Raw genomic sequence first — 55499 nt, 5'->3', positions numbered from 1 at the left:
GGCGATGCAGGTGAACAGCTCGCCGTGATCACGCTCGACGCCACCCTGGCGCACCCGGCCTTCGACCAGCAGCGCAGCGCAGACATGACAGTTACCGTTGCGGCAACTCTGCGGGCAGTCGTAGCCCAGGCGCCGCGCCGCATCCAGAATCCTTTCTCCGGGCTCGAGCGCCAACACTGCCCCGGACGGCTGCAAGGTTACCTGCATTTAGTCTATTCCCAACTGATTCCACAGCTCATCGATCCGCCGGGTGACCGCTTCATCCTTGACGATGACCCGTCCCCACTCGCGAGTGGTCTCACCCGGCCACTTGTGCGTTGCATCCAGGCCCATTTTCGAACCCAGCCCGGACACCGGCGACGCGAAGTCCAGGTAGTCGATCGGGGTGTTTTCGATCATCACCGTATCGCGCTTGGGGTCCATGCGCGTGGTAATTGCCCAGATTACGTCGTTCCAGTCCCGCGCATTGATGTCGTCGTCAGTGACAATAACGAACTTGGTGTACATGAACTGTCGTAAAAACGACCAGACACCCAGCATCACGCGCTTGGCGTGGCCTGGATACTGCTTTTTCATGGTCACCACCGCCATGCGGTACGAGCAGCCTTCAGGCGGCAGGTAGAAGTCGGTGATTTCCGGGAACTGCTTCTGCAGGATCGGCACGAACACTTCGTTCAGGGCTACGCCGAGAATCGCCGGCTCATCCGGCGGCCGGCCGGTGTAGGTGCTGTGATAGATCGGCTTGGTGCGATGGGTGATGCGCTCGACAGTGAACACCGGGAAGCTGTCGACTTCATTGTAGTAGCCAGTGTGGTCGCCGTACGGGCCTTCCGGAGCCATTTCACCCGGGTGAATCACACCTTCGAGGATAATCTCGGCAGTAGCCGGCACCTGCAGGTCGCTGCCCCGGCACTTGACCAGCTCGGTGCGGTTACCGCGCAGCAGGCCGGCGAAGGCGTACTCGGAAAGGGTATCGGGTACTGGCGTCACGGCGCCGAGGATGGTCGCAGGGTCTGCGCCCAGGGCCACGGCTACCGGGAACGGCTGGCCAGGGTGCTTCTCGCACCACTCGCGATAGTCCAGGGCGCCGCCGCGATGGCTCAGCCAGCGCATGATGACCTTGTTGCGGCCGATCACCTGCTGACGGTAGATACCCAGGTTCTGGCGATCCTTGTTCGGCCCGCGGGTAACGGTCAGGCCCCAGGTGATCAGCGGCGCAACGTCGCCCGGCCAGCAGTGCTGCACCGGCAACAGGCCGAGGTCGACATCATCACCTTCGATGACCACTTCGTGGCACGGCGCATCCTTGACCACCTTCGGCGCCATGGACACGACCTTCTTGAAAATCGGTAGCTTCGACCAGGCGTCCTTGAGGCTTTTCGGCGGCTCGGGCTCCTTGAGGAAAGCCAGCAACTTGCCGATTTCACGCAGTTCGCCGACCGACTCGGCCCCCATGCCCATGGCCACCCGCTCCGGGGTACCGAACAGGTTGCCAAGTACCGGAATGTCGAAGCCGGTAGGCTTCTCGAACAGCAGGGCCGGGCCTTTGGCGCGCAGGGTGCGGTCGCAGACTTCGGTCATTTCCAGGACTGGAGAGATCGGCACCTGGATGCGCTTGAGTTCGCCGCGCTGTTCCAGGCCACGGATAAAGTCGCGCAAATCGCGATACTGCATGCAAAAGCCTCGTATTGGCTGCCGTAGCGGTCGGGCTGCAGAGTGTAGCGCCGAACTCGGCTGCTCAGAATAGCCAAAGTACAGATAGCAAAAAGCCGGGTCGCCCCGGCTCTTGCCCAGCGCAGCAGTTTACTTGCGCTTCATCGACAAGAAGAACTCGTCGTTGGTCTTGGTCTGCTTGAGTTTGTCGATCAGGAACTCGATAGCAGCAACTTCATCCATCGGGTGCAGCAGCTTGCGCAGGATCCACATGCGCTGCAGCTCGTCGTCGGCGGTCAGCAGCTCTTCGCGACGGGTACCCGAACGGTTGATGTTGATGGCCGGGAAGACACGCTTCTCGGCGATCTTGCGGTCCAGGGGCAGCTCCATGTTGCCGGTACCCTTGAACTCTTCGTAGATCACTTCGTCCATCTTCGAGCCGGTTTCGACCAGCGCGGTGGCGATGATGGTCAGCGAACCGCCTTCTTCGATGTTACGCGCGGCACCGAAGAAACGCTTCGGCTTCTCCAGGGCGTGGGCATCGACACCACCGGTGAGGACCTTGCCGGAGCTCGGGATCACGGTGTTGTAGGCACGGGCCAGACGGGTGATGGAGTCGAGCAGGATGACCACGTCTTTCTTGTGTTCAACCAGGCGCTTGGCCTTCTCGATGACCATTTCGGCAACCTGCACGTGGCGGGTTGGCGGCTCGTCGAAAGTCGAGGCAACCACTTCGCCGCGCACGGTGCGCTGCATTTCGGTCACTTCTTCCGGGCGCTCGTCGATCAGCAGGACGATCAGGTGGCACTCGGGATTGTTACGGGTGATGTTGGCCGCGATGTTCTGCAGCATGATGGTCTTGCCCGCTTTTGGCGGAGCGACGATCAGGCCGCGCTGGCCTTTGCCGATCGGGGCGCAGAGGTCGATAACCCGGCCGGTGAGGTCTTCGGTGGAACCGTTGCCGGCTTCCATCTTCAGGCGCTCGTTAGGGAACAGCGGCGTCAGGTTTTCGAACAGGATCTTGTTCTTCGCGTTTTCCGGCCGGTCGAAGTTGATGGTGTCGACTTTCAGCAGCGCGAAGTAACGCTCGCCTTCTTTTGGCGGGCGGATCTTGCCGACGATGGTGTCGCCGGTACGCAAGTTGAAACGACGGATCTGGCTTGGCGACACATAGATGTCGTCCGGGCCGGCCAGGTACGAGGCATCGGCCGAGCGCAGGAAGCCGAAGCCGTCCTGGAGAATCTCCAGCACGCCGTCACCGGAGATTTCCTCGCCGCTTTTCGCATGCTTTTTCAACAGGGAGAAAATCACATCTTGCTTGCGCGAACGGGCCATATTTTCTATGCCCATCTGTTCGGCCATTTCGAGCAGATCGGTAATCGGCTTTTGCTTGAGTTCAGTCAGGTTCATAAGGGGAGTGACGTAATCATGTAAGAAGGGGGAATTAAGCTTCTGGCTTAATGAAGCCGCGCCGCAAAGAAGGCGACAGGATCGCGTACTGATTCGAATTAGGGATGCGTCGGCGACGGCGTGCAGAGGGCACCGAAGAAACAGTGCGAGGCCGAATGTAACACCTGCTTTTTCTGGCGTCTAGTCACCAGATAAAGAAAAGCCCCGACGAATGCGGGGCTTTTTTCACTCAGATATTGGCGTCCAGGAAGGCTGCCAGCTGAGATTTCGACAGTGCACCGACCTTGGTGGCCTCGACGTTGCCGTTCTTGAACAGCATCAGCGTCGGGATGCCACGCACGCCGTGCTTGGCCGGGGTTTCCTGGTTGTCGTCGATGTTCAGCTTGGCGACGGTCAGTTTGCCCGCGTAGCTAGCGGCGATGTCGTCCAGAACCGGCGCGATCATTTTGCAAGGGCCGCACCATTCAGCCCAGTAGTCGACCAGCACCGGGCCTTCAGCCTTCAGAACTTCGGCTTCGAAGGTGGCGTCGGTGACGTGTTTGATAAGATCGCTGCTCATGGAAGTCTCCAAGGTCGTAAGCAAAAAAACGTGGCCCATCATAGCTGCACCCGCCGCCTACAGGAAGCCGGGAACGATTGAGTGTAACTATAGTTGTGCATGACCGCGCATATCGCTGCTGTCACGGGAAAGTCATATTTCCCGCACAACCTGCCCCATATCAAGCCTTGATACGCTGCGCGTTGGCGCCAGCGCCGGATCGTGGCAGGATTGCCGGGTTATCGACCGAGAACCCATGACCATGCCGCAAACCACAGCCAAGAATCTGTCCTTGATCGCTGCCATAGACCTGGGCTCCAACAGTTTCCACATGGTGGTCGCCAAGGCCCACCATAGCGAGATCCGCATCCTAGAGCGGCTCGGCGAAAAAGTTCAGCTGGCCGCCGGCATCAACGAAGAGCGCCAGCTCAGCGAAGAGTCCATGCAACGCGGCCTGGACTGCCTCAAGCGCTTTGCCCAACTGATCAACGGCCTGCCCGATGGCGCCGTGCGCATCGTCGGCACCAACGCCCTGCGCGAGGCGCGCAACCGTGGCGAATTCATCCGCCGCGCCGAAGCCATCCTTGGCCACCCGGTGGAAGTCATCTCCGGTCGCGAAGAAGCCCGCCTGATCTACCTTGGCGTGTCCCACACCCTGGCCGACACCCCGGGCAAGCGCCTGGTCGCCGACATCGGCGGCGGCAGTACCGAATTCATCATTGGCCAGCGTTTTGAGCCGCTGCTGCGCGAAAGCCTGCAGATGGGCTGCGTCAGCTATACCCAGCGCTATTTCCGCGACGGCAAGATCACCCCGGCGCGCTACGCACAGGCCTACACCGCCGCGCGCCTGGAGTTGATGAGCATCGAGAACGCCCTGCACCGTCTGACCTGGGACGAAGCCATTGGCTCCTCGGGCACCATCCGCGCCATCGGCCTGGCGCTCAAGTCCGGCGGCATGGGCAGCGGCGAGGTCAATGCCGAAGGCCTGGCCTGGCTCAAGCGCAAGCTGTTCAAGCTGGGCGAAACCGACAAGATTGATTTCGACGGGGTCAAACCCGACCGCAGGGCGATCTTCCCGGCGGGCCTGGCGATTCTCGAAGCGATTTTCGACGCCCTTGAACTGCAGCGCATGGATCACTGCGACGGCGCCCTGCGTGAAGGCGTGCTCTACGACCTGCTTGGCCGCCATCACCACGAGGACGTGCGCGAGCGCACCCTGACCTCGCTGATGGAGCGCTATCACGTTGACCAGGGCCAAGCGGCGCGGGTCGAGCGCAAAGCCCTGCACGCCTTCGACCAGGTGGCCAAGGCCTGGGACCTGGAAGACGGTATCTGGCGCGAACTGCTGGGCTGGGCGGCCAAGGTGCATGAAGTGGGCCTGGACATCGCCCACTATCATTACCACAAGCACGGCGCCTACCTGATCGAGCACTCCGACCTGGCCGGTTTCTCCCGTGAAGACCAATTGATGCTGGCGTTGCTGGTGCGCGGCCACCGCCGCAACATTCCCAAGGACAAGTTCGGCGAATTCGGCGACGACGCCGCCAAGCTGATCCGCCTGTGCGTGCTGCTGCGCTTCGCGATCCTGTTCCACCACATCCGCGGTACCCAGCAAATGCCCAAGGTCACCCTGCACGCCAAGGGCGACAGCCTGGACGTCGAGTTTCCTACGGGTTGGCTGGAAGAAAACCAGCTGACCCAGGCCGATTTCGGCCTGGAGGCAGAATGGCTGGCCCGGGTCGGCTTCGTCCTCAGCGTACGATAAGCACCGGGTTGCTCAGGCGCTCGAGCAGAGTGGCCTGGGCACTGCGCGGGTTCTGGTTGCCGGTTGGCGTGCTGCGTACGTAGCGGCCATCCGGTTGCAGGATCCAGGCGTGGGTGTTGTCGGTCAGATACCCTTCCAGTTCCTTCTTCACCCGCAGGATGAGCTTCTTTCCCTCGACCGGGAAGCAGGTCTCAACGCGCTTGTCGAGGTTGCGCTCCATCCAGTCGGCACTGGAGAGGAACATCTGCTCTTCACCGCCATTAAGGAAGTAGAATACCCGCGTGTGCTCAAGGAAGCGGCCGATGATCGAGCGCACATGAATATTATGCGAGACCCCGGCAATGCCCGGGCGCAGGCAGCACATGCCGCGCACCACCAGGTCGATACGCACCCCTGACTGGCTGGCCTTGTACAGCGCGCGGATGATCTTCGGATCGGTCAGCGAGTTGAACTTGGCGATGATGTGCGCCGGTTTGCCGTCGAGGGCAAACTGGGTTTCACGCGCGATCATGTCGAGCATGCCCTTTTTCAGGGTAAACGGCGCGTGCAGCAGCTTCTTCATGCGCAGGGTCTTGCCCATGCCGATCAACTGGCTGAACAGCTTGCCGACGTCTTCGCACAGCGCGTCGTCGGAAGTCAGCAGGCTGTAGTCGGTGTACAGGCGGGCGTTGCCGGCGTGATAGTTACCAGTACCCAGGTGCGCATAGCGGACGATCTCGCCGGCTTCACGACGCAGGATCAGCATCATCTTGGCGTGGGTCTTGAAGCCGACCACGCCGTAGATCACCACTGCACCTGCAGCCTGCAGGCGGCTGGCCATCTGCAGGTTGGACTCTTCGTCGAAACGCGCGCGCAATTCGATCACCGCAGTGACTTCCTTGCCGTTACGCGCAGCATCGACCAGCGCGTCGACGATTTCCGAGTTGGCACCACTGCGGTACAGGGTCTGGCGCACGGCCAGGACGTGCGGGTCCTTGGCGGCCTGGCGCAGCAGGTCGACCACCGGGGTGAACGACTCGAACGGGTGCATCAGCAGGATGTCCTGCTTACTGACCACGCTGAATATGTTCTCGCTGTTCTGCAACAGCTTGGGGATTGCCGGCGTGAACGGCGTATATTGCAGCTCCGGGTGGCTGTCCAGGCTGGTGATGCTGAACAGCCGGGTCAGGTTGACCGGGCCGTTGACCTGGTACAGCTCGCTCTCGCTCAGGCTGAACTGCTTGAGCAGGTAGTCGGAGAGCTGTTTAGGGCAGGTGTCGGCCACTTCCAGACGCACCGCGTCACCGTAACGACGCGAGAACAGCTCGCCGCGCAAGGCCCGGGCCAGGTCTTCGACGTCTTCGGAGTCCAGCGCCAGGTCGGCGTTACGGGTCAGGCGGAACTGGTAGCAACCCTTGACCTTCATGCCCTGGAACAGGTCGTCGGCGTGAGCGTGGATCATCGACGACAGGAACACATAGTTGTCGCCAGGCCCACCGACCTCTTCCGGCACCTTGATTACCCGAGGCAGCAAACGCGGCGCCGGGATGATCGCCAGGCCCGAATCGCGGCCGAAGGCATCCACACCTTCGAGCTCGACGATGAAGTTCAGGCTCTTGTTCACCAGCAACGGGAACGGGTGGGTCGGGTCGAGGCCGATCGGGGTGATGATCGGCGCGATCTCGTCACGGAAGAAGCGCCGCACCCAGGTCTTGAGCTTAGTGTTCCAGTGCCGGCGACGAATGAAGCGGATCTGGTGTTTTTCCAGTTCCGGCAGCAGCACATCGTTGAGGATCGCGTACTGGCGATCGACTTCGCTGTGCACCAGCTCGCTGATCCGCGCCAGCGCCTGATGCGGCTGCAAGCCGTCGGCGCCGGCCTGTTCACGGGCGAAGGTAATCTGCTTCTTCAGGCCCGCCACACGAATTTCGAAGAACTCATCCAGGTTGCTGGAGAAGATCAGCAGGAACTTCAACCGCTCCAGCAGCGGATAGGACTCATCCAGTGCCTGCTCCAGCACGCGGATGTTGAACTGCAGCTGGGACAATTCGCGGTGAATGTACAGGCTGCTGTCGTCCAGACCGGGAATGACGATGGCAGGCGCAGCCACCGGCGCCGGCGCAGGGGCCTCGACCACCGGCTCCGCAACCGCAGGCGGCTCCGGCGGGGTCTCGACCATCTGCTCGGGCACAGGCTGGGCGTCTTTCACTGCAACGTCGGTAAGTACTTCGTTATTCATCTAGCGTTCCTGAAGGGCGTTACTGCCCTCTCATCAATTGAGCAGCGCGAACAGCGAAATAGGTGAGGATGCCATCGGCGCCCGCCCGTTTGAAAGCGGTGAGGGACTCAAGGATAACCCCTTCACTGAGCCAGCCGTTCTGAATCGCCGCCATGTGCATGGCGTACTCGCCGCTGACCTGGTAAACGAAGGTCGGCACTTTGAATTCGTCTTTGACCCGGTGAAGGATATCCAGGTACGGCATGCCCGGTTTGACCATGACCATATCGGCACCTTCCGACAGATCGGCGGCCACTTCGTGCAGGGCCTCGTTACTGTTGGCCGGGTCCATCTGGTAGGAGGCCTTGTTGGCCTTGCCCAGGTTCAGCGCCGAGCCGACCGCATCGCGGAACGGACCGTAGTAGGCGCTGGCGTACTTGGCCGAGTAGGCCATGATCCGCACGTTGACGTGACCGGCCAGCTCCAGGGCTTCACGGATGGCCTGGATGCGGCCGTCCATCATGTCCGACGGCGCAACCACCTGGGCACCGGCATCGGCGTGGGACAGCGCCTGGCGCACCAGGGCATCGACGGTGATGTCGTTCTGGACGTAGCCTTCTTCGTCGAGAATGCCGTCCTGGCCGTGGGTGGTGAACGGGTCCAGGGCAACGTCGGTGATCACCCCCAGTTCCGGGAAGCGCTCACGCAGGGCACGGGTGGCACGCTGGGCGATACCGTCGGGGTTCCAGGCTTCGGCGCCGTCGAGGGATTTCTTCTCTACCGGGGTTACCGGGAACAGCGCCAGGGCAGGAATCCCGAGGTTTACCCATTCTTGCGCAGCTTCCAGCAACAGGTCGATGGACAAACGCTCGACGCCCGGCATCGAGGCGACTTCTTCGCGGCGGTTTTCGCCATCGAGGACAAACACCGGGAGGATCAGGTCATCGACAGTCAGTACATTTTCGCGAACCAGACGACGGGTAAAGTCGTCACGACGGTTGCGACGCAGACGGGTGGCAGGAAACAAACGGTTAGCGGGGGTAAAGCTCACGGCAGACTCCTGAGCCCGCGCAGGCGGGCGAGCGCGACAGTTATAAGCGGCCATTATGACGCCTGTATGACAGGCAAGGGCAACCCTGCGACTTGAGGACGCAGCCATTGTCCTTGTAGGAAATGTTCACGTCGAGACACATTTGGACACTTTCCCCAAAGGCCACGAAGGGTTAGGCTGCGCGTTCATTTCGCCAGCACCCAGAAAATGCTCCAACAATTCCTGCAGGATTTCGGCTACTTTGCCCTTTTTCTCGGTACGTTTTTCGAAGGTGAGACCATTCTGGTTCTCGCAGGCTTCCTTGCGTTCCGCGGATACATGGATATCAACCTGGTGGTCGTGGTGGCCTTCTTCGGCAGCTACGCCGGCGACCAGCTGTGGTACTTCATGGGGCGCCGCCACGGGCGCAAGCTGCTGGCGCGCAAACCGCGCTGGCAGATGATGGGCGACCGGGCGCTGGAGCATATTCGCCGCCATCCGGACATCTGGGTCCTGAGTTTCCGTTTCGTCTACGGCCTGCGTACGGTGATGCCGGTAGCCATCGGCCTGTCCGGCTACCCGCCGCGCCGCTACCTGCTGCTCAACGGTATTGGCGCAGCCATCTGGGCCCTGGCCCTGGGCGCCGCCGCCTATCACTTCGGCGCAATTCTCGAAGGCCTGCTGGGCAACGTGAAGAAGTACGAGCTATGGGTGCTCGGCGGCCTGCTGGTGCTCGGCGGCTGCCTGTGGCTGCGTCGGCGCTTCAAGGCTGCGCGCATTGCCCGCGAGGAAGCGGCTGCCATAGAGGCCGAGCAGGCTGAGCAAGCTGTAGCCAAACAGCAGGACCCAAGCCAGGGCAGTGACCGGCCATAAGCCAGCAATCCCGGCCAGGATCATGGCCGGGACATTCAAGCCCAGACGCAGCAGCTCCAGCCTGAAGGCCCAGGGGCGGTTCTCCAGCGCCGTGCCCAGCACGAACAAACCCAACGCCATCAGGCCCCAGCCCAGCACCAGGGCCGCAACCGACAACTGTTCGGCGCGCTCCATCAGATAACTGCCCAATGCCACATAAGCCGCGAACTGCACAACGACGTAGAGCTGTTGCGGCCAGGTCAGCGGCACCTCGAATTTCTTGAAGCGGCTCAGGTCCTGCTTGGCCTGTGGATAACGCCGAGCCACATCATCCGGGCGCCAGCCGGTGGGCATGAACCAGATCCGCAGCTTGTCCCACCAACGCTCGGCACGCCGCGCGTCGTTCCACAACTGAGCATAGAACTGCAGGTTGGCCCACAGCGGGTTCCAGCTGGCCAGTGGCGTGGTCACGCCGAAAATCACCGGTTCATTGTCATCCTCTTCCTGGAAAGTGCCGAACAGACGATCCCAGACAATGAACACTCCGCCATAGTTGCGATCCAAGTACAGAGGGTTTTGTGCATGGTGGACACGATGATTGGACGGGGTAATGAACAGCCATTCGAACCAGCCCAGCTTCGGGATATGCCGGGTATGCACCCAGAACTGGTACAGCAGGTTCAGCGCCGCGACGGTGATGAACACCAGCGGCGGCACGCCCAGTACGGCCAGCGGCAGGTAGAAGATCCACGACAGCAAAAAGCCGCTGCTGGTCTGGCGCAGGGCCGTGGACAGGTTGTAATCCTCACTCTGGTGATGCACCGAATGGGCGGCCCAGAGGATGTTGCGCTCGTGGCCGAAGCGGTGCAGCCAGTAGTAGCAGAAGTCATAGAAGACAAACGCCAGCACCCACACCCACAGCGCCTCGCCCGGCAGTTTGAACAGTGCCAGGTGTTCCCAGGCCAGGGCATAGGTGAGCAGGCCCACGCCCTTGGTCAGCAGGCCGGTGGTGGTCGACAGCACGCCGGCGCTGAGGCTGTTGATCGCATCGGCCAGGCGATAAGTGCGCATGCCCCGCAGGTAGTCCGCGAGCAGCTCCACCACAATCAGAATGAAGAAAAACGGTACCGCCAACAGGATCAGGTCCATGGGTCATCCATCTCCAGGCTATCCAGCAAGATTAGGCCGGGAATGGCACAAACCCTATGGCCACATCTGCCAAACTAGAGGACATTTAGCGCCTCGAATCGGGAGTAGTGAGCATGACCCAGAAAAAAGTTGCTGTGATTCTTTCCGGCTGTGGCGTTTATGACGGCGCCGAAATTCACGAAAGCGTGATCACCCTGCTGCGCCTGGATCAGCGCGGGGCGCAAGTGCAGTGCTTCGCCCCCAACATTGCCCAGATGCATGTAATCGACCACCTGACCGGCGAAGAAATGCCCGAGACCCGCAACGTGCTGGTGGAGTCGGCGCGGATCGCCCGCGGCGAGGTCAAGGACCTGCGTGAAGCCGACGCCAAGGACTTCGACGCCTTGATCGTGCCGGGCGGCTTTGGCGCGGCGAAAAACCTCTCGAACTTCGCCGTGGAAGGCCCCGGCTGCAGCGTCCACCCGGACGTCCTGGCCCTGGCCGAAGCCTTCGCCGAAGCCGGCAAGCCAGTCGGCCTGATCTGCATCTCACCGGCCCTGGCGGCGAAGATCTACGGCCCCGGCGTGGTCTGCACCATCGGCAACGATGCCAGCACCAGCGCGGCCATCGTCAAGATGGGCGGCACCCATGAGGAGTGCGATGTCCACGACATCGTCGAAGACACCCCGCGCAAACTGGTCAGCACTCCGGCCTACATGCTGGCAAAAAGCATCAGCGAAGCCGCAGGCGGCATCTACAAGCTGGTCGACCGGGTGCTGGAACTGACCCACAAGAACGACTGAAGATCCCTGTAGGAGCGGGCTTGCCCCGCGATCGAGCGCGAAACGGTCGTAGTCCAGGCACCACATGATGTACCGAGATTACGGGCCTCATCGCGGGGCAAGCCCGCTCCTACTCAGCCGGGTCAGGATCCGGTCCAGCGAGTTGGCAAAGGCCTGCTTCTCGCGGTCACCATAAGGCGCCTGCCCGCCACCGACCTGGCCCTGCTCGCGCAGGTCGGTGAACAGGTTGCGCACCGCCAGGCGCTCGCCCATGTTGCGTTCGTCGAACTCCTTGCCGCGCGGGTCGAGGCAGGCAACGCCCTTCTTGACCAGGCGATCGGCCAGCGGCACGTCGCTGCAAATCACCAACTCGCCTGGTACGGCATGCTCGACCAGATAATCATCGGCGGCATCCGGGCCACTGGGCACGACGATCAGCTTGACGCAGGCAAAGGCCGGCTTGATCTGGCTCTGGCCGGCCACCAGCACCACTTCCAGCTGACGCTTGAGAGCGAACTTGACCAGTTGATCCTTCGCCGCCTTGGGGCAGGCGTCGGCATCGATCCACACACGCATGGCACAGATTTCCAACAAAAACGGGCGAACAGTATCCCTGCTCGCCCGTTTTGCTTCAAATCAGCCCGCCGGTTGGCGGCGCTTCTCGGCCAGGCGGCTGCGCCCGTAGAGAATGGCGATGGCCAGCAACGCCACTACTTGCGCGGCCAGCGAATAGGCGTCGGCATGAATGCCCAGCCAGTCGAAATCGAAGAACGCCACCGGCCGCGTGCCGAACACCCCGGCTTCCTGCAGGGCCTTGACCCCGTGCCCGGCAAACACCACCGACAAAGCGCACAGCAGCGCTGCGTTGATGCTGAAGAACAGCGCCAGCGGCAGCCTGGCCGACCCGCGCAGGATCACCCACGCCAGGCCCACCAGCAGCACCAGCGCCGTGGCGCCACCGGCCAGCACCGCGTTGTGCCCGGCGGGACCGGCCTGCAGCCAGAGGGTTTCGTAAAACAGGATGACTTCGAACAACTCGCGGTATACCGAGAAGAACGCCAGCACGGCAAAGCCGAAACGCCCGCCACCACTGACCAGGCTGCTCTTGATGTAATCCTGCCAGGCCGCCGCATGTCGGCGATCATGCATCCACACACCCAGCCAGAGCACCATGACGCTGGCAAACAGCGCCGTGCAGCCTTCGAGCAGTTCCCGCTGGGCGCCGCTGACGTCGATCACATACGCCGCCAGCGCCCAGGTACCGAGCCCGGCAAGCAGAGCCAGGCCCCAGCCGACGTTGACACTGCGCACCGCCGATTGCTGGCCGGTATTGCGCAAAAAGGCGAGGATCGCCGCCAGCACCAGGATCGCTTCCAGGCCCTCGCGCAACAGGATCAGCAAGCCGGAGATGTAGCTTAGCGACCAGCTCAAGCCATCGCCGCCAAGCAGGCTGGCAGCGTCTTTGAGTTTGCCCTTGGCCGCGTCCAGGCGCTGCTGCACCTGCTCCAGCGGCAGGCCGTCCTGCAACGACTGACGATACGCCATCAGCGATTTCTCGGTGTCTTTGCGCACGTTGGCATCGACGTTGTCGAGCGAACTTTCGACCAGCTCGAAGCCTTCCAGATAAGCGGCGACAGACAGGTCATAGGCTTGTTCGTGATCACCGGACTGGTAGGCCGCCAAGCTCTTGTCCAGGGTGCTGGCAGTGTAATCGAGCAGTTGCGCCGGGCCGCGCTGGACTTGGGGCGGTTGCGCACGCTGGGCGCGGAACAGGGCCAGCGCCTCTGGCCCTTCGCTGGCTTCGACTTCAGCCGGCGTCTGACGAGCCAAGTCAGCCAGGTTGTAGGCTTTGTCACCCTTGGCCTTGGCCGGGTCGGCCGTGAAGCTGGCGACATAGGCCGCCAGGTCCCAGCGCTGACGCTCGTCGAGCTGGTCGGCGAACGACGGCATGTCGGTGCCTTCGATGCCCAGCCCAAGGGTGTTGTACAGGTCGAACAAGCTCAGGTGATCAAGCCGCTCGACACTGCGCAGGTTCGCCGGCGGCGGGGTCAGGCCGAGGCCGGCCGGGCCGTCGCCGGCACCGCTATCGCCATGGCACACCGAGCAATGCTGGACGTACAGCGGCGCACCGCGGCTCGGCTCCGGGGTGATGATCGGCGCCTGGCTGACTTCATAGGCCACCGCCAGCTGCGCACCAAGCTGGCGGGCCTGGCGGGCGACACCCGGGCCGTCCTGGCGCAACCTGACCGCCTCGCGCAGGTTGACCACGCCCTGCTCCAGGGCCTGGCGCTCCTGGCGCGCCGGCAAGGCGACGATCAGGCCCTGCAGGACATCGATGAACTCCAGCTGCTCGCGGTACTCCCCCTCGTCGATAACCTTGCCTGCCTCGACGGTGGCCGGGTAATCGGCACCGATGTAATCGAGCAGGTGCAGAGCTTTGGCAGCGCCATCGGTGCTTTCGGCCAGCAGCGTGGCACTGCTCAGCGCCAGCACCGGCCAGAGCAGCCAGGCGAGTAAGCGGGAACGGGGAATCATGAGCGACTCTCAAATGGAAATACGAGGTAAAGCATTGTTCACTTCCACTGCCGCTCGCTCAAGGCTTGCCAGATGAATCCTTGAAAAATTTTGTGACAAATGCCCCGCCACCCTTCCCCATTAAAGAACAACCGTTCGTCGGCCGATATGTGAATGCTGGCACAACGGCAAAACTCCAAGAGCAAAACGCCATTAATTAGCCAGCAAATACGTTTATAATGCCGCGCCGCTATATAGCGGATAAGAATTTAGGCTCTTCTTTTAAGAGGATTTGGCGATATATGCCAAAGGGATGACAGCCTTCTCGCCCCCAGGCTATTCATCAATTCAGGGAAGAAGAATTCAGATGGCATCCCGTGTCCTCACCGTCGCGACCCTGGTCGCGGCCGTCCAACTGGCTGGTTGCTCGGCCTTTCGCAGTTACGACAGCGAACTTCAGGAAACCAACCAGCACCTGACCAGCGGCAACGTCGACGCCGCCCTGGCACTGCTGGAAAAAAACAACAAGGGTGAGGACAAAGACCTTCTCTACTACTTCGAGAAAGGCGAATTGCTGCGCTCCAAGGGCGACCTGGCCGGTAGCCAGCTGGCCTGGCGCAGCGCCGACGACGTGGTGTTCAAGTGGGAAGAGTCGGTCAAGCTGGACACCGACAAGTACCTGAGCCAGTTCAGCAGCTACCTGGTCAACGACAAGGTCCGCCGCTACGAAGGCTACGACTACGAAAAAGTCATGCTGACCACGCAGATGGCCCTCAACCTGCTGTCCCAGAACGACTTCGACGGCGCTCGTACCGAAATCAAGAAGACTCACGAACGTGAAGCGGTCATCGCCGAACTGCGTGACAAGGAATACCTCAAGCGCGAAGAAGAGGCCGAGAAAGAAGGCGTCAAGACCGAGTACAAGGACCTTCAGGGTTACCCGGTGGCCAGCCTCGACGCCCCGGAAGTGGTCGGCCTGAAGAACAGCTACCAGAGTGCGTTCAGCCACTATCTGTCCGGTTATGTGTATGAAGCCCTGGGCGAAAAAGGCCTGGCTGCGCCGGGCTACCGCAAGGCCGCCGAGCTGCGCCCGAACACCCCACTGCTGGAGCAGGCCCTGCTCGAGCTGGACAAGCCAGCGGCGAAAACCACCGACAGCGATGTGCTGATCGTGATCCAGAGCGGCCTGGCCCCGGCCCGCGACTCGGTGCGTATCCCGCTGCCGTTGCCAATCAGCGGCAACCTGGTGATCACCCCGCTGTCGTTCCCGGTGATCAAGGAAGACAATTCCACCGCGCACTTCAGCGAGATCTACCTGAACGACCGCGCGCTGAAGCTGACCGCGCTCAACAGCACTACCGCCATGTCCCGCCGCGCCCTGCGTGACGACATGCCGGGGATCATCCTGCGCACCAGCGTACGGGCCATTACTCGCGGTGTGGCGCAGAAGCAGTTGAACGACGCCAACCCGCTGGCCGGCCTGGCAGTAGGTATTGCCTCGACCATCACCGAAGGCGCCGACACCCGCACCTGGCGCACCCTGCCGGACGAAACTCAGGTTGTCCGCGTGCGCCTGCGCCAGGGCGAGCACCAACTGAGCCTGCCTTCGAGCCTGGGCGGCAGCCAGGTCAGCGTGAAGATCGACCGTCCATTCCAGGTCGTCACCCTGCGCGTGGTCGGCAACCAGGTCTTCGCCGGCGGCCCGGCCCTGCAGGTGGAACCGAAAGCCACTGGCCAGGCTGTCGCCAGCCTCAAACAACCTTAAGGAAGCGTCATGCGTATCAAACTGCTCGCCGTTCTCGTCACCGCCCTGCTGGCCGGTTGCGCGACCCCGCCACCGCCAGAACCTGGCAGCGCCGCCAGCAAGGTGGTGAAGATGGGCAACCTGAAGAACATCGAAACCGGCCCTATGCGCGTCGCGCGCGAGAACGGCTTTCTGACCGTGAAGGTGTCGCTGAACAACACCAGCGCCAGTAACAAGACGATGTTCTACCGCTTCGCCTGGCTGGGTAACGACGGTTTCCCGGTTGCCGACGAAGAGAGCTGGAAGACCGTGACCCTGTACGGCAAACAGTCCAGCGTGCTGCCGGCTATCGCACCCGTGCCGCAGGCCACCGATTTCCGCCTTGAAGTTCAGTCTCAGTAATCATTTTTGCAGGAGCACCTTTTCATGATTGCACGCATTTCCCTCGCCGCCCTCGCCATTGCTCTGGTCAGTGGCTGCAGCACCCCGTCGCCAGTCCTGGGCGGCAAGAACATCGGCTACGGCGACAGCAAGGCCGTGGAGCTGGTCACCAACGAGTTCGGTTCGACCGACCTGCAGATGATCGCCGAATCCATGACCCGCTCCCTGGCCCAGTCCGGGATCCTCCAGGGCCGCCCGGTGGTTCAGGTCTATGACGTGAAGAACAAGACCAGCGAGTACATCGATACCCGTGAAATCACCACTTCGATCAAGACCCAGCTGATGAAGTCCGGCACCGCCCGTTTCGCCAGCGACAACACCCAGATGCAGAGCCAGGTCGACCAGCTCAAGCTGCAGAACCAGAGCGGCCTGTACAAGAAGAACACTGTGGCCAAGACCGGCAACATGATCGCCGCCAAGTACCGCCTGGAAGGTTCGATCAGCTCGATCGTCAAGCGCAGCAGCGACTACAAGGACGTGTTCTACAAGTTCAGCCTGCAGCTGATCGACGTTGAAAGCGGCCTGGCCGAGTGGATGGACGAAAAAGAAATCCGCAAGACCACGGAGCGCTAAGCAATGCGTGCATGGATGGGCATTCTGGGCCTGGCTTGCGCGTTCAGCGTGCAAGCGGCCCCCAAAGTCGCGGTCACCGACCTCGCCTACCAGGAGCGTGTGGAGCAGTACATCCACACGGTCTCGGCGCAGAGCAGCGGCCAGGCGAGCATGTACCACGCCAGTGGCTCGTCGAGCTACAGCGAGTACGAGAGCCGCGACAGCTACATCGAGCAGACTGAACTGCGCAAATTCACTGGCGACATCAAGGGCGAGATTCTCAAGTCCGGGATGTTCCAGCTGGTTCAGGGCACGCCCTACACCGCCGATGCCAAAGGCGATGTGTATGACGTGATCCGGCGCATCAAGAACGGCAACTTCAAGGGCGCTGACTACGTGCTGTTCGGCACCTTGTCGGATATCGACTTCCAGCGCGACATTACCTCGCTGGACAACACCAACAGCTATTCGGCCATCCTTGGCCTGAGCCTGGTGGCCGATTTCAGCCTGATCAACACCAAGACCTACGAGATCACCTCGGCGTTTACCGCCATGGGTGAAGGCCAGGACACCAAGCTGGTCAACAGCCAGGATGTGCGGGTGACCCTGAACCGCCCGCGGGTGGTGCGTGAAGTCTCGAAGGAACTGGGCATGGACGTAGCCCGGCAGATGGCCGAGCAACTGGGCGGTAGCGTACCAGGGCAACCGCGTACACCGGCGCGTAACAACCTGCCGCCTGATGAACCGGCGCAGATCCTGCGTTGAGAAACAAAAAAGGCGACCTTCGGGTCGCCTTTTTTGTCTGCGGTGAATTTATCGCGGGGTAAGTCGGGTCGCCGCGATGGGTTCCTAAACCGGCGCCCGACGGATACTCGCCAGCAAAGTCGCCGCGCCCAGGAACAACCCGGCAAAGGTACGGTTCATGCGCCGCTGCTGCCTTGGCGTACGCAGCAGGCGCAACACCTTGGCAGCAAGCCCCGTGTAGCCGGCCATGACCATGAGATCGACCGTGACCATGGTCAGCGTAATGATCAGGTACTGCGGCAGCAGCGCAGCATGCGGGTTGATGAACTGCGGCAGCACCGCGAGCATGAAGATCAGCGCCTTGGGGTTGCTGACGTTGACCAGAAAGCCACGGAACACCAGGCTCAGCGGCTTGCCGATCGGCCGCACGGCGGAATCGTCGGTGATATCAGCCGGCAGCGCGCGCCACTGTTTGACCGCCAGGTACACCAGGTAGGCAACGCCGAACCATTTGATCACCTGGAAGGCGGTAGCCGATGCCGCGAGGATGGCACCGACACCGGCGGCAATGATCGCAATCTGCAGTACCAGGCCCAACTGCAGGCCTAGCGCGTTCCAGTAGCCGCGCCAAAAACCGTATTGCAGGCCACAGGACATCGAGGCAATGGCCCCGGCACCCGGCGACAGACTGATCACCCAGCAAGCGGCAAAAAATGCCAACCACGTTTCCAATGACATCGCGCACCTCGGCACTAGCTTGTTACAAACCACTAAGCTAGTGCCCTGGCGAAAAAATCACCACGTTTTTTTTGCTGCGCTCGATCAATTACCCGGGGCTTTGCTCTCGCCCACCAGCGGCAGCACTTCGGCACCGCGCCAGCGCCGTACCGATTTCTGGAAGAACTGGCTGTTGGGCACCTGCACCAGCGCGCCGCCAGCTTCCGGCAGTTCGATCAAGGTGGTGAACAACAGGTTGATGGCCACCACCCGGCCTTTGACGCCCGGCTTGTCGATGGTTTCGACCAGTTCGACCACATCACCGATGCGAAATGGCCCGACGGTAAAGATCAGCACCGCGCACAGCAGGTTCGACAGCACGCTCCACATGGCGAAGAACGCCACTGCCGCAACGGCAACGAACCCGGACAAAGCGGTCCACAGCACCGTGGCAGAAACCCCCAGGCGCTCCAGCACGAAGATCAGCGCACTGCCCATGATCAGCCAGCGCAGGCCACCGCGCAGCGGCATCAGCAGCTCCGGCGGCAACGGGTAGCGCTCGCCCAGGCGCTTGAGGCAACGGGCAACCACGCGTTGCAGGATGAACGCCGCCGAAAGGATCAGCAGGATCTGCAAACCCAGCCAGAACGGTGCGATCCATTCCACCGGCAATGGCAACTGCAAAGATTCCATCAGGACAACGCCTCCAGCTCCGCCTGCATGTTCTCGAGCGTCTCAAGGGCCTCCATCCAGGCTTCTTCCAGCTCCCCTTCACGGACCTTGAGCTTGGCCTGCTGGGCCAGCAGGTCACGCAACTCGTCCTTGCGCGCAGCTTCATAGAGGGCGCTGTCAGCGAGGCTGGCATCGACCTTGGCCAGTTGCTCGTGCACGCTGCCCAGCTCACGCTCAAGCTTGTCGGCTTCGCGCTTGTGCGGCGCCAGCTGCTGACGCAGGGCCGCCGCAGCCTGGCGCTGGGCCTTCTTGTCGGTCTTGTCGGCATTGACCGGCGCAGTGCTGACCGGAGCATTGCGTTGACGGTACTCGACCAGCCAGCGGGTGTAGTCGTCCAGATCGCCGTCGAAGGTTTCGACCTTGCCGTCGGCTACCAGGAGGAAATCATCGGTGGTGCTCTTGAGCAGGTGACGGTCGTGGGAAACCACCAGCACTGCGCCACTGAACTCCTGCAGGGCCATGGTCAGCGCCAGACGCATTTCCAGGTCCAGGTGGTTGGTCGGTTCGTCGAGCAGCAGCAGGTTCGGCCGTTCCCAGGCAATCAGGGCCAGGGCCAGGCGGGCTTTTTCGCCACCGGAAAAATTCAGCACCGGCTCGTCGATGCGCCCGCCGCGGAAGTCGAAACCACCGAGAAAGTCGCGCAGGGTTTGTTCACGCTCGGTCGGCGCCAGACGCTGCAGGTGCAGCAACGGGCTGGCCTTGTTGTCCAGCGAGTCGAGCTGGTGCTGGGCAAAGTAGCCAACCGAGAGATTCTCGCCGCGCACCAGGCGCCCGCTGAGGGGCTCCAGTTCACCGGCAAGGTTCTTGATCAGGGTCGACTTACCCGCACCGTTGGGGCCCAGCAGGCCGATCCGCGCACCCGGGGTGAGTTGCAGTTTGACCTTCTCGAGGATGGTCTTGTCGCCGTAGCCCAGACGGCCTTCGGACAGGTCGAGCAGCGGGCTGGAGATTTTCTCCGACTCGCGGAAGACGAAATCGAACGGCGAATCGACGTGGGCCGCCGACAGCTCTTCCATGCGCTCCAGGGCCTTGATCCGGCTCTGCGCCTGGCGGGCCTTGGTGGCCTGGGCCTTGAACCGGGCGATGTACTTTTCCATGTGCGCGCGCTGCGCCTGCTGCTTCTCGTAGGCCTGTTGCTGCTGCGCCAGGCGCTCGGCACGGGTGCGCTCGAACGCAGTGTAGCCGCCACGGTAGAGGGTCAGCTTGCACTGCTCGACGTGGGCGACGTGATCAACCACGGCATCGAGGAAATCCCGGTCGTGGGAAATCAGCAGCAGCGTGCCCGGATAGCCTTTGAGCCAGTCTTCCAGCCAGAGGATGGCGTCCAGGTCCAGGTGGTTGGTCGGTTCGTCGAGCAGCAGCAAGTCGGACGGACACATCAGGGCCTGGGCCAGGTTAAGGCGCATCCGCCAGCCACCGGAGAAGTCACCGACCCGGCGGTCCATCTGCTCGTTGGTAAAGCCCAGGCCTGCCAGCAACTTGCGCGCCCGCGCGTCGGCGGTATAGCCGTCGGCGCTGTCGAGTTCGATATGCAGGCGTGCCAGTGCGGTGCCGTCATGGGCGGCTTCAGCCGCGGCCAGGTCGGCCTGGACCTTGCGCAGGCGGGCATCGCCGTCGAGCACGTAGTCGACCGCCAAGCGATCGAGGGTGTCGACCTCCTGGCGCATGTGCGCGATACGCCAATCGGCAGGCAACTGACAGTCGCCGGAGTCAGGCGTCAGCTCACCGCGCAGCAAGGCGAACAGGCTGGATTTACCGGCGCCGTTGGCACCGATCAGGCCGGCTTTCTGGCCGGCGTGCAGGGTCATCTCGGCGCCTTCTAGCAGGCGCTGTGGACCACGCTGTAAAGTGAGGTTCGATAGTCTGATCATAATGGCCGCGGAGTCTACCAGCTTCGTCGGCAACTGGCGCGAGTGGACCATGCACACCGACCTGTGGAATTTTGCCCTGAAGCTTTACGCCCGCCCAGGCGTAGAACCTGCCTGCCTGCTATGGCAGGACCTGGGTGGCGACGTCTGCCTGCTGCTGTGCGGCGCCTGGCTCAGTGCACGTGGCGTAGCAGCGAACGAACAACGGGTGCGTCAGCTCACGGAGCTGGCAGATGACTGGCAAACCGAGGTGGTGAAACCACTGCGCACCTTGCGTCAGTCCTGGCGTGACAAGGCAGGCAAGGATCCGCAGCTGGCGGGTTTGCGCGAGCAGGTAAAAGGCCTGGAATTAGCGGCAGAACGCATCCTGCTGGAGCGCCTTGAGACGGCCTGCAAGGACTGGGCAGCAACGCCCGAAGCCGGACTGGACTGGATAAGCGGGCTGGCCCCCGAAGGCGCCGGTGCGCATCACGACGCGCTGCACAGGCTGCGCGTCGTGATGCTGATGACTCAGGACGCCGACGAAGGAGTCTGAGTGCTCGGTGCTACCGAAGCTGCTGGCGCAGTCGACGAAGTGGCTGCCGGTGCAGAAGCGGCGGATGCTGCCGGCGCTGCGGGAGTAGCCGGCTTGGCGGCTGCAGGCTGAGCTGGTTTGGTTGGGGCCTTGGCAGCAGCAGGTTTGGCAGCTGGCTTGGCTGCAGCAGGCTTGGCTGGCGCTTTTGCTGCAGCAGGCTTGGCTGCGGGTTTTGCCGCTGCTGGCTTGGCCGCAGGCTTGGCAGGTGCTTTCGCCGCCGCAGGCTTGGCAGCAGATTTAGCCGCTGCGGTTCTGGCGGCTGGCTTGGCCGGCGCTTTGGCCGCAGGTTTTGCTGCAGCAGGTTTAGCTGCTGGCTTGGCTGCTGGCTTGGCTGCTGGCTTGGCCGCTGCGGTTTTTGCCGCAGGCTTGGCAGGGGCCTTGGTAGCGGCAGGCTTGGCTGCTGCAGTTTTTGCCGCAGGTTTGGCTGGTGCTTTGGCAGCAGGCTTGGCTGCTGGTTTGGCCGCTACAGGTTTAGCCGTAGGTTTGGCTGCTGGCTTGGCTGCTGCGGTTTTCGCCGCAGGTTTCGCTGCTGGTTTTGCTGCTGGTTTGCTCGCAGCTTTAGCGGCAGGTTTTGCGGCTGGCTTGGCAGCAGCAACGCCAGGTTTGGCCGAGCGCACGCTCAATGCCTTGGCGGCAGCGTCCTTGACCTTGCCAACGCCCTGGGCCAGTTTCAGGCTTTCCTGAGCGTCACGCTTGAGTTGCAGGATGTAGGTGCGGGTTTGCGATTGACGGTCTTTCAACTCGTCGAGCAACTTTTCCAGCTCACCCACAGCCGACTTGGCCTTGTTCTGCGCCTTGGCTTTACCAGCCTTGGCAGCGTCCTGCAATTTCAGGCGCGACTTGTGCAGTTTTTCCTGCGCCTTGCCGCGTTGTTTTTCCAACTTGGCGAGCAGTTTTTCAGCATCAGCCAGCGCTTGCGAGCAGGCATTTTCCAAATGATCGAGCAGGCTGCCCGTGAGTTGCTGGAGCAGGTGCAACGGCGTACTTACTGGCTTCTTATTGGCCGACATGGTTTACCTCCTGGCTGACGAGATTGCGGCTCATACTATGCTTCTGCTGCTACCGCCGCTAGGGCATGTTGACAGTATTAAATGCGCCGCGTTGCATGCCTGGGCAAAGTTGTTATCGCTGCAGCTGGAAACAAGTGTAGATGCTGCACAAAGTGTTGCTGATATTTACACGAAGTGACGAGCGAAGGCTGGCATACTTTATTTCCTCTGAAGCAGGAGCGAGCCTGTGCCGCGCTATCTAATCCTTACCTTGTTGCTATTGCCGATGTCGTTATTTGCAGCGTCAGAAACTACCCCTGCCAGCGACCATGACCTGGCCTACAGCCTGGGCGCGAGCCTCGGTGAGCGCCTGCGTACGGAAGTTCCCGGTTTGCAACTCGATGCCTTGATCGAAGGCGTGCGCCAGGCTTATCAGAACAAGCCGCTGGCCCTGAGCAAAGAGCGTATGGCGGTGATACTCAACGAACATGATGCGCAGGCCAACGAGGCTGCAGTTCAAGCACAGAGCGAACAATTGCTGAGCGCAGAAAAACGTTTTCTGGCCACTGAACGGTCCAGGGCCGGAGTGCGTGAACTGGCTGAAGGGATACTCGTGAGCGAGTTGCAGGCCGGCACTGGCAGCAAGCCAAAAGCCGGTGGCAAAGTCCAGGTTCGCTATGTTGGCAAGTTGCCGGATGGCACGGTGTTCGATCAGAACCAGCAGGCGCAATGGTTCAATCTGGGCAGTGTTATCGGGGGTTGGCAGGTGGCACTGCCGCAGATGGCGACCGGGACGAAATGGCGGCTGGTGATTCCTTCGGCACAGGCTTACGGTGCCGAAGGCGCGGGCGACCTGATTGCGCCCTATACGCCGCTGGTGTTCGAGATCGAGTTGCTCGGGGTTGCCGACTGAGGGTCGGCAGCACCGTCAGGCCTGTACCGCCCCTTCTTCGCTGTGCGCGGTGTGCAGCACTTCGATCAGGCAGTCCTCAAGCTCGAAACGCTCATGCAACAGGCTGCCGAGCTTGCCCAACTTTTCTGCGAAACGTTCAGGGTCGTTACAGTTGCCCTTGTCGCAATGATCGTTGAACGCCGAAGCGATTTCGGTAATTGCATCAATGCGAGGGCTGATCTGCTGGGCCAGCTCGAGCCCGCGAGTGTCGCCAAACGCTTTGGCTTCACTGACCAGTTGCTCACTCACTTCGAAATGCCAGGCTGAAACATAATCGACCAGTACCGCACAGAAGTCCCGGCTCTTATCCTTGTCGGCAAAGGCCGGCTTGGCATCACGCAGCTCGCGGAAAGCCGTCACCAGCTCTGCACGCTCATCCAACCAGCGGTCAATGAGCTTATGAACCCCACCCCAGCGTTCCTGAGCATTCTGACAACTATCTAGCATGGCGATCTCTTCCCTTCTGGGTAATGCCCCTGCCCCCGCGCCGCAAATGTGCAGAGCAAAGGTGAAGTCAGCAGAGCGGCATCGAGCAGCTGTGTTTTCGGTATACGTGCAGGGAGATTATTCCCGTGCGCCCTAGCCTTCAAGGTACGCACGCGACAAAGTTCATACAAGTGTTTAATCCGACCATCCTTTGCCGCCGGTCGCTTGCACCGTAAAAGAAAGCCTCAGCATTTGCCTGCCCGACTGAACAGCGGGCGTCCGAGCCCGAGCAGACGAACAATTGGCAAGGTCGCCAGCAAAACGAAGGACAACAAGCTCCATTCTGGCAGGGTAAGATCCAGGAAACTCCAGTTGATTGGCACGCAATCAGCACTGCCGGCCACCATCGCCTTGATGACCTGCACCATGGGCATGCTCTCGATCACATAATCAAAAGCCGGCTGGCACTCGATGCTCGACAACGCCGGATTGCCTTGCAGCCAGACATGCCGGGCAGCCAGCAGCGCCCCACCTGTGGCACAGAAAAGCGCCAGGGCGGCATAGATGCGGGTGCCCAAACGCCCCGGAGAATGCACCACCGCACACAGGCAGACCAGGGCAAAAGCCCCCAGGAACAAGCGCTGGCTGTAGCACAACGGGCATGGCACCAGGCCCATGCCGAATTCCAGGTAGAAAGCGGCCGCCTGGACCAGTACCGATACCAGCAACGCCGGAAAGAAAAGTGTACGCAAACGGGCCAACAACATGGCAAGTCCAGAAGCGGAATAGACAGGCGATAACGGTAGAGGAAAGGCGCAGCCTGCATCAAGGCAGGACAGTCAGGACAACTCGCAGATCAACAAGGGAAGCATCCCAAGTTCAGCAAGAAAAATGCTTAGAAATTTGCAGGAATATTTACCAACCAAGCGCAGAAAACTAACTCAAGCCCATGGACGCGCGATTTGCGGCGCGTCCATGGGTGCTTCAAGCTCGAACAGCCTCAGGCAGGGGCAATGCCAGTAACCGCTCATCAAGCATACCCAGGCCTTCCTGAAATAGCTGATTGCTGCGCTCAGTATCACCCAGGCCAGCCAACAACCGTGCGAGTTCGGCGCACGCCTCTGGGTTGCGCTGCACCCGCAGGCTGCTTTCAAGATAATCCCGAGCTTTGCCCCACAGGCGGTTCTGCAGGCTCAGGCGGCCCAGGGTCAGCAGCAGGCTGGGGTCGTCGGGATGGTCCTTGAGCCAGCCTTCGGCGGTTTGCAGCTGGCGCGCCGGATCGCCGCCACGCACCAGCCCGTACAACCTGGCGAGGTGGCTTTCGTACTGACGCTTGAGCGCGGTGCGCAAGGCTTGCTCGGCCTCGCTTTCGGCACCCAGCTGACGCAACTGCTCGGCATAGGCCAGCACCAGTTGCGGTTCCTGACGCTGCGCGGCGGTAAGTTGCTGCCAGGCACGCTCAAGGGATTGCCGGGCGGTCTGTTCATCACCTTCGCGGCTGGCCGCCAGGCTCAGGTTCTCGCCCCAGGCACGGCGTTCCAGCTCGGCAAGCTCCGGCGCCGGCAGCACTTTGTCCTTGCGCAGCTCGGGCAGCAGACGGATCAGTGCCGACCAGTCGCCACGCTCGCGATACAGCCGCTGCAACAGGCGCAACACCTGAACGTTATGCGGATGGCGCTCCTGCATGGCCTGCAGGGTTACCAGGGCTGCGTCGCTGTCACCGCGGTCCATCTGCAACTGCGCGTGGCTCAGGGCAATGGCCAGTTCCGCTTCGGGCTGACGCTCCAGCGCGCGCTCGAGCAGGTTGTCGCTGTCTTCGCTGCGGCCCAGTTCGTTGGCAGCCCGGGCGGCGCCTAGGTAATACAGCAACGGTTGGCGCTCGGCTTCGGCAGCGCGATGCAGATGACGCTGAGCGCTGGCCCAGCGTCCTTCGGCAAGGTCCAGTTGACCTTGTTCAATGGCCAGTTGGGTGCGGCGGCTGCGGTTACGCCGCGACCAGGGATTGACCACCCCGCCTGACGTCAGTACCAGGCCGACCAGGTAGCGCACCAGCAGCAAGGCCAGGATGATCCCGGCCAGCGCCGCCAGCGCTGCCCACAGGCCAGACTGATAGCGAAAGCTGCCGTAGGAGATCAGCACATACCCACTGTGCTTGGCGATCGCGATGCCGAGCGCGGCGGCAACAGCAATGGCCAACACCGCCAGCAAGTAGACGCGTTTCATGGCTTGGCCTCCTCGACCGGCAGATGCCGGCGCTCAAGGTAAGCTTGAACGGCGCTGATGCTGTCGGCCAGGTCCGGCACCACCACCGCAACCGGCTGCTCGGCCAGTTCATTGAGCGCGGCAAGCATGGCCTGGCTCTGCGGGTTGTCCGGGTTGAAGTTGGCCAACAACACGCTACGGGCATCATCCAGGGCCTGGGTATAGACCTTGGCTTCGCCATTGAGCGCGGCCCATTGGGCTTGCTCGATAGTCAGGCTCAGGGCCAGGCGCAGTTGGTTGAGCGATTGCCCGGCCAGCAACGGACGAATATTGTCGTCAGCGTTGAAGTCGATCTGGAAGTACTTCGACAGCTCCGCCCACCATTGTGACCAGCGGCTGGCGCCGTCGCCGTCAGCGGTCAGGGCACCCAGCGCATCGGCATTGCTGGTGAACTCCGGCGACTGCGCGCTGAGCTGCAGCACTTGCTCGCGCTGTGCTGCCAGCTTGAGGAACAGGCCGGTGCGATCGGGCTGCTGGACGCTGTTGAGAGTGGCCAGGCTCTTGGCCAGTTGCTCACGGGCGGCAAACGAACCCGGGTCGCTCTGTTCGCGGAGGATTTCGTCTGCCCCCTTGACCAGTTCACGGGCACTGACAATGTCCTGCAAGGCGGACAAACGCAGGCTCGCCAGGCGCAGCAAGTGCTCGGCTTCAGCCAGGCGCCAGTCCTTGCGGCTGGCGCCGAGGATGGTCTCCAGGCGCTGGCTCAAGCGCTGCTGATCACCCTGCAACTGGGCGACCAGACGCCGACGGTCTTCCAGTTCGGAAGCGGGCGGCAGCACGGCCAGTTGCGCAGAAAGCTGCTGTTCGCGCTGCTGCAGGGCCCGGGTTTGCTCGCTCAGGGACTGCAGGTTCTGCACCTGCCCCTGCTCGGCACCCTGGAGCTGGCGAACCTGCCATACACCCCATCCACCCACTGCGACACCGGCCGCGCCCAGCAGCAAGGCCAGGATTGCCAGACCATTGCCGGACCGCTTGGCAGGTTCGACCGGGGTTTGCGCAGGAGCCTCTGGGGCCTTCAGTTCATCGTTGGGCAAGACAGTTTCGCTCACGTATCCATCCTTTGCTTTGCGGCACGTCGCAATGAGCTTAGCGCCTTAGGGGGCTGGTGCAGGAGTTTCCTGCAATGTTGCCAGCAAAGCCGTGGCACTGGCACCACGGCAATCCACTACATTCTGTGCACCACTGGCGCGGGCAAGTTCCGCTACCCGTGGGCTGGGCACAAACAACGTTAGCTGCGCCAGCCGTGGCCAGTCTTCACCCGCCAGTTGGCGCAAGTGTTCAAAACCCTGCCCACTGCTGACCACCAGGCCGTTCAGGCGTTCCCCGGCAATACGCCGGGCCAGGGTAGCCTCAGGGTAATGCGGCAGGTAGCGGCGATACAACTCGAGGTAATCGACACGCGCACCCAGCGCGGCCAGGCGTTCAGCGAGCAGCTCGCGGCCGCCTTCGCCACGGATGATCAGCACCCGTGGTTGCGGCCGCTCGATTGCTGCGGTCAACGCCGACAGTTGCAGCAGCGCTTCGCTGTCGTCGCCTTGCGCTGGATAGCTGACATTGAGGCCGTAGTCGTCGAGTATCTGCGCGGTGGCTGCGCCGACGCTGAACCAGGCTTGCTCGGGTGGCTGCGGCCAGTGCGCGTTCAACTGTTCAAGCGCCAGGCGCGCCGCCGGCTTGCTGACGACGATGATCGCGCAGTACTGGTCAAGTGCGTGCACCTGGCCAAGCTGCGCTGGCGTCAGCGCCAGCGGCTCGGTTTCCAGCAACGGCAGGCTACTGCTGAACACGCCCTGGTCGGCAAGCGTACGGGCCAACGCAGTGCACTCTTCTGCCGGCCGGGTCAGCAGCAGGCGCCAGCAGCTCACGGATGCCCGGCCTCGCCGTAGACCGCCTTGAGAATGTCTTCGGCACCTTGCCCGAGCAGGTCTTCGGCGACCTTGATGCCGAGCGCTTCGGCATCCTGGCGCGGTGCCCGGGCCTGAGCCGTGAGCAGCTTGCCGCCTGCCGGTTCTCCCACCAGGCCGCGCAGCCACAGTTGCTCGCCTTCGAGCACCGCGTAGCAGGCAATCGGCACCTGGCAGCCGCCATTGAGGTGCTTGTTCAGGGCACGCTCGGCAGTGACCCGGTCAGCGGTGTCGGCGTGATGCAGCGGCGCCAGCAGCGCATGGATTTCGCTATCGGCACTGCGGCATTCGATGCCCACTGCGCCCTGGCCGCCCGCAGGCAGGCTGTCATCGACACTGATGCTGGAGGTGATGCGCTGTTCGAAGCCCAGGCGGATCAGGCCGGCGGCGGCGAGGATAATGGCGTCGTACTCACCGGCATCGAGCTTGGCCAGGCGGGTGTTGACGTTGCCGCGCAGGAAGCGGATTTCGAGGTCTGGGCGGCGGGTCAGCAATTGCGCTTGGCGGCGCAGGCTGGAGGTGCCGACGATGCTGCCGGCCGGCAGAGCCTCAAGGCTGTCGAAGGTGTTGGAAACGAAGGCATCGCGCGGGTCCTCGCGCTCGCAGATGCAGAACAGGCCCAGGCCTTCGGGGAAGTCCATCGGCACGTCTTTCATCGAGTGCACGGCGATGTCGGCCTGGTTCTCCAGCAGCGCGGTTTCCAGTTCCTTGACGAACAAGCCCTTGCCGCCGATTTTCGACAGCGGCGAGTCGAGCAGCTTGTCGCCCCGGCTGACCATTGGCACCAAGGTCACGAGCAGGCCGGGATGAGCCTGTTCCAGACAGGCTTTGACATATTCGGCCTGCCACAGGGCAAGGGCACTTTTGCGGGTGGCAATGCGGATTTCGCGAGTGGACATGGAACGATCCGTACGAGATAGATTCTCCCGATGATAACAGCTCAGTCCAGGCCGCTAGCAGATCTAAATCATGGTAGGAGCCGACCATCCCTGGCCGTCGACCGCTCCTTGGTCCCCGTCCTTAAAGCTGTTGCATCATTTTGCGGACACCGGCCACGTGCCGGCGGCTGACGATCAGGGCATCGCCATTGAGGCCCTTGAGAAACAGTTGAAAATGCCCCAGCGGCGTGCGCTGCAGGCGTTCGATACGGTTGCGGGCGACCAGTGCATTGCGGTGAATGCGCACGAAGCGCTCACCAAACTCGTCTTCCAGCGCCTTGAGCGGTTCGTCGAGCAGCACTTCGCCAGACTCGTGGCGCAAGGTCACGTATTTGTGGTCGGCAATGAAATAGATCACCTGGTCGAGGGGAATCAGCTCGATCCCCTTGCGGGTGCGGGCGCTGATATGGCTGCGCGGACCGCTACCGCTCTCGGCAGCCGGGCGGGTCAGGGCCGCCAGTTGCACGCGGTTGGGGCGTTCGGCCTTTCTCAAGGCGTCGCGCAGGCTGTCAGGCTGCACCGGCTTGAGCACATAGCCCAGGGTGCTGTCCTTGAACGACTCGACGGTGAACTCATCGTCACCGGTGCAAAACACCACCGCAGGCGGTGCTTCGCGCTCGCACAACCGGGCAGCGACCTGCAGGCCGTCGAGCCCGGGCATGCGAATGTCGAGCAGGACCACCTCAGGCTTGAGGCTGTCGATCAGGGCCAGGGCCTCTTCGCCATTGGTGGCGCTGGGCTCCAGCACGGTATAGCCCTCCAGTTCGCCGAGCATTCGGCTCAGGCGTTCCCGGGCTTGGGGTTCGTCATCAACGATCAGGACATTCATATTGCGCTGGATTCCTGCGTGAGTCTCGCACAAGGATAGCGTAGACAGGTGAGGTGACGACCGTCACGGCGATCCACGCTCAGACTCGCACGATGGCTAAAGATTCACTGGCCCGGCAGGAAACATGCCGAGCTCTCTGTCCAACTGTAGACGGTTGCCGCAACACTGCCGTTCAATCGATAAATATCCTGTTGCAAGCGCGTTGTCGCGGGCCTGTGCTGCGACATAAACCCGCATTTGCCCCGACCGCCGCACTCCGGCAGGGCCGCCAATCCTGCTATGATCGACGCCACTTTTTCCGTTCACGCCTTCAACGAGTGAATCCATGAGCACCGACAAGACCAATCAGTCCTGGGGCGGCCGCTTCAGTGAGCCCGTCGACGCCTTCGTCGCCCGTTTCACCGCCTCCGTCAATTTCGACCAGCGCCTGTACCGCCACGACATCATGGGTTCGATCGCCCACGCCACCATGCTGGCAAAGGTCGGCGTTCTCACCGACGCCGAGCGCGACACCATCATCGATGGCCTGAAGACCCTCCAGGGCGAGATCGAGGCCGGCAACTTCGACTGGCGCATCGACCTTGAAGACGTGCACATGAACATCGAAGCACGCCTGACCGATCGTATCGGCATCACTGGCAAGAAGCTGCACACCGGCCGCAGCCGCAACGACCAGGTCGCCACCGACATTCGCCTGTGGCTGCGTGATGAAATCGACCTGATCCTGGCCGAAATCACCCGCCTGCAGCAGGGCCTGCTGGAGCAGGCCGAGCGCGAAGCCGAAACCGTCATGCCCGGCTTCACCCACCTGCAGACGGCGCAGCCGGTGACCTTCGGTCATCACCTGTTGGCCTGGTTCGAAATGCTCAGCCGCGACTATGAGCGCCTGGTCGACTGCCGCAAGCGCACCAATCGCATGCCCCTGGGCAGCGCGGCGCTGGCCGGCACCACCTACCCGATCGACCGCGAACTGACCTGCCAACTGCTGGGCTTCGAAGCCGTGGCCGGCAACTCGCTGGATGGCGTCTCCGATCGCGACTTCGCCATCGAGTTCTGTGCCGCCGCCAGCGTGGCAATGATGCACCTGTCGCGCTTCTCCGAAGAGCTGGTGCTGTGGACCAGCGCCCAGTTCCAGTTCATCGACCTGCCTGATCGTTTCTGCACCGGCAGTTCGATCATGCCGCAAAAGAAGAACCCGGACGTTCCGGAGCTGGTACGCGGCAAAACTGGCCGTGTATTTGGCGCCCTGACCGGCCTGCTGACCCTGATGAAAGGCCAGCCACTGGCCTACAACAAGGACAACCAGGAAGACAAAGAGCCGTTGTTCGACGCCGCCGACACCCTGCGCGATTCGCTGCGGGCCTTTGCCGACATGATCCCGGCGATCAAGCCACGCCACGCCATCATGCGCGAAGCAGCCCTGCGCGGCTTCAGCACCGCCACCGACCTGGCCGACTACCTGGTGCGCCGCGGCCTGCCGTTCCGTGACTGCCACGAAATCGTCGGCCATGCGGTGAAATACGGCGTCGACACTGGCAAGGATCTGGCCGAGATGAGCCTGGACGAACTGCGCCAGTTCAGCGACCAGATCGAACAGGACGTGTTCGCCGTGCTGACCCTCGAAGGCTCGGTCAACGCCCGTGACCACATCGGCGGTACTGCGCCTGCGCAAGTACGCGCTGCGGTTGCCCGCGGCAAGGCACTGCTCGCCGCGCGCTAAGCCCCTGTCGCGTGCTGCTACCCGGTCAGTTCTGACTGGGTTGCAGCTCGCAGGCGCTGCATGAAAGCCGGAATTTCGGCGGCTCTGTCTGCCGCCACCTTGCGCACATTGGGCTTCTCATTCAGTTGCTCAAGTAGCGCCCGGGCGCCTGGCAGCGGCTGCAGGTAGTCGATGTCGAACAGACGCAGGCCGACCTGGCGAGCCAGGTCGACGCTGTACAGAAAGTACAGATCGGCCAGGGTAAAACGCTCCCCTGCCACATAAGGCGCAAAGCAGCCGCGCTGGGCCAGGGCGGCAAAGCCCTTGTCCAGATCACGCCGAGCCTTGGCCTTCAAGGCCTCCGGCGTAGCCCTGCCGCCAAAGAACACCTCGACATAGCAGTAGCGCGCGGGGAGTTCGATATACAGTTCGATTTCCTTGGCCAAAGCGCGAACTTGCGCCCGCTCGAACGGCTCGGCCGGCAACAACAGACCATCAGGGCAGGCTTCTTCAAGAAAATCGAGGATGGCGTCTGTTTCACTGATAAAGCCCCGCTGCACTTCCAGCACCGGCACTTTGCCGCGAGGGCTGATCGCCAGCACCTGCGGGTTCTGGCAACCATGCAGAGGCACCTCCTCGAACGGCAGGCGCTTCTCCAGCAAGGCGAGCTTGACCATGTTGTAGTAGTTGCTTGCAGAGAATCCGTGTAGTCGGATCATTTCGGCCTCCTAGCCGCGTGATTTCCCTGCATATTGAGAAGGAGGCAGGCCAAGAATATGCCCTACATATCTCTATCCGGCGTAGGACGTTTCTTTTTCTGCCTCGCTCCCAACGGACTCAGCGCTTGCCCGAACGCACCATTTCCAGGAATGCCGGCATCTGCGCCTCCTTGTCGGCGGCGATTTTCTGCACATTCGGGTTGTTCTTGAAGCGTTCCAGCAACGCGCGAGCTTGCGGGAAGTCTTCCAGCACATCGATACCCAGCACTTTCTTGCCCACGGCATAGGCCAGATCGACGCTGAAGCAAAACAGCATGTCGGCGATGGTCAGGCTGTCACCGGCCACATAGGGGCTGAACTTGCCGTTGCGCTTGAGGGTGGCGATACCGGCCAGCAGTTCATCCTTGGCCTTGGCCTTGATGGCTTCGTCCACCTGCATGCCAAAGAAGGCTTGCGGGTAGCAGGCACGGGCCGGCAACTCGATGTACAGCTCGATCTCCTTGGCCAGCTCATGGACCTTGGCCTGGGCGAACACCCCTTCCGGCAGCAGTGCCTTGCCCGCCTGGGTTTGCTCGATGTAATCGAGGATCAGGCTGGTTTCGCTGAGAAAACCGTGCTCGGTCTCCAGCACCGGGACCTTGCCGCGCGGGCTGACCTTCAGCGCTTCGGGGCGCTGGCCGCCGAAAAACAGCACCTCTTCAAACGGCACGCCCTTTTCCAGCAGCGCCAGTTTGACCATGTTGTAGTAGTTGCTGACCGCAAATCCATGAAGCTTGAGCATGAAACAGCCTCCAGGCCGTAAAGGGGTTGGCCGGGTTGTTATAGACCCAAGTACCGGGTACTGACCAGCATCATGGAGATTGTCGATAGCAAGGCATTGGCGCCCGGCTCATGGCAAACTGGACGCCCCAAAAGAGGAAAGCGCCCATGAGCGAACCAACCGATATCGACAACGACGAAGAAGAGTTCGCCGAGTCGACTCTGATCGAAGCGATCGAAAACCAGATCGAAAGCGATAATCCGCCAGCGGCCAAAGCCACGTTCAACAAGCTGACCCTGGTGGGCTACGAGCGCGAAGACATCCTCAACCTGATGGCCCATGTGCTGGCCTACGAGATTGACGCGATGCTCGAAGACGACCGCGCGTTCAACTCCCAATGGTACGAAACCGCCTTGCGCGCCTTGCCCGATCTGCCGCCGGAAAAGGACAGAAGCAAAGCAGGATTTCCCTGACTACACTGCAAAACCAGGCACCGGCGACGGTGCTGCCCTCCTTGTCTGGAAGTCGGAGTCTCTATGTCGTTTACCCCCGAACTGATTGCCGAGCTGGAAGTCCTTGCCTTGTTCAACCTGGATAGCAGCCAGGAAGGCATCAAGGTCCATAACACTGCCTCCAAGGAGGTGATCGCTGCTGCACGTCGCCTGTTCGAGAAAAAGCTCACCGACCAGCCCGATGGCGGTTACCTGACCAGTCTTGGGCACGATGCTGCCGAGAACGTGCAGAAGTTGCTGACCATCCTCAAAGTCGCTCAACCTGCCTGATAACTGCAATCGCGGGGCAAGCCCGCTCCTACCGGCTTGGCGGGAGCGGCGGTGCGACGACTCGACTTGCCCCGCGATGCATTCACCGCTAATAAAATGGCGTCAAAATCAAAATAGCTTAAACTCGCCATTGCTCCCCAGACGGCCGGTTTTAGCTCGCCATGAACCACCCCCACGAAATTCGCCCCGACCTCGACCAGGGCATTGACCGCAAGGTGCTCAGCCAGCTGCGCCAACGCTTTCTGACGCTCAACCAGGGTCGGCTGGGGCGGGCCATGGACGGGTTGTCGAGCCGTCAACAGCAGGTTTTGACCTTGCTGCCGCTGTTTTTTCACGTCAATCACCCGCTGCTGCCCGGTTATGTCTCCGGCAATACACCTGCAGGCGTGGCCAATTTCGAGCCCGATGCCCAACTGCTGGCCGAAGCCCAACGGCTGACTCGCTCGTTCTCGTACAAGGCCAAACGCGGCAACCCGCCCCAGCCGATTCACGGCCTGTACCTGATGGGCAGCCTGGGCACCCTGGCCCAAGCCGAGCAAAGCGATATGGACGTCTGGGTGTGTCACACCGCCGACCTGGGCGAAAGCGAACTGGCAGAGCTGCGCAAAAAATGCCTGCTGCTGGAAATCTGGGCCGCCAGCCAGGGCGCCGAAGCCCACCTGTTCCTGATCGAGCCGCAAAGCTTCGTCCAGGGCGAGCGCGACGGCCAGCTCAGCTCCGATGACTGCGGCACCACCCAGCATTACCTGCTGCTCGACGAGTTCTACCGCACCGCGATCTGGCTCGCCGGACGTACGCCCTTGTGGTGGCTGGTGCCGGTCTATGAAGAGCCACGCTACCAGCAATACATCGATACCCTGCTGTCCAAGCGCTTCGTGCGCGCCGAAGACAACCTCGACCTCGGCCACCTGGCGCACATCCCGCCGGGCGAGTTCGTCGGCGCCGGCCTCTGGCAGCTGTTCAAAGGCATCGAATCGCCCTACAAGTCAGTGCTCAAACTGCTGCTCACCGAGGTCTACGCCAGCGAACACCCGCAGGTGCAGTGCCTGAGCCTGCAGTTCAAGCAGGCGGTGTTCAGCAATCGCCTCGGCCTCGACGAGCTCGACCCGTACATGATGGTCTACCGGCGCATCGAGCAGTACCTGCAAGGCCGCGGCGAACGTGAGCGGCTGGAGCTGGTGCGGCGCAGCCTGTACCTGAAGGTGAACAAGAAACTCAGCGGCCTGGGCCGCCAGCGCAACGCCAGCTGGCAGCGTGACCTGCTGCAGCGCCTGAGCCAGGAATGGGGCTGGGACGAGCGTCAGCTGGCGCTGCTCGACAGCCGCAGCCAGTGGAAAGTCCGCCAGGTGACGGTCGAACGCCGCGAGCTGGTGGCCGAACTTAACTACAGCTACCGCTTCCTCTGCCAGTTCGCCCGCAGCCAGAACGCCATCAGCCGCATCGACCAGCGCGACCTCAGCGTGCTGGGCCGGCGCCTGTACGCCGCCTTCGAACGACGTGCCGGCAAGGTCGAGTTCATCAACCCGGGTATTGCCCCGGACCTGGCCGAAGACACCCTGACCCTGGTCCAGTCACCCAACCGCAAAGAACCCGGGCAAACCCACTGGGGCCTGTACAACGGCAACCTGGGCGTACACGAATGGGAGCACTTTGCGCCGATCAAGCGCTGCCGCGAACTGCTCGAACTGCTGGCCTGGGCCCACCGCAACAGCGTGATCGACAGCAGCACGCGCCTGGCCCTGCACCCGGGCAGCAGCGACCTAAGCGAATACGAGCTGTTCAACCTGCTCGGCAGCCTGCAACAGAGCGTCGCCCTGCCCCTGCCGGTGGTCAGCGAACAGCGCCTGCTGCAACCGAGCGTGGCGGACGAGATCCTGTTGCTGGTCAACGTCGGCATCGACCCGTTGCAGCACCACCGCGACCTGAACATCCTGATGACCACCGAACGCACCGATTCGCTGAGTTATGCCGGGGTGCGCGAAAACCTGGTGCTGACCCTCGACCAGATCACCCTCAACAGCTGGAACGAAGTACAGGTGCACCGCTACGACGGCGAACATGCCCTGCTGCGCTGCCTGCGTGATTACCTCAACAGCCTCGACACCGGCCACACGCCCAGGCTGCGGGTGCGCTGTTTCTGCCACAACAGAGCCCAGGCCATCGCCCTGCGGGTCGAGGACGTGTTCGCTAGCACCCAGGCGCTGCTGGCGCAGAACCTCAACCACCGCTACCTGTTGCAGGTTGAGCAGCACACCCATGTACTGGAACTGCAAAGCGGTGCGGTAAATCTGGTGACATTCGACGATCAGGACGTGGTGCTGCGCTATCTCGGTGAAGAACGCGGCGATTACAGCCCCCTGCACCTGGACGCCAATGCCCTGCAGGAGCTGGACCTATCTCAGGTGCTGCCGTTGGGGCAGCCACAGTGCATCCAGTTGTTTTATCGAGTGCAGGACGCCTGGGCGGATGTCTATGTACTCGATGAGCACAATGCCCTGTGGCAGCAGCGCCTGCCGTTTCACGATGAAAACAGCCTGCTGCTGCCGTTGCAGCGCTTTTTGCAATCGATCGTATTTCGCCGCGAAGCGCGCCTGCCGCTGGACAATCTGCAGGGCCAAGGCTCGCTGGATATTCTTTATTACCAATTGTTGCCATCAGGCACCGGCAAGGTTCGCCAGGTAGAAACACGCCAGGTCGAGGTCAGGGCCATCGACCGCCCGTATTACGAAGTGCAGGCAATTTTACAGGCAGGCGCGAGCGACGACGTGCAAGTCACGCTGTACTGCAATCAGCGGGAGTTTTCCCAGCTCGAGCATGGCGACCAGCTGTACGCAGTGGTCGCCGGCGAGATCATCGAGCAGCGCCGCGAGGCCGAGCGCTACCGCTGCTACATCACCGACCTGGACCTGTCCGGCCTGTTGGCCGACGGCCTGGGTTCGAGCATTCTCTACCTGCGCTACAAGGGCGAACTGGAGCGGGCGCTCAACGAGGCCCTGGCGCAGGCTTGAGGCTTAGAGGTCGAAGTCGCCAGCGGCTTCTGGCTGGTACTCGACTTCGAGCAGTTTCAGCTTGAGGGTCTTGCCGCCCGGGGCAGGCCAGTCGATCTGCTCACCCACCGACAAGCCCAGCAGCGCGCTGCCGATCGGGGCGAGGATGGAAATCTTGCCTTCGTCAGCGTTGGCGTCTTTGGGGTAGACCAGGGTCAAGTGGTAGTCCTTGCCGCTGGCTTCTTCGCGGCAATGAACCCGGGAGTTCATGGTCACGACACCGGCCGGAACTTCCTCGTGACCGACCGTTTCGGCGCGGTCGAGCTCGTCCTGCAAGGCGAGCACACCCGGCGACTCCTGCGTCTTCTCATCGAGGCTGTCGATCAGACGCTCGAGACGCTGTACGTCCAATCGGGTGACGATAATGGAAGGCTTGGTGCTCATGATCCGGTCAGACTCCTTTTTCTGGGCGATACAAAGCAAAACCCCGCCCAAGGGCGGGGTTTGCAGGAATTCGGCACAGCCGAAGTACGTTCGACACTACCACAGCCAAGTAAATACACAATACCCGCAGGGTCTATGCCAACCCGGCCAGCTGTCGACGCGCCAGCGCCTCGCGGCAGATCTGCCGACGCTGCTCATCATCGGCCGCGCGCCACTGGCGAATGTCCTCGACATGACGCAAGCAACCGATACAGACCTTGTGCTCATCCAGCCGGCAGGTGCTGATGCACGGCGACGGCACTGCCGGGCTGACATTGCTGTAGAGCGGCTTGGCCGGCTTGGCTGCACTGCTCATCAGATGTCGTCGAAATCGAGCTTTTCACCCGCTCGCTCCCAGACGATGCGCTCGAGCATTTCGCCCAGCAGCTCTCCGCTCTTTTCGCAGGTCCACTTGCCGTTCTGCTCGTCGTAGTCGAAGTGGAAACCACCGGACCTGTCGGCCAGCCACAGTTGGCGCAGCGGCTCCTGACGGCTGAAGATCAGCTGGCTGCCGTTGTCGAACTTGATGGTCAGGACCCCTGCCGAGTTCTCCATGTCCAGATCCAGGTCAGTCTCGTCGAACAGGTCTTCCAGGGCCTGTTGGGTCGCGTCGACCAGGTCGTGAAAACGCGCTTCGGTCAAACTCATTGCAAGAACCTCAAAAATGTCTGCACACACGCAAGCCGGGCAAGATACGAGCGCGGCGCGCCGAATGCAAAGGATACCGACCTGCGCCCGCCGGCGCAGCCACCACCCCGCCCGACGGCGGGCTGCCTGCATAGGCAAGGGGCCGGGCGCTCGGTATACTCGGGCGCAATACTGCTTATTACAAAGGATTACGCCATGAAGCGCCTGATCTCCACCCTCGCGGCGCTCGTCGCGGTTGCCTGCCTCGTTTCCGCCTGCGGCCAGAAGGGCCCGCTGTACCTGCCAGACGAAAGCAAAGACGGTCAAAAGTCGCAATCGCACAAGCACCAGTAAGGGTAACCCATGGACGCTTTCAACTACCGCGACGGTGAGCTGTTCGCGGAAGGCGTGGCCCTGTCGGCCATCGCCGAACGTTTCGGCACGCCCACCTACGTCTACTCGCGCGCCCACATCGAGGCCCAGTACCGTAGCTACGCCGATGCCCTGGAGGGTGTTTCGCACCTGGTGTGCTTCGCCGTCAAGGCCAACTCCAACCTCGGCGTGCTGAACCTGTTGGCCCGCCTGGGCGCAGGTTTCGACATCGTTTCCGGCGGTGAGCTGGAGCGGGTCCTGGCCGCTGGCGGGCGTGCCGATCGGGTGGTGTTCTCCGGCGTCGGCAAGACCCGCGAAGACATGCGCCGTGCCCTGGAAGTCGGCGTGCACTGCTTCAACGTCGAATCCACCGACGAGCTTGAGCGCTTGCAGGTGGTGGCCGCCGAAATGGGCGTACGCGCGCCGGTTTCGCTGCGGGTCAACCCGGACGTCGACGCCGGCACCCACCCGTACATTTCCACGGGCCTGAAAGAAAACAAGTTTGGTATCGCCATCGCCGATGCCGAAGAGGTGTACATCCGCGCCGCACAACTGCCGAACCTGGAAGTGGTCGGCGTCGACTGCCATATCGGCTCGCAGCTGACCACCCTGGAACCCTTCCTCGATGCCCTCGACCGCCTGCTGGCGCTGATCGACCGCCTCGGCGACTGCGGCATCCTCCTGCGTCACCTGGACCTGGGTGGCGGTGTCGGCGTGCGCTATCGCGACGAAGAGCCACCGCTGGCCGGCGACTACATCAAGGCCATCCGCGAGCGCGTCGGTGACCGCGACCTGGCCCTGGTGTTCGAGCCCGGCCGCTACATCGTCGCCAACGCCGGCGTGCTGCTGACCCAGGTCGAGTACCTCAAGCACACCGAGCACAAGGACTTCGCCATCGTCGATGCGGCGATGAACGACCTGATCCGCCCGGCCCTGTACCAGGCCTGGATGAACGTCACCGCGGTGCAGCCGCGTGCCGGTGAAGGCCGTACCTACGACATCGTCGGGCCGATCTGCGAAACCGGTGACTTCCTCGCCAAAGAGCGCCAGCTGAACCTGGCCGAAGACGACTTGCTGGCGGTGCACTCGGCGGGCGCCTATGGTTTTGTCATGAGCTCGAACTACAACACCCGTGGTCGTTGTGCCGAGGTGCTGGTCGATGGCGACCAGGCCTTCGAAGTGCGTCGTCGCGAAACCGTGGCCGAGTTGTTCGCCGGCGAAAGCCTGCTGCCGGAGTAAACCCATGCTGCTGCGTTTTACCAAGATGCATGGGCTGGGCAACGACTTCATGGTCCTCGACCTGGTCAGCCAGCATGCGCACATTTTGCCCAAGCACGCCAAGCAATGGGGCGACCGCCACACCGGCATCGGCTTCGACCAGTTGCTGATCGTCGAGGCGCCGAGCAATCCGGAAGTGGATTTCCGCTACCGGATCTTCAACGCCGACGGCTCCGAGGTTGAACAGTGCGGCAACGGTGCGCGCTGCTTTGCGCGCTTCGTGCTGGACAAACGCCTGACCGCGAAAAAACGCATCCGCGTCGAAACCAAGGGCGGCATCATCGAGCTGGACGTGCGCAACGACGGGCAGATCAGCGTCGACATGGGCCCGCCGCGGCTGGTGCCGGCCGAGATCCCGTTCGAGGCGCCGGCCCAGGCCCTGAGCTACCCGCTTGAGGTCGGCGGGCGTACTGTGGAGCTTGCGGCCGTATCGATGGGCAACCCCCATGCGGTACTGCGGGTAACCGACATCAACGCCGCCCCGGTGCACGAACTGGGCCCGCAGATCGAACATCACCCGCGCTTCCCGCAGCGGGTCAATGTCGGTTTCATCCAGGTCATCGACCGTCACCGCGCGCAACTGCGGGTGTGGGAACGTGGCGCTGGCGAAACCCAGGCCTGCGGTACCGGTGCCTGCGCCGCTGCCGTGGCGGCGATCAGCCAGGGCTGGATGGATTCACCGCTGTTGATCGACCTGCCGGGTGGGCGCCTGTCCATCGAATGGGCAGGCCCGGGCCAACCGGTACTGATGACCGGCCCCGCCGTACGCGTGTTTGAAGGACAGGTTCGTCTATGAATGAGTGCCAGCCATGACCGATCAGCCCCAGGCTCCCGCCGACCAGCCCACCGACCTTGGCGCCGAGGGCTCGACGCCCAACCTCGGGGCTGAGGCCGTGGTTGCCTACCTGCGCGACAACCCGACGTTCTTTGCCGAACACGACGAACTGCTCAGCGAGCTGCACATCCCCCATCAGCGCGGCGATACCGTGTCGCTGGTCGAGCGCCAGCTCAAGCTGCTGCGCGACCGCAATATCGAAATGCGCCACCGCCTTTCGCAACTGATGGACGTGGCCCGTGACAACGACCGGCTGTTCGACAAAACCCGCCGGCTGATCCTCGACCTGCTCGATGCCGACAGCCTCGAAAGCGTGGTCATGGCCGTCGAAGACAGCCTGCGCCAGGAATTCAAGGTGCCCTTTGTCAGCCTGATTCTGTTCGGCGAAACCGCTGCACCGGTCGGCCGCTGGGTCAACAGCTCTGACGCCCAGCAAGCCATTGGCGGCCTGTTGTGCGCCGGCAAGACGGTCAGCGGCAACCTGCGTGATCACGAGCTGGACTTTCTGTTCGGCGAAGAGCAGCGCAAGGAAGTCGGCTCCAGCGCCGTCGCTACCCTCAATCATCAGGGCCTGCACGGCGTGCTGGCGATCGGTAGCCGCGATCCGCAGCATTACAAGAGCACCGTCGGCACCCTGTTCCTCAGCTACATTGCCGAAGTGCTGGGCCGGGTCGTCCCGCGCCATACCCAGACCCTGCGTCCGGTGCGCTAGTGGAACGCCAGCTGGAGGCCTTCTGCGCGCACTTGCGCAACGAGCGCCAGGTGTCCGAACACACCCAGTTGGCCTACCGACGCGACCTCGAGAGCGTCCTGGCGTTCTGCGCCAAGGGCAGTATCGACAGCTGGAACGCCCTGCAAATCCAGCACCTGCGCCAACTGATCGCCCGCCAGCATCATCAGGGCCAGTCTTCACGCAGCCTGGCGCGCCTGCTCTCGGCGGTGCGTGGCTTCTACCGCTACCTCAACCGCGAAGGCCACTGCAGCCACGACCCGGCCAACGGCCTGTCGGCGCCCAAGGGCGAGCGACGCCTGCCCAAGACCCTCGACACCGACCGCGCCCTGCAACTACTGGAAGGCGCGGTCGAAGATGAATTTCTCGCCCGCCGCGACCAGGCCATGCTTGAGCTGTTCTACTCCTCCGGCCTGCGCCTGTCCGAGCTGACCAGCCTCAACCTGGAGCAGCTCGACCTGCCTGGCGGACTGGTGCAGGTACACGGTAAAGGCAGCAAGACCCGTGTGCTGCCGGTTGGGCGCAAGGCTCGCGAAGCGCTGGAGCAGTGGCTGGCACTGCGCGCCGGCAGCGGCCCGCAGGACGGCGCTGTGTTCGTCAGCCAACAGGGCCGGCGCCTCGGCCCACGGGCCATCCAGCTGCGCGTGCAGGCCGCTGGCGCCCGTGAGCTGGGCCAGAACCTGCACCCGCACATGTTGCGACACTCCTTCGCCAGCCACCTGCTGGAATCGTCCCAGGACCTGCGCGCCGTGCAAGAGATGCTCGGCCATGCCGACATCGCCACCACGCAGATCTACACTCATCTGGACTTCCAGCACCTGGCCACCGTTTATGACAGCGCCCATCCCCGGGCCAAACGCAGTAAGGGCAGTGACTCATGAGCATCAAGCTGATCACCTTCGACCTCGACGACACCCTGTGGGACACCGCGCCGGTGATCGTCAGTGCCGAGGCCATCCTGCGCGACTGGCTGGCGGCCAATGCGCCAACCCTGGGCGCGGTACCGGTCGAGCACCTGTACGCCATCCGTGAGCGCCTGGTGCAGGCCGAGCCGGGGCTCAAGCACCGCATCAGCGCCTTGCGCCGGCGTGTGCTGTTCCATGCCCTGGAAGAGGTTGGCTACAGCGAGAACAAGGCCCGGGAGCTGGCCAACGAAGGCTTCGAGGTGTTCTTGCACGCCCGCCATCAGATCGACATCTTCCCCGAGGTGCAACCGGTGCTGGAGGTCCTGCGGCACAGCTACACCCTGGGCGTGGTCACCAACGGCAACGCCGATGTGCGCCGCCTGGGCCTGGCCGATTACTTCAAGTTCGCCCTGTGCGCCGAAGACTTAGGGATCGGCAAACCCGACCCGCAACCCTTTCTCGAGGCCCTGCGCCAGGGCGAGGTCGACGCCCACGCTGCCGTGCATATCGGCGATCACCCGGGCGATGACATTGCCGGGGCCCAGCGCGCCGGCCTGCGGGCGATCTGGTTCAACCCCCAGGGCAAGACCTGGGAAGCCGAGAACCGCCCAGATGCGCAGATCCAGCGGCTGTCGCAGCTGCCAGAACTGCTCAACAGCTGGCGCTGAACCGCACACACAAAAAAGCCCGCAGCGACGGCGGGCTTTTTTGCTGACGGGGCCACTCAGATAGGGCGGCTACCGTACTTGTTGTCCGGCTTCTTGGGCGGATCGGCGACCACGTTGGCCTCCACTTCCTGCACCTTGCCACCACGGGAGAGGAACTCTTCCATAGCCTTGGCCAGGGCATCACGCTCCTTCTGCTTGGCTTCCATACTCGGCATGTCATCTACCGAGACTGCCGCCGACTTCGACTTGCCTTTGGCTACGGGAGCCGGGCTGTCGTCGCCGCCGTCGTCAGCTACATCGTCAGCTGCCGCTTCGAGGCCTTCATCGCCTTCGTCTTCATCGCCTACTTCGAGGTCGTCAGTTTCCAGATCGTCGTCGCTCATGTTCTACCTCATGACTTGCGAAAAGCAGATTAGTTATAGACCAGCAACGTCGAAAATCGACAGCTGCCAGAAAAAATTCAAGGTCCGCGGACTGGCCGCAGGCCGTGGTTGCGCCACAACGAATGGCGAGAACCGGGCAAACCCCACGTCACGGGCGAGGTCTGTACAAATAAAGAGCGGGCGCGTTAACGCGCCGACATACCCTGGCCTGATCGACTCGCTTATTGGCAAGCCTAGCAAAGGGTATGGAAGTTTGCGGACAGCTCGTCAGCACCCTTCGGCGCGCATTCTAGCGTGCTCAGAGAAAAAGCAAAGTGCCTAAATTTCACTGAACGCTGTAAGTTTTCTACCCATGGCACACGCAGCCAGAAAAGCTCGCCTGGAAACCGTTTGCGCCATACCGAACGGACAAAATCCGGGCAAAAAAATGCCCGGCAAGCCGGGCAAGTTTTTTTCGAGGCAGTTACAGGTTGTAGCCACGCTCGTTGTGTTGCGCCAGGTCGAGACCGACCGACTCTTCTTCTTCGTTGACCCGCAGGCCCATGACCAGATCCAGCACCTTGAGAATCACGTAGGTGACGATCGCGGTGTAGATCACGGTAAAGCCGACGCCCTTGGCCTGAACCCAGACTTGAGCGCCGATGTCTTCTACGGTGCCGAAGCCGCCCAGGGCCGGGGCTGCGAACACGCCGGTGAGGATCGCACCGACGATACCGCCGATGCCGTGCACGCCAAAGGCATCCAGGGAGTCGTCGTAGCCGAGCTTGCGCTTGAGGCTGGTGGCGCAGAAGTAGCAGATCACGCCCGCCACCAGGCCGATCACCAGGGCGCCCATCGGCCCGACGGTGCCGGCAGCCGGGGTAATGGCCACAAGGCCGGCTACCACGCCTGAGGCGATGCCCAGTGCGCTGGGCTTACCATGGGTCAGCCATTCAGCGAACATCCAGCCCAGGGCCGCTGCGGCGGTAGCGATCTGGGTCACCAGCATGGCCATGCCGGCGGTGCCGTTGGCCGCAGCGGCAGAGCCTGCGTTGAAGCCGAACCAGCCGATCCACAGCATGGCTGCGCCCATCAGGGTGTAACCGAGGTTGTGCGGCGCCATCGGCGTGGTCGGGAAGCCTTTGCGCTTGCCCAGCACGAGGCAGGCAACCAGGCCGGCGATACCGGCGTTGATGTGCACCACGGTGCCACCGGCGAAGTCGAGCACGCCCCAGTCCCACATCAGGCCGCCGTTACCGCTCCAGACCATATGGGCGATAGGCGCGTAGACCAGGGTGAACCAGATGGCCATGAAGATCAGCATCGCCGAGAACTTCATGCGCTCGGCAAAGGCACCGACGATCAGCGCCGGGGTGATGATCGCGAAGGTCATCTGGAAGGTGATGAATACCGCTTCAGGGAACAGCGCCGCCGAAGAAGTCAGGCTCGCCGGGGTCACGCCGGCGAGAAACGCCTTGGACAGACCGCCAACGAAGGAATTGAAGTTGACTACGCCTTGCTCCATACCGGTGGTATCGAATGCCAGGCTATAGCCGTAAACCACCCACAGAACGCTGATCAGGCCGGTGATCGCAAAGCACTGCATCATCACCGACAGCACGTTCTTGGAACGCACCATGCCGCCGTAGAACAGGGCAAGACCTGGGATGGTCATGAACAGCACCAGGGCTGTGGCGGTCAACATCCAGGCGGTGTCGCCGGAGTTGAGCACGGGGGCTGCCTCCTCTGCCATGGCCAGGCCGGGCATTACGAGGGACAAAAGGGCTCCTAGCCCTGCGAACTGACGCAGAGTCATATTGTTATCTCCTGGGGCGTTGGGGTTTGGTGAGGCTTTTTTTAGATCGCGTCGGTATCGGTTTCGCCGGTACGGATGCGAATCGCCTGCTCCAGATTGACCACGAAAATCTTGCCGTCACCGATCTTGCCGGTGTTGGCCGCCTTGGTGATCGCCTCGATGACCCGGTCCAGATCCTTGTCGTCGATGGCGACGTCGATCTTCACCTTGGGCAGGAAATCGACCACATATTCAGCGCCGCGATACAGCTCGGTGTGACCTTTCTGCCGGCCGAAACCTTTGACTTCAGTGACAGTGATGCCCTGCACGCCGATTTCGGACAGCGACTCGCGCACGTCGTCCAACTTGAACGGCTTGATGATGGCAGTGACTAGCTTCATGAAACTCTCTCCCGAATTGGTGGACTTGCCCCAGGAAAACAAACCCGACTCAAGTCTAAGCGCAGTGCCTGGCTTTGTAACGCGTCGTCATGGTGACTGCATCAGTGCATGGGTCATGAAGGACATAGCAGAAACCTTGCCAGAATGGTTAAAGCCCCGGATTACAGGGACTTAGGTTGCACAGCCCGACTTGGCCAGTCGCCAGCACAGGTTTGCTGCACAACAACGGTGCGCGGCGTTTCGCCGCCATGCGCGAAAAGCGTGCAGCATTGGGGCACTAATACTGCGTGTTACACTGGCGCCCCATTGCATACTGTGGACAGCCGAACATGCTCGCGCCCAAAGCCTTTCTTGATGCCCTGAGCGACCAGGCCTCGCGCCTGTTCAGCGGCGACACCTCGCAGCCTCGCAGCGAAATCGAAAGCCAGTTCAAAGCCCTGCTGCAAAGCGGCTTCAGCAAACTCGAGCTGGTCAGCCGGGAAGAATTCGACAGCCAGATGGTCGTCCTGGCTCGCACCCGCGCCCGCCTTGAGGCGCTCGAAGCCAAAGTCGCGGAGATGGAAGCACGCTTGAACCCACCTGCTGCACAGTAAATCTGTGATGACGCCATCTGCTGTCAGCGAAGCCGGACTTGCCGCGGCGGATGCCTATGAAGTGGCCGACTACAAGCGGGTCGCGGAGCCCCAGGCCTCTGGTCTGCCGGCCTGGGTTTACGTGCGCGTCTGAGTTCATGACGTGGCTGGCTGCCCTTGCCAGCAAAGCGCTCGCAAAAACTCTTCTGTAAAAACCTGACTCACTCTTCCCCGCCCCGATCCGCTCCACCCCACTACGCTTGCAGAGCCGCAGGACGCGGCCTCGTCTAGATCATGGAGCGTTCATGTCCCTCGCCCTTGTCCACAGCCGTGCCCAGGTCGGTGTTTCGGCCCCGGCGGTCAGTGTTGAAGCGCATCTGGCCAATGGTCTGCCGGCGCTGACCCTGGTTGGCCTGCCGGAAGCGACCGTGAAAGAAAGCAAGGATCGGGTGCGCAGTGCGATCCTCAATTCCGGCCTGGAATTCCCCGCCCGGCGCATCACCCTCAACCTTGCTCCCGCGGATTTACCCAAGGACGGCGGACGCTTCGACCTGGCCATCGCCCTGGGGATTCTCGCCGCCAACGGCCAATTCCCGATTGCAGCGCTTGGCGAGGTGGAATGCCTGGGCGAACTGGCGCTGTCCGGGGCGATCCGCTCGGTGCAAGGCGTACTGCCCGCGGCCTTGGCTGCGCGGGAAGCCGGCCGGGCTTTGGTGGTACCTCAGGAGAATGCCGAGGAAGCTTGTCTGGCCTCAGGATTGGTAGTGTTTGCAGTGAGTCACTTGCTGGAACTGGTCGCCCACTTCAATGGCCAGACTCCGCTCAAGCCCTACGCTGCCAACGGCCTGTTGCTGCAGATTCGCCCCTACCCCGACCTCAACGAAGTGCAGGGGCAGCAAGCCGCCAAACGCGCACTGCTGGTCGCCGCCGCAGGCGCACACAACCTGCTGTTCAGCGGCCCTCCGGGCACCGGCAAAACCCTGCTTGCCAGCCGCTTGCCCGGCCTGCTGCCGCCGCTGGATGAACGCGAGGCGCTGGAAGTGGCGGCGATCCAGTCGGTGGCCAGCCACGTGCCGCTGAGCAGCTGGCCACAGCGGCCGTTTCGTCATCCGCATCACTCTGCATCAGGGGCCGCGCTGGTCGGCGGTGGCAGCCGACCACAACCCGGGGAAATAACCCTGGCTCATCATGGCGTACTGTTCCTTGATGAACTGCCGGAGTTCGAGCGGCGCGTACTGGAAGTGCTGCGCGAACCGCTGGAATCCGGTGAAATCGTCATTGCCCGGGCCAAGGACAAAATCCGCTTCCCGGCCCGTTTCCAGCTGGTCGCCGCCATGAACCCCTGCCCCTGTGGATATCTCGGCGACCCCACCGGACGCTGTCGCTGCAGCAGCGAACAGATCCAGCGCTACCGCAACAAACTTTCCGGCCCTCTGCTCGACCGCATAGACCTGCACCTGACCGTCGCCCGCGAAGCCACGGCGCTCTCCACCAACAGCAGCCACGGAGAAAGCAGCGCCACCATCGCCGCACAAGTCGCCGCCGCCCGCAACATCCAGCAACAGCGCCAGGGCTGTGCCAACGCCTTCCTCGACCTGCCCGGTCTGCGCCAGTATTGCGGGTTATCCACAGCCGACCAGAACTGGCTGGAAAGCGCCTGCGAACGCCTGACTCTGTCCTTGCGCGCAGCCCATCGCCTGCTCAAGGTGGCGCGCACCTTGGCCGATCTGGAACAGGCCGAGAATATCGGCCGCGGGCACCTGGCTGAAGCGCTGCACTATCGCCCGAGCAACCAGTAGTAATTGCCCGCATTCTGCTCTTAACTTGGCAACAGCCCACCGCACCGAGACCGGTATGTTCGCATTCGTCCAGAGTTACCCGCTGTTGCTCGGCATCACCCTGATCGTGCTCGACCTCACGCTCTGGCAGCTCATACCTGCCAACCGCCGCCCATGGCGTATTGGCGCACGGATGCTAGTGTTCTCGCTGTTCACCTGGGTGCTGATCAGCGCCGGGGTCAGCCCGCTACAACCTGCGCCCTGGGTCGAGGATGTACCGCGCAACTTGCTCGCTACGGTGCTTGGGATTGCCTGGTGGCTGTTTGCGGCGCGTACCGCGACGGTGGTGATTGGCTTGGTGCTGGTGGCCCGTAGCGGTCACACCGGGCGCTTGCTGCAGGATGTACTGGGGGCGGTGATCTTCCTGGTGGCCATTGTGGCCGCAGCGGCCTATGTGCTGCAGCTGCCGGTCAAGGGCCTGCTGGCAACCTCCGGGGTAATGGCGATCGTCATCGGCCTGGCGCTGCAGAGCACACTCAGCGATGTGTTCTCCGGCATTGTGCTGAACACCACCCGCCCCTATCAGATCGGCGACTCGATCAGCATCGACGGCACCGAAGGCAAGGTCATCGAGATCGACTGGCGCGCCACCCGCCTGCTCACCGGCAACGGCAGCATGGCGGTGATTCCCAACTCGGTGGCGGCCAAGGCCAAGCTGCTCAATTTCAGCCAGCCCAGCGATGTGCACGGCGTCGCCATCGCTGTCGTGGTGCCGGCCAAGGTGCGCCCGCGACGGGTGCTCGATGCGCTGGAAAAAACCCTGCAGGGCACGCGTACCTTGCTGACTACACCGGCGCCGAAAGCGACGATCAAAAGCTCTAGCCTGGAGTCGGTGGAATACGAGGCCAGCGGTTTTGTCAGTGCCATGAGCCAGAAGACCGAGGTGCGCAACCATATGTTCGACCTCGCCCACCGCCACCTGGAAGCAGCCGGTGTGGTGTGGAACAGCGAGACCCAGCCAGGCCAGATGTGGAACCGTCAGCGCGCCCTGATCGAAGACGTGCGGATCTTCCGTTCGCTCAGCAACGAGGAGAAGGACAACCTCAGCCAGCGCATGACCGCCGTGGAATACCTGGCCGACCAGGTGATCCTCGGCGTCGGCGACAGTTCGGACTATCTGCTGGTGATTGGCACCGGGGTGGTGTCGGTCAGCATTCGGGATGGCGACAAGCAGCTCGAAGCCGGGCGTATGGGCCCGGGTGAGGTGCTGGGGGTAGAAGGCTTGCTCGAAGCGGATGATTCGACTGCCGAGTTCCGCACCTTGACCAGCTGCATCCTCTACCGCATCGACAAGGACGAAGTACGCAGTTGCCTGGAGCAACGCACAGAGGTCAAGACCGCGCTGATCAAGCTGCAACGCATCCGCCTGCAAACCCGCCAGTCACTGCTGGAGCAAAAGCCCGCAGCCATCAAGAAAGGCGGCTTTCTCAGCTGGCTGCACAAGTAGCCGTCAGAGCACCACGCGCAAGCACTGCCCGGCGTGATACAGCGAGAACCCGGTTTCGTAGAAGCCGGTACGCAGCGCCGGCGCCGACACCGGCTTCATCGCCGAGAACGGGATCGGCAGGGCATCCGGGTTATCGCACAGCAGATACTGGGCGAAGGCTTTGCCGATTACCGTGCCGGTGGTGTTGCCGCGACCGTTGTAGCCGGTGACGGCGACGATGCCCGGCGCAGGTTCAAACAGACGCATCAGGTGGTCCGGGGTGAAGTCGATGCAGCCGGTCCAGTGCATTTCCCACTCGACCTTGCCCAGTTGCGGGAAGTAGTGGTTCTGGATGCGGTCGGCCCAACTGCGGATGAACCAGGCCGGCTTGTTGTCGACCCGCCCGAGGCTGCCGAGCAACAGACGCCCTTCGTCATCGCGACGAATGCTGCTGAGCACCGTGCGCGTATCCCACGAACCCTGACCGTGCTTGAGCACGTTGTCGGCAGCGGCGCCTTGCAGGGGCACTGAAGCGACCTGATAGTAGTAACCACGGAAGAACTGGCGTTGCAGGTTGGTCCAGTCGCCCTCGGTGTAGGCGCCGGTGGAGATCACCACCTTGTCGGCGCTGACCGAACCCTGGGCGGTTTTCACCCGCCAGCTGCTGCCCTCACGCTCCAGGCCTTGCACAGCGGACTGCTGGAAAATCTGCCCGCCCAGGCGCTCGACCGCAGCAGCCAGGCCCTGTGTATAACCCATGGGATTGATGGTGCCAGCGCGGCGATCGAGCAACGCGGCGGAAATCTTGTTGGTACCGCAATATTCTTCGCACTTTGCCCCGGTCAGCAGCTCGACATCGGCGCCGCGCCGGCTCCATTGCTGGTGACGGGCTTCGAGATCGGCGACGCCAGTGGCGTTGTGGGCCATGTGCAGGGTGCCGGTGTTGTGCGCCTGGCAGTCGATACCCAGGCGCTCGATGGTGGCGAAGACCTCGCCCGGCGCCTCGCCCAGCACCTTGTTCAGGCGGCTGCCTTGCTTCTGGCCCAGGGTCGCTTCGACGTCATCCGGGCGAATCCAGGTGCCAGCGTTGACCAGGCCAACGTTGCGCCCGGAGCCACCGTGGCCGATTTTCCAGGCTTCGAGCAGGATCACCGTCTTGCCCTGTTCGAGCAGGTGGATGGCTGCCGACAAGCCAGTGATGCCGCCGCCGATGATGCACACATCGGCCTTGAGCTCGGCGCTCAGCACACGGGATGACGCGGCGGGCTGGGTGACGTGCTCCCAGAGGCATTGTTGACGCAGTTCTGGCATGGCCGGCTTCCTGTTTTATTCTTGTGCGGTGGTGTTCTTATCGCGGGCAAGCCCGCTCCTACACCGATTGGTGTAGGAGCGGGCTTGCCCCGCGATAGGGCCCGTCAATCGAACACAATCCCCTGCGCCAACGGCAGCTCGCGGGAATAGTTCACGGTATTGGTCTGCCGACGCATGTAGGCCTTCCACGAATCCGAGCCCGACTCACGGCCACCGCCGGTTTCCTTCTCACCGCCAAACGCCCCGCCAATCTCCGCACCGCTGGTGCCGATGTTGACGTTGGCAATCCCGCAGTCACTGCCCGCCGCGCTCTGGAAGCGCTCGGCTTCGCGCAGGTCGGTGGTGAAGATGCACGAGGACAAGCCTTGCGGGACTTCGTTGTTCAGGCGCAGGGCTTCTTCAAATTCGTCGTAGGCCAGCACGTACAGAATCGGTGCGAAGGTTTCATGACGAACCACGGCGCTCTGGCCTGGCATCTCGACGATGGCCGGGGCCACGTAGTAGGCATTCGGGTACTGGTCCTGGATCTGCCGCTCGCCGCCAAACACCTGACCGCCTTCATCACGGGCGCGCGCCAGGGCATCCTGCATGCCTTCGAACGAAGCCTTGTCGATCAGCGGGCCAACCAGGTTGTCTTTACGTGGATCACCAATACGCACTTTGGCGTACGCGGCTTTGACCCGGGCAACCACTTCGTCCTTGATCGAACGATGAACAATCAGCCGGCGCAAGGTAGTACAGCGCTGGCCAGCGGTGCCGACGGCGCTGAACAAGATGCCGCGCACGGCCAGATCCAGGTCGGCACTAGGCGCAAGAATCATCGCGTTGTTGCCACCCAGCTCCAGGATGCTGCGACCGAAACGTGCGGCCACACGCGGGCCGACTTCACGGCCCATGCGGGTGCTGCCGGTAGCGCTGACCAGCGGCACGCGCGGGTCGTCGACCAGAGCTTGGCCGGCGTCACGATCACCGATGATCAGTTGGCTCAGGCCTTCTGGCGCATCACCAAAGGCCTTCAGGGCTTTTTCGAACAGGGCCTGGCAGGCCAACGCGGTCAGCGGGGTCTTCTCCGACGGCTTCCACACCACGGCGTTACCGCAGACCAGCGCCAGGGTGGTGTTCCAGGCCCAGACCGCAACGGGGAAGTTGAACGCGCTGATGACACCGACCACACCCAGCGGGTGCCAGGTTTCACGCATGTGGTGGCCCGGGCGCTCGGAGGCGATGGTCAGGCCATACAGCTGACGCGACAGGCCGACCGCGAAGTCGCAGATGTCGATCATTTCCTGCACTTCGCCCTGGCCTTCCTGGGTGATCTTGCCGGCTTCGATCGATACCAGCTCGCCGAGCTCGGCCTTGTATTTACGCAGTACTTCGCCGAACAGGCGGATCAACTCACCGCGGCGCGGGGCCGGGACGTTGCGCCAGGCCTGGAAAGCTTTTTCGGCCTGATCGATCTTGGCAGTCACCTGGGCTTTGCTTTCCAGGTGCACCGAGGCAATCGCGCTGCCATCGATAGGGGTGTGAACGGGATGGTTGCCGTGGGTGTAGGCAGTGGCCGGGACACCGAGGCGGTCAAGCAGTCCATCAACCATTTTCTTCTCCTGCATGCGATGAGTGGTTGAAATAGTGATAGGGATCAGTATTAATCCGATCACTCTGGCGCAACAAACGACCTTTATTCTGCATATCATTCCGCCAGGTAATGATCTACTGGCTTAGAGACCGCTATGTCCAAACGTCTGGTGCCATCGATGGCCGCCCTGCAGTGTTTCGAAGCTGCCGCCCGGCACCTGAGCTTCACCCGCGCCGCCGAAGAGCTGCACCTGACCCAGAGCGCAGTCAGCAAGCAGGTGGCCCAGCTTGAAGAGATGCTGCGCCATCACCTGTTCCTGCGCATCCGTCGACGCCTGCAGCTGACCCCAGCTGGCGCGCTGTACCTGGCCGAGGTCAACAAGATTCTCACCCAGGTCGATATGTCCAGCCGCTACATCATGTCCTACGGCGAACAGACCGAAGTACTCAAGGTAGCCACTCAGCCGAGCTTTGGCGTGCGCTGGCTGATTCCGCACCTCAAGGGCTTCGGCAAGCAGCACCCGAACATCCACCTGGACATCCGCAACGAAATGGAACCCTTCGCCCTGTTGCAGGCGACCGCCGACGTGGTGTTCTTCTTTGGCCAGGGCACCTGGCCAGGCGCGACCTGCATCGAGCTGTTTGGTGAGGAAGTGCTGCCGGTGTGCGCGCCAGAGCTGTTGCAAGGGCGCACCCTCAAGGACGCCAGTGAACTCGCCGAGTTGGTGCTGCTGCAAAGCACCTCGCGCCCGGAGGCCTGGCATGAGTGGTTCCTGGAGCAAGGCCTGCACTCGGCCCATAGCTATCACGGGCCACGCTTCGACACCTTCTATATGAGCCTCAGTGCTGCCCAGTCCGGCTGCGGCGTGGCCCTGGTACCGCGTTACCTGGTGGCCCAGGAACTGGCCGAAGGCAAACTGGTCGTGCCCTGGCAGCACAGCATGCGCAGCAATGGTGCGCATTTTCTGGCGTTTTCCGAGCATGCCGCCGAGGTGCCGAAGGTGCGTGCGCTGGTCGACTGGATTCGTGCCGAGCTGGCCGGGCAAGATTGATAATTTTTGGAATGACGCATCGACTTTTTTTCGCTTGTGCAGGTACTGCATTCCTCGCTTTCATGTAAGGGTGCCCACTTACCAGGAAGCTTTCGATGCCCGCTCAAGATTTCGTCAGCCCGGACAGCATTCGCGCGCAGTTCTCGGCCGCCATGTCGCTCATGTACAAGCAAGAAGTGCCGCTGTACGGCACGCTGCTGTCGCTGGTGAGCGAAATCAATCAGCAAGTGATGGTCGAGCAACCCGAAGTTGCCCAGGCCTTGCGCTGGACCGGCGAGATCGAGCGCCTCGACCAGGAACGCCACGGCGCCATTCGTGTCGGCACTGCCGAAGAGCTGGCGACCATCGGCCGCCTGTTCGCGGTAATGGGCATGCAGCCGGTGGGCTATTACGACTTGAGCTCAGCCGGCGTGCCGGTGCATTCCACCGCCTTTCGCGCCGTTCACGAGCAATCGCTGCACATCAGCCCGTTCCGGGTCTTCACCTCCTTGCTGCGCCTGGAACTGATCGACAACCCGGCGCTGCGTGAACTGTCGCGCGAGATTCTTGCCCGGCGGCAGATTTTCACCCCGCGCGCCCTGCAGTTGATCGAGCAATTTGAGCGTGATGGCGGCCTGAATGCCGACGATGCCCAAGCGTTCGTCGACGAAGCCCTGCATACCTTCCGTTGGCACCGAGATGCCACGGTGACCGCCGAGCAGTACCAGCAATTGCACGACCAGCACCGCCTGATTGCCGATGTGGTGGCCTTCAAAGGCCCGCACATCAATCACCTGACCCCACGCACTCTGGACATCGATGCCATCCAGCTGGGCATGCCGGCCAAAGGCATTCCGCCCAAAGCCGTTATCGAAGGGCCGCCACCGCGCCGCTGCCCGATACTGCTGCGTCAGACCAGCTTCAAGGCGCTGCAGGAAAAGGTCGCGTTCACTGATCAGCTCGGGGAAGGCAGCGGCAGCCATACCGCGCGCTTTGGCGAGATCGAACAACGGGGTGCGGCGCTGACGCCGAAGGGCCGCGAGCTTTACGACCGACTGCTCGATGGCGCCCGCGCGGCGCTAGGTGGTGTGCCGGCCGAGGCCAATGCCGAGCGCTACATGAGCCTGCTCAGCGACAGCTTCAAGGCCTTCCCCGATGACCTGGCGCAGATGCGCGAGCAGGCGCTGGCGTACTTCCGCTACTTTGCCACCGAGCGTGGCCTGGCAGCCCGCGGCGATGCTCAGCAGCCGACTACACTGCAGGCTTTGATCGACGCCGGGCATATCCACTTTGAGGCCCTGGTGTACGAGGACTTTCTGCCGGTAAGTGCGGCGGGAATCTTCCAGTCGAACCTGGGTGATGATGCGCAGAGCGAGTACGGCAGCAACGCCAACCGCGACGCCTTCGAACAGGCGCTGGGCAAGCCGGTGCAGGATGAGTTGGCGTTGTATGCCGAGAGTGAGCGGCGGTCGCTGATGGCCTGTGCGCAGGCGCTGGATATGCCTGGGCTTTGAAGCCCTCATCGCGGGTCAAACCCCGCTCCTACAAAGGTCTGTGGGAGCGGGCTTGACCCGCGATGGCGTCACCGCCCAACCCGAAATCGATCCACTTCCTGCCGCAACTGCCCCGCCAACCCCTCAAGCTCACGCGCAGTAGCCGCCAGGTTAGTCGCCACCTCATGCTGCTCGCTGTTGGCCAGGGCAATGCTTTGCAGGTTGCGGCTAAGCACATTCGCCGTGCTGCTCTGCTCCTGGGTTGCCGTGGTAATGGCGGCAAACTGTTCCCCCGCCGAGCGGCTGCGCTCATCAATCTGCGCCAGCGCCGCAGCAACCTTGGCATTGCGCTCCAGGCCTTCCTGCATCAGGCGATTGCCCTGCTCCATGGTGCTGATGGCGTTGCCGGCTTCCTGCTGGATGCTGCCAATCATGGTCGAGATTTCATCGGTAGCCTGACGGGTACGCGAGGCCAGGTTACGCACCTCATCGGCAACCACGGCAAAGCCCCGCCCCTGTTCCCCGGCTCGCGCCGCTTCAATGGCAGCGTTCAAGGCCAGCAGGTTGGTCTGCTCGGCAATCGAGGTGATCACGCCGACGATACCGCCAATTTCCTGGGAGCGCAGACCGAGGGTGTCGATCACTTCAGCGGTGCCGGCCAGGGCACTGGCAATCTGCTCCAGGGACGACGACGCCTGGTCCATCGCGTCGCGGCCAATGCGGGTTTGCTGGACGTTGTCCTGAGCCATGCGCTCGGTGCTGCCCATGTTGTCGGCGATGTTCATCGAGGTGGCGCTGAACTGCTCGACGGCACCGGCCATGCTGGTGATTTCGCCTGACTGCTGCTGCATCCCCTCACAGGCCCCGGAGGACATCCCTGACAATGCCTGAGCGCGGCTGCTGACCTGCTCTGCCGCTGCGCGAATGTGCTCGACCATGCTCGCCAGGGCTTCGCCCATCTGGTTGAAGCTGTGCGCCAGCTGGCCGATCTCGTCATCGCTCGATACCCGCAAGCGTGCCTGCAGGTCACCGGCGCCAAGGGCCTGCGCCTGCTGCAAGAGATCGCCCAAGGGACGCAGACGGCGGCGCAACAGCCACAGGGTGGCGGCGACCGCCAGCAACATCGCCAGCAAGCTGCCGATGGCCAAACGGGTGCCGACGCTCCAGGTCACCGCGCGGATTTCCGCCTTCGGCATGCTCGCCACTACTGTCCAGGGCCCGCCGGCAAACGGCACGCTGACGCTGAACAGCTCTTCGACGCCGTCATTCCAGAAGCGCCCTTCGCCCGCGGTAAACCCGGCAAGCGCCTGCG

At 62.5% G+C, this 55499-nt stretch carries 54 protein-coding genes and 3 pseudogenes (2 of these 57 only partly in view); 25 read left to right on the top strand and 32 right to left on the bottom strand.

Annotation, left to right across the window (positions count from 1 at the left end; genetic code table 11):
• The 4 genes from F8N82_RS25790 to trxA all read right to left on the bottom strand — a co-directional run.
• A protein-coding gene (locus tag F8N82_RS25790; protein WP_038998116.1) for a CDP-6-deoxy-delta-3,4-glucoseen reductase crosses the window boundary here: on the bottom strand, window positions 1–207 show its 5' end (the start). It extends 762 nt beyond the left edge of the window; only the first 207 of its 969 coding nucleotides appear in the window; it begins with the start codon at window positions 205–207; its stop codon lies beyond the left edge, outside the window.
• Window positions 208–1674, bottom strand: coding sequence for a 4-hydroxy-3-polyprenylbenzoate decarboxylase (gene ubiD / locus F8N82_RS25785; protein ID WP_038998115.1), 1467 nt, complete (start codon window positions 1672–1674; stop codon window positions 208–210).
• 129 nt (window positions 1675–1803) lie between these two features.
• On the bottom strand, window positions 1804–3063 hold the full coding sequence (gene rho / locus F8N82_RS25780) for a transcription termination factor Rho (RefSeq protein WP_028942380.1): 1260 nt from the start codon (window positions 3061–3063) through the stop codon (window positions 1804–1806).
• A 229-nt stretch (window positions 3064–3292) separates the two neighbouring features.
• Window positions 3293–3622 (bottom strand): thioredoxin TrxA, encoded by a 330-nt coding sequence (gene trxA / locus F8N82_RS25775; RefSeq protein ID WP_038998114.1) that lies wholly within the window; start codon window positions 3620–3622, stop codon window positions 3293–3295.
• 241 nt (window positions 3623–3863) lie between these two features.
• On the opposite strand from trxA, the gene ppx reads away from it, so the two are divergent.
• Window positions 3864–5366: an exopolyphosphatase gene (ppx, locus tag F8N82_RS25770; RefSeq protein WP_038999682.1), complete on the top strand. Its 1503-nt coding sequence runs from the start codon at window positions 3864–3866 to the stop codon at window positions 5364–5366.
• Here the strand turns inward: ppx and ppk1 are convergent.
• Both ppk1 and hemB read right to left on the bottom strand, forming a co-directional pair.
• Window positions 5353–7584 carry a polyphosphate kinase 1 gene (ppk1, locus tag F8N82_RS25765; protein WP_038998113.1) on the bottom strand — a complete coding sequence of 744 codons (2232 nt, stop codon included), beginning with the start codon at window positions 7582–7584 and terminating at the stop codon, window positions 5353–5355. The two genes, ppx and ppk1, sit on opposite strands and share 14 nt — an antisense overlap.
• A 19-nt stretch (window positions 7585–7603) precedes the next feature.
• Window positions 7604–8614 (bottom strand): porphobilinogen synthase, encoded by a 1011-nt coding sequence (gene hemB, locus F8N82_RS25760; protein WP_038998112.1) that lies wholly within the window; start codon window positions 8612–8614, stop codon window positions 7604–7606.
• A 207-nt stretch (window positions 8615–8821) separates the two neighbouring features.
• Here hemB and F8N82_RS25755 point away from each other — a divergent pair, with 207 nt between their 5' ends.
• Window positions 8822–9466: a DedA family protein gene (locus tag F8N82_RS25755; protein WP_080764822.1), complete on the top strand. Its 645-nt coding sequence runs from the start codon at window positions 8822–8824 to the stop codon at window positions 9464–9466.
• A 501-nt stretch (window positions 9467–9967) separates the two neighbouring features.
• Here F8N82_RS25755 and F8N82_RS25750 read toward each other — a convergent pair.
• Window positions 9968–10516: pseudogene (locus F8N82_RS25750) on the bottom strand (sterol desaturase family protein); the annotation flags it as partial.
• Window positions 10517–10707: 191 nt separating this feature from the next.
• Between F8N82_RS25750 and elbB the strand changes: the two are divergent.
• Window positions 10708–11376, top strand: coding sequence for an isoprenoid biosynthesis glyoxalase ElbB (elbB, locus tag F8N82_RS25745; RefSeq protein WP_038998110.1), 669 nt, complete (start codon window positions 10708–10710; stop codon window positions 11374–11376).
• 87 nt (window positions 11377–11463) lie between these two features.
• On the opposite strand, the gene F8N82_RS25740 is transcribed toward elbB, so the two are convergent.
• On the bottom strand, window positions 11464–11931 hold the full coding sequence (locus F8N82_RS25740; protein WP_038998109.1) for a YaiI/YqxD family protein: 468 nt from the start codon (window positions 11929–11931) through the stop codon (window positions 11464–11466).
• A 60-nt stretch (window positions 11932–11991) separates the two neighbouring features.
• Window positions 11992–13890: a cytochrome c/FTR1 family iron permease gene (locus tag F8N82_RS25735; RefSeq protein ID WP_038998108.1), complete on the bottom strand. Its 1899-nt coding sequence runs from the start codon at window positions 13888–13890 to the stop codon at window positions 11992–11994.
• Between the two features lie 346 nt (window positions 13891–14236).
• Between F8N82_RS25735 and F8N82_RS25730 the strand changes: the two genes are divergently transcribed.
• From F8N82_RS25730 to F8N82_RS25715, 4 genes are read left to right on the top strand one after another with little or no spacing between them, the layout of a single operon-like run.
• A complete protein-coding gene (locus F8N82_RS25730; RefSeq protein WP_038998107.1) occupies window positions 14237–15634 on the top strand; it encodes a COG3014 family protein in 1398 nt (465 codons plus the stop codon).
• Window positions 15635–15643: 9 nt separating this feature from the next.
• Window positions 15644–16015, top strand: a complete 372-nt coding sequence (locus tag F8N82_RS25725) for a YcfL family protein (protein WP_038998106.1) — start codon at window positions 15644–15646, stop codon at window positions 16013–16015.
• 24 nt (window positions 16016–16039) lie between these two features.
• Complete coding sequence (lpoB, locus tag F8N82_RS25720; RefSeq protein ID WP_010221147.1) at window positions 16040–16627, top strand: penicillin-binding protein activator LpoB; 588 nt, start codon at window positions 16040–16042, stop codon at window positions 16625–16627.
• A 3-nt stretch (window positions 16628–16630) separates the two neighbouring features.
• The gene (locus F8N82_RS25715) at window positions 16631–17371 is read left to right on the top strand and encodes a hypothetical protein (RefSeq protein ID WP_038998105.1); all 741 of its coding nucleotides are present in this window, start codon (window positions 16631–16633) and stop codon (window positions 17369–17371) included.
• 84 nt (window positions 17372–17455) lie between these two features.
• On the opposite strand, the gene F8N82_RS25710 is transcribed toward F8N82_RS25715, so the two are convergent.
• From F8N82_RS25710 to F8N82_RS25700, 3 genes are all read right to left on the bottom strand, one after another.
• Window positions 17456–18088, bottom strand: coding sequence for a LysE family transporter (locus F8N82_RS25710; RefSeq protein WP_038998104.1), 633 nt, complete (start codon window positions 18086–18088; stop codon window positions 17456–17458).
• Between the two features lie 84 nt (window positions 18089–18172).
• Complete coding sequence (locus F8N82_RS25705) at window positions 18173–18760, bottom strand: mechanosensitive ion channel family protein (protein ID WP_038998103.1); 588 nt, start codon at window positions 18758–18760, stop codon at window positions 18173–18175.
• Window positions 18760–20670, bottom strand: a complete 1911-nt coding sequence (locus F8N82_RS25700; RefSeq protein WP_038998101.1) for an ATP-binding cassette domain-containing protein — start codon at window positions 20668–20670, stop codon at window positions 18760–18762. Before F8N82_RS25700 ends, F8N82_RS25705 begins: the two co-directional genes overlap by 1 nt.
• Window positions 20671–20719: 49 nt before the next feature.
• On the opposite strand from F8N82_RS25700, the gene F8N82_RS25695 reads away from it, so the two are divergent.
• Window positions 20720–21202: a TIGR02444 family protein gene (locus F8N82_RS25695; RefSeq protein ID WP_038999680.1), complete on the top strand. Its 483-nt coding sequence runs from the start codon at window positions 20720–20722 to the stop codon at window positions 21200–21202.
• On the opposite strand, the gene F8N82_RS25690 is transcribed toward F8N82_RS25695, so the two are convergent.
• A complete protein-coding gene (locus tag F8N82_RS25690) occupies window positions 21178–22251 on the bottom strand; it encodes an AlgP family protein (RefSeq protein WP_080764821.1) in 1074 nt (357 codons plus the stop codon). The genes F8N82_RS25695 and F8N82_RS25690 overlap by 25 nt on opposite strands.
• Before the next feature lie 226 nt (window positions 22252–22477).
• On the opposite strand from F8N82_RS25690, the gene F8N82_RS25685 reads away from it, so the two are divergent.
• A complete protein-coding gene (locus F8N82_RS25685; RefSeq protein WP_038998100.1) occupies window positions 22478–23143 on the top strand; it encodes an FKBP-type peptidyl-prolyl cis-trans isomerase in 666 nt (221 codons plus the stop codon).
• 15 nt (window positions 23144–23158) lie between these two features.
• Here F8N82_RS25685 and F8N82_RS25680 read toward each other — a convergent pair whose 3' ends face one another.
• The 8 genes and pseudogenes from F8N82_RS25680 to F8N82_RS25645 form a co-directional block, all read right to left on the bottom strand.
• Entirely contained in the window at window positions 23159–23629 is a 471-nt protein-coding gene (locus tag F8N82_RS25680) for an Rsd/AlgQ family anti-sigma factor (protein WP_038998098.1), read from the bottom strand.
• A gap of 224 nt (window positions 23630–23853) precedes the next feature.
• Window positions 23854–24375 carry a disulfide bond formation protein B gene (locus F8N82_RS25675; RefSeq protein ID WP_038998097.1) on the bottom strand — a complete coding sequence of 174 codons (522 nt, stop codon included), beginning with the start codon at window positions 24373–24375 and terminating at the stop codon, window positions 23854–23856.
• A gap of 217 nt (window positions 24376–24592) precedes the next feature.
• A complete protein-coding gene (locus tag F8N82_RS25670) occupies window positions 24593–25831 on the bottom strand; it encodes a heme biosynthesis protein HemY (RefSeq protein WP_038998095.1) in 1239 nt (412 codons plus the stop codon).
• Window positions 25828–26919: a uroporphyrinogen-III C-methyltransferase gene (locus F8N82_RS25665; protein ID WP_038998094.1), complete on the bottom strand. Its 1092-nt coding sequence runs from the start codon at window positions 26917–26919 to the stop codon at window positions 25828–25830. The genes F8N82_RS25670 and F8N82_RS25665 overlap by 4 nt, the downstream gene beginning before the upstream one ends.
• Before the next feature lie 45 nt (window positions 26920–26964).
• Window positions 26965–27732, bottom strand: coding sequence for a uroporphyrinogen-III synthase (locus tag F8N82_RS25660; protein WP_038998093.1), 768 nt, complete (start codon window positions 27730–27732; stop codon window positions 26965–26967).
• Window positions 27729–28670: a hydroxymethylbilane synthase gene (gene hemC, locus F8N82_RS25655; protein ID WP_038998091.1), complete on the bottom strand. Its 942-nt coding sequence runs from the start codon at window positions 28668–28670 to the stop codon at window positions 27729–27731. Before hemC ends, F8N82_RS25660 begins: the two co-directional genes overlap by 4 nt.
• Before the next feature lie 121 nt (window positions 28671–28791).
• Window positions 28792–29538: a LytR/AlgR family response regulator transcription factor gene (locus F8N82_RS25650; protein WP_038998090.1), complete on the bottom strand. Its 747-nt coding sequence runs from the start codon at window positions 29536–29538 to the stop codon at window positions 28792–28794.
• Window positions 29535–29642 (bottom strand): annotated as a pseudogene (locus F8N82_RS25645) (sensor histidine kinase); the annotation flags it as partial. The gene F8N82_RS25650 and the pseudogene F8N82_RS25645, both read right to left, overlap by 4 nt.
• A gap of 221 nt (window positions 29643–29863) precedes the next feature.
• Here F8N82_RS25645 and argH point away from each other — a divergent pair.
• Window positions 29864–31258, top strand: a complete 1395-nt coding sequence (gene argH / locus F8N82_RS25640; protein ID WP_038998089.1) for an argininosuccinate lyase — start codon at window positions 29864–29866, stop codon at window positions 31256–31258.
• Between the two features lie 17 nt (window positions 31259–31275).
• Here argH and F8N82_RS25635 read toward each other — a convergent pair whose 3' ends face one another.
• On the bottom strand, window positions 31276–31956 hold the full coding sequence (locus tag F8N82_RS25635) for a glutathione S-transferase family protein (RefSeq protein ID WP_038998088.1): 681 nt from the start codon (window positions 31954–31956) through the stop codon (window positions 31276–31278).
• A gap of 118 nt (window positions 31957–32074) precedes the next feature.
• On the bottom strand, window positions 32075–32737 hold the full coding sequence (locus F8N82_RS25630; protein WP_038998087.1) for a glutathione S-transferase: 663 nt from the start codon (window positions 32735–32737) through the stop codon (window positions 32075–32077).
• 146 nt (window positions 32738–32883) lie between these two features.
• On the opposite strand from F8N82_RS25630, the gene F8N82_RS25625 reads away from it, so the two are divergent.
• The 3 genes from F8N82_RS25625 to F8N82_RS25615 all read left to right on the top strand — a co-directional run bounded on the left by F8N82_RS25625 (window position 32884) and on the right by F8N82_RS25615 (window position 36506).
• Window positions 32884–33189: a hypothetical protein gene (locus F8N82_RS25625; RefSeq protein ID WP_038998086.1), complete on the top strand. Its 306-nt coding sequence runs from the start codon at window positions 32884–32886 to the stop codon at window positions 33187–33189.
• A 63-nt stretch (window positions 33190–33252) separates the two neighbouring features.
• Window positions 33253–33498: a TIGR02647 family protein gene (locus F8N82_RS25620; protein WP_038998084.1), complete on the top strand. Its 246-nt coding sequence runs from the start codon at window positions 33253–33255 to the stop codon at window positions 33496–33498.
• Window positions 33499–33659: 161 nt separating this feature from the next.
• On the top strand, window positions 33660–36506 hold the full coding sequence (locus F8N82_RS25615; protein ID WP_038998083.1) for a class I adenylate cyclase: 2847 nt from the start codon (window positions 33660–33662) through the stop codon (window positions 36504–36506).
• Window positions 36507–36509: 3 nt separating this feature from the next.
• Here the strand turns inward: F8N82_RS25615 and rnk are convergent, their stop codons facing one another.
• The 3 genes from rnk to cyaY all read right to left on the bottom strand — a co-directional run bounded on the left by rnk (window position 36510) and on the right by cyaY (window position 37616).
• A complete protein-coding gene (gene rnk, locus F8N82_RS25610; RefSeq protein ID WP_038998081.1) occupies window positions 36510–36929 on the bottom strand; it encodes a nucleoside diphosphate kinase regulator in 420 nt (139 codons plus the stop codon).
• A gap of 133 nt (window positions 36930–37062) precedes the next feature.
• Complete coding sequence (locus F8N82_RS25605) at window positions 37063–37284, bottom strand: DUF1289 domain-containing protein (RefSeq protein WP_038998080.1); 222 nt, start codon at window positions 37282–37284, stop codon at window positions 37063–37065.
• Window positions 37284–37616 (bottom strand): iron donor protein CyaY, encoded by a 333-nt coding sequence (gene cyaY, locus F8N82_RS25600; RefSeq protein WP_038998079.1) that lies wholly within the window; start codon window positions 37614–37616, stop codon window positions 37284–37286. Before cyaY ends, F8N82_RS25605 begins: the two co-directional genes overlap by 1 nt.
• A gap of 195 nt (window positions 37617–37811) precedes the next feature.
• Here cyaY and lptM point away from each other — a divergent pair, with 195 nt between their 5' ends.
• The 6 genes from lptM to F8N82_RS25570 are packed head-to-tail and all read left to right on the top strand — an operon-like array spanning window position 37812 to window position 42383.
• On the top strand, window positions 37812–37949 hold the full coding sequence (lptM, locus tag F8N82_RS25595; RefSeq protein ID WP_038998077.1) for an LPS translocon maturation chaperone LptM: 138 nt from the start codon (window positions 37812–37814) through the stop codon (window positions 37947–37949).
• Window positions 37950–37958: 9 nt separating this feature from the next.
• Entirely contained in the window at window positions 37959–39206 is a 1248-nt protein-coding gene (gene lysA / locus F8N82_RS25590; RefSeq protein WP_038998075.1) for a diaminopimelate decarboxylase, read from the top strand.
• A gap of 4 nt (window positions 39207–39210) precedes the next feature.
• Entirely contained in the window at window positions 39211–40041 is an 831-nt protein-coding gene (dapF, locus tag F8N82_RS25585; RefSeq protein ID WP_038998073.1) for a diaminopimelate epimerase, read from the top strand.
• A gap of 13 nt (window positions 40042–40054) precedes the next feature.
• A complete protein-coding gene (locus tag F8N82_RS25580; protein ID WP_038998072.1) occupies window positions 40055–40792 on the top strand; it encodes a DUF484 family protein in 738 nt (245 codons plus the stop codon).
• Window positions 40792–41691 carry a tyrosine recombinase XerC gene (gene xerC / locus F8N82_RS25575; RefSeq protein ID WP_038998071.1) on the top strand — a complete coding sequence of 300 codons (900 nt, stop codon included), beginning with the start codon at window positions 40792–40794 and terminating at the stop codon, window positions 41689–41691. Before F8N82_RS25580 ends, xerC begins: the two co-directional genes overlap by 1 nt.
• The gene (locus F8N82_RS25570; RefSeq protein WP_038998070.1) at window positions 41688–42383 is read left to right on the top strand and encodes an HAD family hydrolase; all 696 of its coding nucleotides are present in this window, start codon (window positions 41688–41690) and stop codon (window positions 42381–42383) included. Before xerC ends, F8N82_RS25570 begins: the two co-directional genes overlap by 4 nt.
• Window positions 42384–42439: 56 nt before the next feature.
• On the opposite strand, the gene sutA is transcribed toward F8N82_RS25570, so the two are convergent.
• From sutA to glnK, 3 genes are all read right to left on the bottom strand, one after another.
• Window positions 42440–42766 carry a transcriptional regulator SutA gene (gene sutA, locus F8N82_RS25565; RefSeq protein ID WP_038998069.1) on the bottom strand — a complete coding sequence of 109 codons (327 nt, stop codon included), beginning with the start codon at window positions 42764–42766 and terminating at the stop codon, window positions 42440–42442.
• 463 nt (window positions 42767–43229) lie between these two features.
• Window positions 43230–44561, bottom strand: a complete 1332-nt coding sequence (locus F8N82_RS25560; RefSeq protein ID WP_038998068.1) for an ammonium transporter — start codon at window positions 44559–44561, stop codon at window positions 43230–43232.
• A 41-nt stretch (window positions 44562–44602) separates the two neighbouring features.
• A complete protein-coding gene (gene glnK / locus F8N82_RS25555; RefSeq protein ID WP_002555808.1) occupies window positions 44603–44941 on the bottom strand; it encodes a P-II family nitrogen regulator in 339 nt (112 codons plus the stop codon).
• 329 nt (window positions 44942–45270) lie between these two features.
• Between glnK and F8N82_RS25550 the strand changes: the two genes are divergently transcribed.
• From F8N82_RS25550 to F8N82_RS25535, 4 genes and pseudogenes are all read left to right on the top strand, one after another.
• Entirely contained in the window at window positions 45271–45534 is a 264-nt protein-coding gene (locus tag F8N82_RS25550; protein ID WP_038998067.1) for an accessory factor UbiK family protein, read from the top strand.
• Between the two features lie 22 nt (window positions 45535–45556).
• Window positions 45557–45667 (top strand): annotated as a pseudogene (locus F8N82_RS25545) (gamma-glutamylcyclotransferase); the annotation flags it as partial.
• A 151-nt stretch (window positions 45668–45818) separates the two neighbouring features.
• Entirely contained in the window at window positions 45819–47312 is a 1494-nt protein-coding gene (locus F8N82_RS25540) for a YifB family Mg chelatase-like AAA ATPase (RefSeq protein WP_038998066.1), read from the top strand.
• Window positions 47313–47367: 55 nt separating this feature from the next.
• Window positions 47368–48798, top strand: a complete 1431-nt coding sequence (locus F8N82_RS25535; protein ID WP_038998065.1) for a mechanosensitive ion channel family protein — start codon at window positions 47368–47370, stop codon at window positions 48796–48798.
• A gap of 3 nt (window positions 48799–48801) precedes the next feature.
• On the opposite strand, the gene F8N82_RS25530 is transcribed toward F8N82_RS25535, so the two are convergent.
• Window positions 48802–50088, bottom strand: a complete 1287-nt coding sequence (locus F8N82_RS25530; protein WP_038998064.1) for an L-pipecolate oxidase — start codon at window positions 50086–50088, stop codon at window positions 48802–48804.
• A 104-nt stretch (window positions 50089–50192) separates the two neighbouring features.
• The gene (locus tag F8N82_RS25525; protein ID WP_095162537.1) at window positions 50193–51683 is read right to left on the bottom strand and encodes an L-piperidine-6-carboxylate dehydrogenase; all 1491 of its coding nucleotides are present in this window, start codon (window positions 51681–51683) and stop codon (window positions 50193–50195) included.
• 135 nt (window positions 51684–51818) lie between these two features.
• On the opposite strand from F8N82_RS25525, the gene F8N82_RS25520 reads away from it, so the two are divergent.
• Together F8N82_RS25520 and hglS are read left to right on the top strand one after the other, a co-directional pair.
• Window positions 51819–52715, top strand: a complete 897-nt coding sequence (locus tag F8N82_RS25520) for a LysR family transcriptional regulator (RefSeq protein WP_038998061.1) — start codon at window positions 51819–51821, stop codon at window positions 52713–52715.
• 95 nt (window positions 52716–52810) lie between these two features.
• Window positions 52811–54208: a 2-oxoadipate dioxygenase/decarboxylase HglS gene (gene hglS / locus F8N82_RS25515; RefSeq protein WP_038998060.1), complete on the top strand. Its 1398-nt coding sequence runs from the start codon at window positions 52811–52813 to the stop codon at window positions 54206–54208.
• 68 nt (window positions 54209–54276) lie between these two features.
• Here hglS and F8N82_RS25510 read toward each other — a convergent pair whose 3' ends face one another.
• Window positions 54277–55499, bottom strand: the 3' portion of a protein-coding gene (locus tag F8N82_RS25510) for a methyl-accepting chemotaxis protein (RefSeq protein ID WP_038998059.1). It continues 757 nt past the right edge of the window; 1223 of the gene's 1980 nt are visible here — the last part of the coding sequence; the start codon falls outside the window, past its right edge; the stop codon is at window positions 54277–54279.

Origin of the sequence: Pseudomonas fluorescens, assembly GCF_902497775.2 — a bacterium.
GTDB lineage: Bacteria > Pseudomonadota > Gammaproteobacteria > Pseudomonadales > Pseudomonadaceae > Aquipseudomonas > Aquipseudomonas putida_F.
The sequence above is the reverse complement of the archived record's forward strand: the minus strand, read 5'-3'. Positions and strand labels throughout refer to the sequence as shown.

What these genes read in the sequence shown, in the direction of transcription:
- F8N82_RS25705 (WP_038998103.1), bottom strand. Translation starts at nt 18,760, where the DNA reads ATGGAATCTTTGCAGTTGCCATTGCCGGTGGAATGGATCGCACCGTTC.
- F8N82_RS25650 (WP_038998090.1), bottom strand. Translation starts at nt 29,538, where the DNA reads ATGAATGTCCTGATCGTTGATGACGAACCCCAAGCCCGGGAACGCCTG.
- F8N82_RS25570 (WP_038998070.1), top strand. Translation starts at nt 41,688, where the DNA reads ATGAGCATCAAGCTGATCACCTTCGACCTCGACGACACCCTGTGGGAC.
- F8N82_RS25530 (WP_038998064.1), bottom strand. Translation starts at nt 50,088, where the DNA reads ATGCCAGAACTGCGTCAACAATGCCTCTGGGAGCACGTCACCCAGCCC.
- F8N82_RS25605 (WP_038998080.1), bottom strand. Translation starts at nt 37,284, where the DNA reads ATGAGCAGTGCAGCCAAGCCGGCCAAGCCGCTCTACAGCAATGTCAGC.
- ppx (WP_038999682.1), top strand. Translation starts at nt 3,864, where the DNA reads ATGCCGCAAACCACAGCCAAGAATCTGTCCTTGATCGCTGCCATAGAC.
- lpoB (WP_010221147.1), top strand. Translation starts at nt 16,040, where the DNA reads ATGATTGCACGCATTTCCCTCGCCGCCCTCGCCATTGCTCTGGTCAGT.
- dapF (WP_038998073.1), top strand. Translation starts at nt 39,211, where the DNA reads ATGCTGCTGCGTTTTACCAAGATGCATGGGCTGGGCAACGACTTCATG.
- F8N82_RS25670 (WP_038998095.1), bottom strand. Translation starts at nt 25,831, where the DNA reads ATGAAACGCGTCTACTTGCTGGCGGTGTTGGCCATTGCTGTTGCCGCC.
- F8N82_RS25755 (WP_080764822.1), top strand. Translation starts at nt 8,822, where the DNA reads ATGCTCCAACAATTCCTGCAGGATTTCGGCTACTTTGCCCTTTTTCTC.
- elbB (WP_038998110.1), top strand. Translation starts at nt 10,708, where the DNA reads ATGACCCAGAAAAAAGTTGCTGTGATTCTTTCCGGCTGTGGCGTTTAT.
- ubiD (WP_038998115.1), bottom strand. Translation starts at nt 1,674, where the DNA reads ATGCAGTATCGCGATTTGCGCGACTTTATCCGTGGCCTGGAACAGCGC.
- F8N82_RS25635 (WP_038998088.1), bottom strand. Translation starts at nt 31,956, where the DNA reads ATGATCCGACTACACGGATTCTCTGCAAGCAACTACTACAACATGGTC.
- ppk1 (WP_038998113.1), bottom strand. Translation starts at nt 7,584, where the DNA reads ATGAATAACGAAGTACTTACCGACGTTGCAGTGAAAGACGCCCAGCCT.
- F8N82_RS25730 (WP_038998107.1), top strand. Translation starts at nt 14,237, where the DNA reads ATGGCATCCCGTGTCCTCACCGTCGCGACCCTGGTCGCGGCCGTCCAA.
- rnk (WP_038998081.1), bottom strand. Translation starts at nt 36,929, where the DNA reads ATGAGCACCAAGCCTTCCATTATCGTCACCCGATTGGACGTACAGCGT.
- F8N82_RS25735 (WP_038998108.1), bottom strand. Translation starts at nt 13,890, where the DNA reads ATGATTCCCCGTTCCCGCTTACTCGCCTGGCTGCTCTGGCCGGTGCTG.
- F8N82_RS25615 (WP_038998083.1), top strand. Translation starts at nt 33,660, where the DNA reads ATGAACCACCCCCACGAAATTCGCCCCGACCTCGACCAGGGCATTGAC.
- F8N82_RS25535 (WP_038998065.1), top strand. Translation starts at nt 47,368, where the DNA reads ATGTTCGCATTCGTCCAGAGTTACCCGCTGTTGCTCGGCATCACCCTG.
- F8N82_RS25630 (WP_038998087.1), bottom strand. Translation starts at nt 32,737, where the DNA reads ATGCTCAAGCTTCATGGATTTGCGGTCAGCAACTACTACAACATGGTC.
- F8N82_RS25700 (WP_038998101.1), bottom strand. Translation starts at nt 20,670, where the DNA reads ATGATCAGACTATCGAACCTCACTTTACAGCGTGGTCCACAGCGCCTG.
- argH (WP_038998089.1), top strand. Translation starts at nt 29,864, where the DNA reads ATGAGCACCGACAAGACCAATCAGTCCTGGGGCGGCCGCTTCAGTGAG.
- lptM (WP_038998077.1), top strand. Translation starts at nt 37,812, where the DNA reads ATGAAGCGCCTGATCTCCACCCTCGCGGCGCTCGTCGCGGTTGCCTGC.
- hemC (WP_038998091.1), bottom strand. Translation starts at nt 28,670, where the DNA reads ATGTCCACTCGCGAAATCCGCATTGCCACCCGCAAAAGTGCCCTTGCC.
- F8N82_RS25520 (WP_038998061.1), top strand. Translation starts at nt 51,819, where the DNA reads ATGTCCAAACGTCTGGTGCCATCGATGGCCGCCCTGCAGTGTTTCGAA.
- hglS (WP_038998060.1), top strand. Translation starts at nt 52,811, where the DNA reads ATGCCCGCTCAAGATTTCGTCAGCCCGGACAGCATTCGCGCGCAGTTC.
- F8N82_RS25540 (WP_038998066.1), top strand. Translation starts at nt 45,819, where the DNA reads ATGTCCCTCGCCCTTGTCCACAGCCGTGCCCAGGTCGGTGTTTCGGCC.
- trxA (WP_038998114.1), bottom strand. Translation starts at nt 3,622, where the DNA reads ATGAGCAGCGATCTTATCAAACACGTCACCGACGCCACCTTCGAAGCC.
- F8N82_RS25695 (WP_038999680.1), top strand. Translation starts at nt 20,720, where the DNA reads ATGCACACCGACCTGTGGAATTTTGCCCTGAAGCTTTACGCCCGCCCA.
- F8N82_RS25625 (WP_038998086.1), top strand. Translation starts at nt 32,884, where the DNA reads ATGAGCGAACCAACCGATATCGACAACGACGAAGAAGAGTTCGCCGAG.
- F8N82_RS25675 (WP_038998097.1), bottom strand. Translation starts at nt 24,375, where the DNA reads ATGTTGTTGGCCCGTTTGCGTACACTTTTCTTTCCGGCGTTGCTGGTA.
- F8N82_RS25690 (WP_080764821.1), bottom strand. Translation starts at nt 22,251, where the DNA reads ATGTCGGCCAATAAGAAGCCAGTAAGTACGCCGTTGCACCTGCTCCAG.
- F8N82_RS25710 (WP_038998104.1), bottom strand. Translation starts at nt 18,088, where the DNA reads ATGTCATTGGAAACGTGGTTGGCATTTTTTGCCGCTTGCTGGGTGATC.
- sutA (WP_038998069.1), bottom strand. Translation starts at nt 42,766, where the DNA reads ATGAGCGACGACGATCTGGAAACTGACGACCTCGAAGTAGGCGATGAA.
- cyaY (WP_038998079.1), bottom strand. Translation starts at nt 37,616, where the DNA reads ATGAGTTTGACCGAAGCGCGTTTTCACGACCTGGTCGACGCGACCCAA.
- F8N82_RS25680 (WP_038998098.1), bottom strand. Translation starts at nt 23,629, where the DNA reads ATGCTAGATAGTTGTCAGAATGCTCAGGAACGCTGGGGTGGGGTTCAT.
- F8N82_RS25580 (WP_038998072.1), top strand. Translation starts at nt 40,055, where the DNA reads ATGACCGATCAGCCCCAGGCTCCCGCCGACCAGCCCACCGACCTTGGC.
- F8N82_RS25715 (WP_038998105.1), top strand. Translation starts at nt 16,631, where the DNA reads ATGCGTGCATGGATGGGCATTCTGGGCCTGGCTTGCGCGTTCAGCGTG.
- glnK (WP_002555808.1), bottom strand. Translation starts at nt 44,941, where the DNA reads ATGAAGCTAGTCACTGCCATCATCAAGCCGTTCAAGTTGGACGACGTG.
- lysA (WP_038998075.1), top strand. Translation starts at nt 37,959, where the DNA reads ATGGACGCTTTCAACTACCGCGACGGTGAGCTGTTCGCGGAAGGCGTG.
- F8N82_RS25740 (WP_038998109.1), bottom strand. Translation starts at nt 11,931, where the DNA reads ATGCGTGTGTGGATCGATGCCGACGCCTGCCCCAAGGCGGCGAAGGAT.
- F8N82_RS25725 (WP_038998106.1), top strand. Translation starts at nt 15,644, where the DNA reads ATGCGTATCAAACTGCTCGCCGTTCTCGTCACCGCCCTGCTGGCCGGT.
- F8N82_RS25525 (WP_095162537.1), bottom strand. Translation starts at nt 51,683, where the DNA reads ATGGTTGATGGACTGCTTGACCGCCTCGGTGTCCCGGCCACTGCCTAC.
- F8N82_RS25550 (WP_038998067.1), top strand. Translation starts at nt 45,271, where the DNA reads ATGCTCGCGCCCAAAGCCTTTCTTGATGCCCTGAGCGACCAGGCCTCG.
- F8N82_RS25560 (WP_038998068.1), bottom strand. Translation starts at nt 44,561, where the DNA reads ATGACTCTGCGTCAGTTCGCAGGGCTAGGAGCCCTTTTGTCCCTCGTA.
- F8N82_RS25620 (WP_038998084.1), top strand. Translation starts at nt 33,253, where the DNA reads ATGTCGTTTACCCCCGAACTGATTGCCGAGCTGGAAGTCCTTGCCTTG.
- rho (WP_028942380.1), bottom strand. Translation starts at nt 3,063, where the DNA reads ATGAACCTGACTGAACTCAAGCAAAAGCCGATTACCGATCTGCTCGAA.